At 67.0% G+C, this 57,671-nt stretch carries 46 protein-coding genes, 1 tRNA gene and 1 pseudogene (1 of these 48 running past the window's edge); 39 read left to right on the top strand and 9 right to left on the bottom strand.

Annotated features, from left to right (window positions below; translation table 11 throughout):
• From E3N94_RS13965 to E3N94_RS13860, 21 genes are all read left to right on the top strand, one after another.
• A protein-coding gene (locus E3N94_RS13965; protein WP_134570431.1) for a primosomal protein N' crosses the window boundary here: on the top strand, positions 1–1,920 show its 3' portion. It extends 171 nt beyond the left edge of the window; the window shows 1,920 of its 2,091 coding nt (coding positions 172–2,091); the start codon falls outside the window, past its left edge; it ends in the stop codon at positions 1,918–1,920.
• Positions 1,921–2,838 carry a methionyl-tRNA formyltransferase gene (fmt, locus tag E3N94_RS13960; RefSeq protein ID WP_104100522.1) on the top strand — a complete coding sequence of 306 codons (918 nt, stop codon included), beginning with the start codon at positions 1,921–1,923 and terminating at the stop codon, positions 2,836–2,838.
• Positions 2,835–4,283 (top strand): transcription antitermination factor NusB, encoded by a 1,449-nt coding sequence (locus E3N94_RS13955; protein ID WP_104100523.1) that lies wholly within the window; start codon positions 2,835–2,837, stop codon positions 4,281–4,283. Before fmt ends, E3N94_RS13955 begins: the two co-directional genes overlap by 4 nt.
• 819 nt (positions 4,284–5,102) lie before the next feature.
• Entirely contained in the window at positions 5,103–5,771 is a 669-nt protein-coding gene (gene rpe / locus E3N94_RS13945; RefSeq protein ID WP_134342455.1) for a ribulose-phosphate 3-epimerase, read from the top strand.
• Between the two features lie 12 nt (positions 5,772–5,783).
• Positions 5,784–6,047: a phosphoribosyl-ATP diphosphatase gene (locus tag E3N94_RS13940; RefSeq protein ID WP_104100525.1), complete on the top strand. Its 264-nt coding sequence runs from the start codon at positions 5,784–5,786 to the stop codon at positions 6,045–6,047.
• Positions 6,048–6,125: 78 nt separating this feature from the next.
• A complete protein-coding gene (gene hisG, locus E3N94_RS13935; protein WP_104194874.1) occupies positions 6,126–6,965 on the top strand; it encodes an ATP phosphoribosyltransferase in 840 nt (279 codons plus the stop codon).
• 51 nt (positions 6,966–7,016) lie between these two features.
• Positions 7,017–7,778, top strand: coding sequence for an imidazole glycerol phosphate synthase subunit HisF (gene hisF, locus E3N94_RS13930; protein WP_104100527.1), 762 nt, complete (start codon positions 7,017–7,019; stop codon positions 7,776–7,778).
• Between the two features lie 38 nt (positions 7,779–7,816).
• Positions 7,817–8,236, top strand: a complete 420-nt coding sequence (gene hisI / locus E3N94_RS13925) for a phosphoribosyl-AMP cyclohydrolase (protein WP_134570430.1) — start codon at positions 7,817–7,819, stop codon at positions 8,234–8,236.
• Positions 8,237–8,238: 2 nt separating this feature from the next.
• Entirely contained in the window at positions 8,239–9,780 is a 1,542-nt protein-coding gene (locus tag E3N94_RS13920; RefSeq protein WP_134420595.1) for an anthranilate synthase component I, read from the top strand.
• Complete coding sequence (locus E3N94_RS13915; protein WP_241987133.1) at positions 9,781–10,437, top strand: Trp biosynthesis-associated membrane protein; 657 nt, start codon at positions 9,781–9,783, stop codon at positions 10,435–10,437.
• 100 nt (positions 10,438–10,537) lie between these two features.
• Entirely contained in the window at positions 10,538–10,762 is a 225-nt protein-coding gene (locus E3N94_RS13910) for a DUF6704 family protein (protein WP_104100531.1), read from the top strand.
• Between the two features lie 4 nt (positions 10,763–10,766).
• Entirely contained in the window at positions 10,767–11,537 is a 771-nt protein-coding gene (gene trpC / locus E3N94_RS13905) for an indole-3-glycerol phosphate synthase TrpC (RefSeq protein WP_104194870.1), read from the top strand.
• Positions 11,538–12,755, top strand: a complete 1,218-nt coding sequence (gene trpB / locus E3N94_RS13900; RefSeq protein ID WP_104100533.1) for a tryptophan synthase subunit beta — start codon at positions 11,538–11,540, stop codon at positions 12,753–12,755.
• On the top strand, positions 12,752–13,588 hold the full coding sequence (trpA, locus tag E3N94_RS13895; RefSeq protein WP_134570429.1) for a tryptophan synthase subunit alpha: 837 nt from the start codon (positions 12,752–12,754) through the stop codon (positions 13,586–13,588). The genes trpB and trpA overlap by 4 nt, the downstream gene beginning before the upstream one ends.
• Positions 13,589–13,678: 90 nt before the next feature.
• Positions 13,679–14,656, top strand: coding sequence for a prolipoprotein diacylglyceryl transferase (gene lgt / locus E3N94_RS13890; RefSeq protein ID WP_241976772.1), 978 nt, complete (start codon positions 13,679–13,681; stop codon positions 14,654–14,656).
• Positions 14,657–14,780: 124 nt separating this feature from the next.
• A complete protein-coding gene (gene gltB / locus E3N94_RS13885; RefSeq protein ID WP_104100536.1) occupies positions 14,781–19,358 on the top strand; it encodes a glutamate synthase large subunit in 4,578 nt (1,525 codons plus the stop codon).
• Positions 19,351–20,808: a glutamate synthase subunit beta gene (locus E3N94_RS13880; RefSeq protein WP_104100537.1), complete on the top strand. Its 1,458-nt coding sequence runs from the start codon at positions 19,351–19,353 to the stop codon at positions 20,806–20,808. Before gltB ends, E3N94_RS13880 begins: the two co-directional genes overlap by 8 nt.
• Positions 20,809–20,918: 110 nt before the next feature.
• Positions 20,919–22,364, top strand: a complete 1,446-nt coding sequence (gene pyk, locus E3N94_RS13875) for a pyruvate kinase (RefSeq protein ID WP_104100538.1) — start codon at positions 20,919–20,921, stop codon at positions 22,362–22,364.
• A 322-nt stretch (positions 22,365–22,686) separates the two neighbouring features.
• Positions 22,687–23,181 (top strand): hypothetical protein, encoded by a 495-nt coding sequence (locus E3N94_RS13870; RefSeq protein ID WP_134570428.1) that lies wholly within the window; start codon positions 22,687–22,689, stop codon positions 23,179–23,181.
• A 122-nt stretch (positions 23,182–23,303) separates the two neighbouring features.
• Positions 23,304–24,224, top strand: a complete 921-nt coding sequence (locus tag E3N94_RS13865; protein WP_134570427.1) for a DUF6545 domain-containing protein — start codon at positions 23,304–23,306, stop codon at positions 24,222–24,224.
• Positions 24,221–24,700, top strand: coding sequence for a hypothetical protein (locus tag E3N94_RS13860; protein ID WP_233191355.1), 480 nt, complete (start codon positions 24,221–24,223; stop codon positions 24,698–24,700). Before E3N94_RS13865 ends, E3N94_RS13860 begins: the two co-directional genes overlap by 4 nt.
• 93 nt (positions 24,701–24,793) lie before the next feature.
• Here E3N94_RS13860 and E3N94_RS13855 read toward each other — a convergent pair.
• Positions 24,794–24,879 (bottom strand) — tRNA-Leu (locus E3N94_RS13855).
• 38 nt (positions 24,880–24,917) lie between these two features.
• Here E3N94_RS13855 and E3N94_RS13850 point away from each other — a divergent pair.
• Positions 24,918–25,523: a response regulator gene (locus tag E3N94_RS13850; RefSeq protein WP_104100541.1), complete on the top strand. Its 606-nt coding sequence runs from the start codon at positions 24,918–24,920 to the stop codon at positions 25,521–25,523.
• Positions 25,524–25,542: 19 nt separating this feature from the next.
• Here the strand turns inward: E3N94_RS13850 and E3N94_RS13845 are convergent, their stop codons facing one another.
• Positions 25,543–26,019: a hotdog fold thioesterase gene (locus tag E3N94_RS13845; RefSeq protein WP_104100542.1), complete on the bottom strand. Its 477-nt coding sequence runs from the start codon at positions 26,017–26,019 to the stop codon at positions 25,543–25,545.
• A 56-nt stretch (positions 26,020–26,075) separates the two neighbouring features.
• Between E3N94_RS13845 and polA the strand changes: the two genes are divergently transcribed.
• From polA to E3N94_RS13770, 15 genes are all read left to right on the top strand, one after another.
• Positions 26,076–28,754 (top strand): DNA polymerase I, encoded by a 2,679-nt coding sequence (gene polA / locus E3N94_RS13840; protein ID WP_134570426.1) that lies wholly within the window; start codon positions 26,076–26,078, stop codon positions 28,752–28,754.
• Between the two features lie 75 nt (positions 28,755–28,829).
• Positions 28,830–30,506 (top strand): DUF885 domain-containing protein, encoded by a 1,677-nt coding sequence (locus E3N94_RS13835; RefSeq protein ID WP_134570425.1) that lies wholly within the window; start codon positions 28,830–28,832, stop codon positions 30,504–30,506.
• Between the two features lie 178 nt (positions 30,507–30,684).
• Positions 30,685–32,142: a 30S ribosomal protein S1 gene (rpsA, locus tag E3N94_RS13830; RefSeq protein ID WP_104100545.1), complete on the top strand. Its 1,458-nt coding sequence runs from the start codon at positions 30,685–30,687 to the stop codon at positions 32,140–32,142.
• Between the two features lie 99 nt (positions 32,143–32,241).
• Positions 32,242–32,871, top strand: a complete 630-nt coding sequence (gene coaE / locus E3N94_RS13825; protein ID WP_104100572.1) for a dephospho-CoA kinase — start codon at positions 32,242–32,244, stop codon at positions 32,869–32,871.
• 10 nt (positions 32,872–32,881) lie between these two features.
• Positions 32,882–34,945 (top strand): excinuclease ABC subunit UvrB, encoded by a 2,064-nt coding sequence (gene uvrB, locus E3N94_RS13820; protein ID WP_134342446.1) that lies wholly within the window; start codon positions 32,882–32,884, stop codon positions 34,943–34,945.
• A gap of 98 nt (positions 34,946–35,043) precedes the next feature.
• The gene (uvrA, locus tag E3N94_RS13815) at positions 35,044–37,911 is read left to right on the top strand and encodes an excinuclease ABC subunit UvrA (RefSeq protein ID WP_233191356.1); all 2,868 of its coding nucleotides are present in this window, start codon (positions 35,044–35,046) and stop codon (positions 37,909–37,911) included.
• A 17-nt stretch (positions 37,912–37,928) separates the two neighbouring features.
• Positions 37,929–39,797: an excinuclease ABC subunit UvrC gene (gene uvrC, locus E3N94_RS13810; protein ID WP_104100548.1), complete on the top strand. Its 1,869-nt coding sequence runs from the start codon at positions 37,929–37,931 to the stop codon at positions 39,795–39,797.
• Positions 39,798–39,859: 62 nt separating this feature from the next.
• Positions 39,860–40,735 carry an RNase adapter RapZ gene (gene rapZ, locus E3N94_RS13805; protein ID WP_104100549.1) on the top strand — a complete coding sequence of 292 codons (876 nt, stop codon included), beginning with the start codon at positions 39,860–39,862 and terminating at the stop codon, positions 40,733–40,735.
• Positions 40,736–40,833: 98 nt separating this feature from the next.
• Positions 40,834–41,814, top strand: a complete 981-nt coding sequence (whiA, locus tag E3N94_RS13800; protein WP_134570448.1) for a DNA-binding protein WhiA — start codon at positions 40,834–40,836, stop codon at positions 41,812–41,814.
• 125 nt (positions 41,815–41,939) lie between these two features.
• Entirely contained in the window at positions 41,940–42,566 is a 627-nt protein-coding gene (locus tag E3N94_RS13795; RefSeq protein ID WP_134570424.1) for a superoxide dismutase, read from the top strand.
• Positions 42,567–42,649: 83 nt separating this feature from the next.
• Entirely contained in the window at positions 42,650–43,654 is a 1,005-nt protein-coding gene (gene gap, locus E3N94_RS13790) for a type I glyceraldehyde-3-phosphate dehydrogenase (RefSeq protein ID WP_104100552.1), read from the top strand.
• 11 nt (positions 43,655–43,665) lie between these two features.
• The gene (locus E3N94_RS13785; RefSeq protein WP_134420583.1) at positions 43,666–44,880 is read left to right on the top strand and encodes a phosphoglycerate kinase; all 1,215 of its coding nucleotides are present in this window, start codon (positions 43,666–43,668) and stop codon (positions 44,878–44,880) included.
• The gene (gene tpiA, locus E3N94_RS13780) at positions 44,871–45,671 is read left to right on the top strand and encodes a triose-phosphate isomerase (protein WP_104100554.1); all 801 of its coding nucleotides are present in this window, start codon (positions 44,871–44,873) and stop codon (positions 45,669–45,671) included. Before E3N94_RS13785 ends, tpiA begins: the two co-directional genes overlap by 10 nt.
• A gap of 162 nt (positions 45,672–45,833) precedes the next feature.
• Positions 45,834–46,085: a preprotein translocase subunit SecG gene (secG, locus tag E3N94_RS13775; RefSeq protein ID WP_104100555.1), complete on the top strand. Its 252-nt coding sequence runs from the start codon at positions 45,834–45,836 to the stop codon at positions 46,083–46,085.
• Positions 46,086–46,164: 79 nt separating this feature from the next.
• A complete protein-coding gene (locus E3N94_RS13770) occupies positions 46,165–46,533 on the top strand; it encodes an RNA polymerase-binding protein RbpA (protein WP_104100556.1) in 369 nt (122 codons plus the stop codon).
• 95 nt (positions 46,534–46,628) lie between these two features.
• Here the strand turns inward: E3N94_RS13770 and pgl are convergent, their stop codons facing one another.
• The 6 genes from pgl to tkt all read right to left on the bottom strand — a co-directional run bounded on the left by pgl (position 46,629) and on the right by tkt (position 54,865).
• A complete protein-coding gene (gene pgl / locus E3N94_RS13765) occupies positions 46,629–47,399 on the bottom strand; it encodes a 6-phosphogluconolactonase (RefSeq protein ID WP_104100557.1) in 771 nt (256 codons plus the stop codon).
• Complete coding sequence (locus E3N94_RS13760) at positions 47,396–48,364, bottom strand: glucose-6-phosphate dehydrogenase assembly protein OpcA (RefSeq protein WP_104100558.1); 969 nt, start codon at positions 48,362–48,364, stop codon at positions 47,396–47,398. The genes pgl and E3N94_RS13760 overlap by 4 nt, the downstream gene beginning before the upstream one ends.
• Positions 48,361–49,902, bottom strand: a complete 1,542-nt coding sequence (gene zwf, locus E3N94_RS13755) for a glucose-6-phosphate dehydrogenase (RefSeq protein WP_134401180.1) — start codon at positions 49,900–49,902, stop codon at positions 48,361–48,363. The genes E3N94_RS13760 and zwf overlap by 4 nt, the downstream gene beginning before the upstream one ends.
• Before the next feature lie 69 nt (positions 49,903–49,971).
• Complete coding sequence (locus E3N94_RS13750; protein ID WP_134570423.1) at positions 49,972–51,579, bottom strand: glucose-6-phosphate isomerase; 1,608 nt, start codon at positions 51,577–51,579, stop codon at positions 49,972–49,974.
• Entirely contained in the window at positions 51,576–52,712 is a 1,137-nt protein-coding gene (gene tal / locus E3N94_RS13745) for a transaldolase (RefSeq protein ID WP_134371579.1), read from the bottom strand. Before tal ends, E3N94_RS13750 begins: the two co-directional genes overlap by 4 nt.
• A 59-nt stretch (positions 52,713–52,771) precedes the next feature.
• Positions 52,772–54,865 carry a transketolase gene (gene tkt, locus E3N94_RS13740; protein ID WP_134371581.1) on the bottom strand — a complete coding sequence of 698 codons (2,094 nt, stop codon included), beginning with the start codon at positions 54,863–54,865 and terminating at the stop codon, positions 52,772–52,774.
• 307 nt (positions 54,866–55,172) lie between these two features.
• On the opposite strand from tkt, the gene E3N94_RS13735 reads away from it, so the two are divergent.
• Positions 55,173–56,069, top strand: a complete 897-nt coding sequence (locus tag E3N94_RS13735) for a heme o synthase (protein WP_241976774.1) — start codon at positions 55,173–55,175, stop codon at positions 56,067–56,069.
• 76 nt (positions 56,070–56,145) lie between these two features.
• Here E3N94_RS13735 and E3N94_RS13730 read toward each other — a convergent pair whose 3' ends face one another.
• Complete coding sequence (locus E3N94_RS13730; RefSeq protein ID WP_241972974.1) at positions 56,146–57,036, bottom strand: COX15/CtaA family protein; 891 nt, start codon at positions 57,034–57,036, stop codon at positions 56,146–56,148.
• A gap of 333 nt (positions 57,037–57,369) precedes the next feature.
• On the opposite strand from E3N94_RS13730, the pseudogene E3N94_RS13725 reads away from it, so the two are divergent.
• Positions 57,370–57,671, top strand: a pseudogene (locus E3N94_RS13725) (Fe-S cluster assembly protein SufB); the annotation flags it as partial.

Below are 57,671 nucleotides of genomic sequence, written 5' to 3'. Positions count from 1 at the left end.
GAGGTGCTGGGTGCGGCCGAGGGGCGCGGTGCGGTCGGACCGGCCGCAGGCCCGGAGGCGCTGCCGGGTCTCGAGGCTGGCACCGAATTCCGGGGCGCGCTCAGCCCGCTCGAGAGCGTGGTCTCCGCCGCCCAGGTGCTCACCCCCGAGGTCTGGGAGCTCGCCCGTCGGGTCGCCGACCGGGCCTCGGGGAACGCGAGCGACATCATCCGTCTCGCCGTGCCCCCGCGCCAGGTCCGGGTGGAGAAGGCCTGGCTGGCGGCGCGAACAGCGGATGCTTCCGCCCCGGCCGACGGGACGGCCGGTGTTGCCACCGTGGCCGAGCCTGGCGATGTGGCCGACCCCGCCACCCCCGCCGGACCGGCCTGTGCCGATTACCCGGCCGGCATCCTCGACACGGCCGTCGCCACGGGGGCGCGCCTCTGCGTGGCCGCGGTGCCCGAGCTGCAACGGCTGCCGGACGGGCAGACCATCGGGAAGTGGGCGATCACCCTGGCCGAGCTCGCGGTGGCCGGCCTGGCCGCCGGGCGGAGCGCCATCCTCATCGTGCCGGACTACCGCGACCAAGACCAGCTTCAGGCCGCCCTCGACCTGCTGGCCCCGGCCGACTCGGTCAGCCGCGTCGATGCACGCCAGCCCAACCCGGAGCGCTATCGGGCCTTCCTGGCCGCCCTTGCCCCGGAACCCCGGATCGTGCTCGGCAATCGGTCGGCCGTCTACGCGCCGGCCCACGACCTCGGTCTGATCGCGCTCTTCGACGACGGCGACCCGCTGCACGGCGAACCGCTCAGCCCCTACGCGCACTCCCGCGACGCCGCGCTCGTGCGCCAGGGCCAGTCCGGCTGCGCCCTCGTCTTCCTCGGCCATACCCGCACCGTCGAGGTGCAGCGCCTGGTCGAGCTGGGCTGGCTCACTGCGGTGCACCCCGCGCAGAACCGGCATCCGCGGATCATCCCTACCGACTTCCAGTCCGAGCCCGACCAGCAGGCCCGCGCCGCGCGCATCCCGACGGCCGCGTGGCGGGCCGCCAAGGAGGCGCTGGCCCAGGGCCCCGTGCTGGTGCAGGTGGCCAGCCCCGGCTACGCCCCGATGCTCGCCTGCCAGAGTTGCAAGAAGGCCGCCCGCTGCACCACCTGTCAGGGGCCGCTCGCTTTGGCCTCCAAGGACTCCACCCCGTCGTGTCGCTGGTGCGGGGCGCTGGCCGCCAACTGGAGCTGCACGCACTGCGAGGGGCGCGCCCTGCGGGTCGTCACCCTCGGCACCGGGCGAACCGCCGAAGAACTCGGCCGGGCGTTCCCCGGCGCGCGCATTATCGTCGCCGACGGCGACCATCCGCTGCAGCACCTCGGCGACGCCCCGGCCCTGGTGATCGCCACCCGCGGCGCGGAGCCCATCCCGACGGGTGGATACCGAGCCATCCTGCTGCTCGACGGCGAACGGATGCTCGCCCGGGAATCCCTGCGGGTCGGGGAGGACTGCCTGCGCTGGTGGTCCAACGCCGCATCCCTGGCGGCCCCGGGTGCCGCTGTGGTCCTGGTCGGCGTGGGCGGGCTCGTCGCCCGGGCGCTGAACTCCTGGCAGCCCGAGATGCTCGCCGCGTCGGAACTGGCCGATCGCCGCCAACTGCGATTCCCGCCCGCGGTGCGTGCTGCATCCGTCACCGGCACCGACGCCGACGTCGCCCTGGCCCTGGCAGAGCTGGCCGGGATGGACGGCGTCGATGTACTCGGCCCGGTCACCACGGAGGACCCCCTGGTGCGTGCGATCGTGCGGCTGCCCTACGCCAGCGGTGACGCCGTGGCCCGTGCGCTCAAGGCCGCGGTCGTGCGCAATGCCGCCCGCCGCCGGCGCCCGAAGGGGGCGGCCTTCCGCCCCGCGCCTACACTCAAAGTACGATTCGACGACCCGGAGCTGCTCTAAATGAAACTCGTCTTCGCCGGCACGCCGCAGGCGGCCGTGCCCAGCCTGGGCGCCCTGGCTCAGTCCCACCACGACCTCGCGGCCGTGATCACCCGGGCGGATGCCCCGTTCGGCCGCAAACGCGTGCTCACCCCCTCGCCGCTCGCGCGAGCCGCCGTCGAGAACGGGCTGCACGTGATCAAGGCCAATCGCCTCGACGAGGCCGCGACCGTGGAGATCGCCGCACTGCGACCCGACCTCGGCGTCATCGTCGCCTACGGCGGGCTCGTGCGTGAACCGCTCCTGTCGGTGCCCCGGCTCGGCTGGATCAACCTGCACTTCTCCCTGCTCCCGCGCTGGCGCGGTGCCGCTCCCGTGCAGCGCGCACTCATGGCCGGCGACGAGCAGACTGGTGCCGCCGTATTCCAGCTGGTTCCGGAACTCGACGCGGGCGCCGTGTTCGCGCAACTGACGCGGGCGATCGTCGAGGACGACACCGCGGGCAGCCTGTTGCGGGCGCTCAGCGACAGCGGCGCGCGTCTGCTGCTGCAGGTGATCGACGCCCTCGAAGCCGGCGGCGTCCAGGCGACCCCGCAGTCCGGTCCGGTCACCCTGGCCCCCAAGCTGACTCTTGCGGATGCCCGTATCGACTGGTCCGAACCGGCCGTCTCGGTGCGCAACCGGGTGCGCGGGGTCACCCCGGAGCCGGGCGCGTTCACGGTGCTCGGCGACGCCCGCCTCAAACTCCAGGGCGTTGCCCTGACCCAGGGATCCGAGCCGCAACCGGCCGGCCTGATCCGTGAGATCGACAAGAAAGTGCTGATTGGAACGGGGACCGAGCCGCTCGAGCTGGTCACCGTGCAACCGGCCGGAAAGACACAGATGAAGGCAATCGACTGGTGGCGCGGAGTGAATTGGACGGAGGTTGTCGCCTCATGAGCGACGACCGTCGCCAGGGGCGAAAGAACGACGTCCGTGCTCAGGGCGGCCGCGGCCTGGAGCGCCCGCAGACCGACTTCGTGCAGCCGGCCCGGCGGGTGGCCTACGAGGTCATCGCCGCCGTGCGGGAATCAGACGCCTACGCGAACCTGCTGCTGCCCAGCCGCATCAAGCGGGCGGCGCTCAGCACCGCGGATGCCGCATTGGCCACCGAGCTGACCTACGGCACCCTGCGTATGCAGGGCTTCTACGACCGGGTGATCGCCGACGCGGCCGGTCGGCCCGTCACCGTGATCGACCCGGCCATCCTGGACGTGCTACGTCTCGGTGCGCACCAGTTGCTCGCCACCCGGGTGGCCACCCACGCCGCCGTGAACGAGTCCGTCGAACTCGCCCGTCAGGTGGGCTCCCGCGCCACCACCGGTTTCACCAACGGGGTGCTGCGCACCATCTCCCGCTCCAGCGCCGACGAGTGGCGCGAACGCGTGCTCACCGAAGCCACCAGTGATGATGACCGCCTTGCCGCGGAGCACTCACACCCGATCTGGGTGGTGCGGGCGTTCCGGCAGTCGCTGCGCCTCGAGGGCCGAGAGACCGAGCTCGAGGAGCTGCTGTCGGCCGACAATGCCGCGCCCAAGGTGAACATGGTCATTCTGCCCGGCCTCAGCAACACCGAAGACACCGACGGTCTCGGCGTTGCCAACGACTTCTCGCCCATCGGTTTTGTGCTGGCCGGCGGCGACCCCGTGCACCTGATGCAGGACAGCGGCGGACGCCTTCGAGTGCAGGACGAGGGATCCCAGTTGGCGGCCCTCACGCTCAGTCGGGCCCGCCCGGTGGCGCCGGGGGAGCGTTGGCTCGACCTGTGCGCGGGCCCCGGCGGCAAGGCCTCCCTGCTTGCCTCCGAGGCGCTGGCCGGCGGGGCCAGCCTCGTCGCCAACGAGCTCGTCCCGGCCCGGGCCGCCCTCGTGCGTAAGGCGCTGGCCGCCGTGCCCGGAGAGGTGCCTGTCTGGGAGGAGGACGGCACCCGGTTCGGAGACGATCATCCGAAGGAGTTCGACCGGATCCTGCTGGATGCTCCCTGCACCGGGCTCGGCGCGCTACGTCGGCGCCCGGAGGCCCGCTGGCGCAAGCAGCCCAAGGACGTCGCCGAGCTCTCCGATCTGCAGTCCGGGCTGATCCACGCGGCCCTTGGCGCGCTCAAGCCGGGCGGGGTGCTGGCCTACGTCACCTGCTCACCGCACATCGCGGAGACCCGCGGGATCGTGGCTACCGCGCTCAAGAGATGGGAGGGCCGTGTGCGCACTCTCGACACGGCATCCGTGCTGCAGGGGCTGAGCAGCTCCGAGCTCGACCTGCCCGGCGACGGGGGCAGCGTGCAACTGTGGCCGCATAGGCACGGCACTGACGCTATGTTCATCACCCTGCTCGAGCGCATGGAGTAGCCCGCGCACCCGGACCCCGCGCACCCGGGCCCCGCGCACCCGGACCCCGCGCACCCGGACCCTGCGCACCCGGGCCCCGCGCACCCGGACCCCGCGCACCCGGACCCGGCGCATTCGGGCCCTGCGCATTCGGGCCCCGGCCTCGACCCAATCTGACGGAGATTCTGGCTCCCCTGGTTCTTCCGTGAGCATGACCCGGCCGAGCCCGCGCGTGTGGCTAAGGCAGGACATCCGTCCCGCGCGTTCACCGGTGCCGCGAGTCAGTGCGGCACCGGGGTAGATATCCAATCCGGCCGGTGGGATCTCCTGAGTTGACCACGACACTCACGAATGCGCAGCGGTTCTGGCGCGGGCGGGGCGAGTGTCCGGCCCGCCCGACGGCAACCGGTGGATGCGTCGTTCCTGCGGCTGCGGCTCTGCCTCGGCCAGCCGGCATGCGGGCGGGCCGGCGTCGCCCCGGCCGCGCCCGCGCGTCGCGTGGCCAACTCAGGACATCCGTCGTCCGGGCTGCCCAGCCGCCGCGAACGAGTACGGGACCAGTTCGGATGCCGGTGTAGCCGGACGGATCTCCTGCGTAAGCCACAACGCGCGCCGGATCTGCGGCAGGGCTTGTGAGGTCCAGGCACTCGCATCCTTCTCCGTCGCAGCCCGAACGAATTCGACGGAGATTCTGGTTGAAAACTACTTTTTTGAAAGGTTCTAGGCCCATTTCGGCAAAATCTCCGTCGAATTCGTTCGGGACGGGATCGCTCCAGGGCCTTGGGCTCGACCGGCAGGGGACTTTCGAGCCGCCGGGGCTCGCCGCAGTAGGGTGAAAGCATGGTCACCCGGATTAACCCCAGCATCCTCGCCGCCGACTTCGCCAATCTCGAACGGGACCTGGGGCGCATCCGCACCGCCGACCTGGTGCACGTCGACATCATGGACAACCATTTTGTACCGAATCTGACGTTCGGACCGCCCGTCGTCGACCGCCTCGCCCAGGTCTCCCCGCTGCCCTTCGACCTGCACCTGATGATCGAGAACCCGGAGCGTTGGGCGCTCGGCTACGCCGAAGCCGGCGCGTTCTCGGTCACCTTCCACGCGGAGGCCACGACCAACCCGGTCGGCCTGGCCCGCAAGCTGCGCTCGATCGGCGCCCGGGCCGGCATCGCCCTCAAGCCCGGCACGGCCATCGAGCCCTACCTCGAGCTTCTGCCCGAATTCGACCAGGTGCTCGTGATGACCGTCGAACCCGGCTTCGGGGGGCAGAGCTTCATGCCCTCCACTATGCGCAAGCTCCGCACCCTGTCGGAGGCCGTGAAGAAGTCCGGCCTGGACGTCTGGCTGCAGGTCGACGGCGGCATCACCGAGGACACCATCGTCATCGCCGCCGAGGCCGGGGCGAACACGTTCGTCGCCGGCTCCAGCGTGTTCAACGCCGCGGACCCGGCGAAGCAGATCGCCCTGTTGCGCGCCGCCGCGACCGAACACCAGCACGCGCACTAGTACCCTAGTCAGGTGAAGACTTTTGACGACCTGTTCGCTGAACTGAGCGACAAGGCACGGACCCGCCCCGACGGTTCGGGGACCGTGCGCGAACTCGACGCCGGCGTACATGCCATCGGCAAGAAGATCGTCGAAGAAGCCGCCGAGGTCTGGATGGCCGCCGAGTTCCAGAGCGACGACGAAACCGCCGCCGAGATGAGCCAGCTGCTGTACCACGTACAGGTGATGATGCTGGCGAAGGGGCTGACCCCCGCCGACCTGTACCGCCATCTGTGACGCGTCATCAGAGAGACTCCACCCGGTTGACCCCGTGAGACCTGTTCGCCAGAACCTGAAGACGCAGAGAGTGCCCAAATGCTGAGAATTGCCGTGCCCAATAAGGGCTCGTTGTCCGAAACCGCCGCGCAGATGCTGTTCGAGGCCGGCTACACCGGCCGCCGCGACCCGCGCGACCTCGTCGTCGCCGACCCCCGCAACGACGTGGAGTTCTTCTACTTGCGTCCCCGCGACATCGCCACCTATGTGGGCTCCGGAGCCCTCGACGTGGGAATCACCGGGCGCGACCTGCTGCTCGACTCGGGCTCCACCGCCCAGGAGATCGCCAGCCTCGACTTCGGCGACTCCACCTTCCGCTTCGCCGGCCCCGCAGGCCGCTTCACCGACCTGGCCGACCTGTCCGGCCATCGCGTCGCCACCAGCTACCCCGGACTGGTCGAGGCCTTCCTCGCCGAGCACGACGTCAGCGTGACACTGGTCACCCTCGACGGCGCGGTCGAGTCCGCCGTTCAGCTCGGCGTGGCGGATGCCGTCGCCGACGTCGTCTCCACCGGCTCCACGCTGCGCAAGGCCGGCCTCGAGATCTTCGGCCCGGTCATCCTGCAGTCCACGGCCGTGCTGATCAGCTCCGAGAACGACAAGCCCGGCATCGCGACCCTCCTGCGCCGCTTGCAGGGCGTGCTCGTGGCCCGCCAGTACGTGCTGATGGACTACGACATCCCGCAGACGCTCCTCGACGACGCCTGCCTGCTGGCGCCCGGCATCGAGTCGCCCACCGTATCGTCCCTGCACGACCCGGAATGGGTTGCCGTGCGTGTGATGATCCCGCGCCTGAACACGAACCATGTCATGGACGCCCTCTACGAGCTCGGGGCGCGCGCCATCCTGATCAGCTCCATTCACAACGCCCGCTTGTAACGGGCTGACCGGCGGTACCCAGATGCGGCGACACACAATGGAGGCACAATCGTGAGTCTTTCGGTGCGGGTCATACCCTGCCTCGACGTGGCCGACGGCCGCGTGGTCAAGGGCGTGAACTTTCAGAATCTGCGAGACGCGGGCGATCCGGTCGAACTCGCCCGCCGGTACTACGAGCAGGGAGCCGACGAACTCACCTTCCTCGATGTGACCGCCACGGTGGACAACCGTGCCACCACCTATGACGTCGTGCGCGCCACCGCAGAGCAGGTCTTCATCCCGCTTACGGTGGGCGGCGGCATCCGCACGGTCGAGGACGTGTCCCGGCTGCAGGCCAGTGGTGCCGACAAGGTCGGAGTCAACAGCGCCGCCATCAAGCGGCCCGCCCTGATCGGCGAGATCGCCGACCGGTTCGGCTCCCAGGTACTCGTGCTCTCGCTTGATGTGAAGCGTAGCGGGCGCACCGAGTCCGGCTTCGTCGTCACCACCCACGGTGGCCGCACCGAAACCGACCTGGACGCTCTCGCCTGGGCGCAGACGGCCGTCGGGCTGGGGGTCGGCGAGCTGCTCGTCAACTCCATCGACGCCGACGGCACGAAGGCGGGCTTCGACGTCGAACTCATCACGCTGATGCGCGCCCTGAGCACCGTTCCGGTGATCGCCTCCGGCGGCGCCGGCCGGGTCGAGGATTTTCCCCCGGCCATCGCGGCGGGGGCGGATGCCGTGCTCGCGGCATCCGTGTTCCACAGCGGCCAGCTGACCGTCGGCGACATCAAGGCGGAGCTCCGGCACGCCGGAATGCCCGTGCGCTGATGATGCTGTGCCTTACCCGACCCGAAACGGCTCCGTAAATGACCGATGTACTCTCCACCCTCGACGACGCCCTGGCCAGGGCCGTCTTCAACTCCGACGGCCTGCTGCCGGCGGTGATCCAGCAGTGGGACACCGGTGAGGTGCTCATGCTCGGCTGGATGAACCAGGAAGCGCTGCGCCGCACGCTCACCGAGGGGCGCGTGACGTTTTGGTCGCGCAGTCGCCAGGAATTCTGGCGCAAGGGCGACATCTCCGGCCACGGCCAGTATGTGAAGTCCGCCGCGCTCGACTGTGACGCGGACACCCTCCTGGTGCAGGCGGACCAGGTCGCAGCAGCCTGCCACACCGGCTCCCGCACCTGTTTCGACGGGCGCGGCATCGAGGTCGTGACCGGCGCCCGCCCCGCGGCACCCGACGTGGCAGCAGACCGGGCAACCACCCAAAAACCGAAGGACTGACCATGGCACCGAACAGCTCCGGCCCAGCCCCGACGACCACCGCCGGGCAGTTCGCGCTCCAGATCGACGACCACCGGGTGTTCCCCGTGGTGCGCGAACTCTTCGCCGACGGCGAAACCCCGGTGGGCATCTACCGCAAGCTCGCTGCCGGCCAGCCCGGTAGCTTTCTGCTCGAGTCCGCCGAGCAGGGCGGCATTTGGTCGCGGTTCTCGTTCGTGGGCGTGTCCTCGTTCGGCGTGCTCACCCAGCAGGGCGACGAGACCCGCTGGCTCGACTACGGCCTCTCGGCTGAGCGCGCCCTCGGCGACGCCACCGGCCTCGGCCCGCTGGCGGCTCTCGCGGCCCTCCACGAACGCTGGGAAACCCCGCGGATGCCCGGCCACCCACCCCTGACCGGCGGCCTCGTCGGATTCATCGGCTGGGAGGCGATCCGCCAGATCGAGCGCCTGCCGAATCGCCCGCCGGCGGACTACGACGTGCCGGGCCAGGCCTTCAGCTTCGTGGCCGACCTCGTCGTGATCGACCACAAATTCGGCACCGTGCAGCTCATTGCCAACGTTCTCAACGACGGCCACGACGAACCGGATGCCCTCTGGGCCGCCGCCCAGGACCGGCTCGACGCCCTGCAGTCTCGCCTGGCCGAGCCCTCCGAGACCTGGCTCGCAGAGGTCGACCTCGCCACGCCCGCCTCCCCGACGAACCGCACCCGACGTGAGGACTTCCTCGCCGCTGTCGACGTCGCCAAGGAGCACATCGTCGACGGTGACGTGTTCCAGGTGGTCGTCTCCCAGCGGTTCGACCAGGAGTGCACGGCGGACCCCATCGACGTCTACCGGGTGCTGCGCAGCCTCAACCCGTCGCCCTACATGTACCTGCTGAGCCTGGAATCGCCGGAGAAGGAGACTTACTGGATCGTGGGCTCCTCCCCGGAGGCCTTGGTGAAGGTGCAGAACGACCGCGTGTTCACGCATCCGATCGCGGGCTCGAAGCCGCGCGGCACGACCCCGGAGGCCGACGCCGACTTCGAAGCCGAGCTCGCGGGCGACGCCAAGGAACGCGCCGAGCATCTGATGCTCGTGGACCTGGCCCGCAACGACCTGCTCAAGGTGTGTGCACCCGGCTCGGTCGAGGTGACCGAGTTCATGCGCATCGAGCGGTTCAGCCACATCATGCACCTCGTCTCCTCGGTGGAGGGGAACCTGCTGCCGGGCCGGTCCGCGATCGACGTCTTCCGCGCCACGTTCCCGGCCGGCACTCTCTCCGGGGCCCCGAAACCGCGCGCCCTCGAGATCATCGACGCGCTCGAGCCCGCGCAGCGCGGCGTGTACGGGGGGGTGGTCGGCTACTTCGGGTTCGCCGGGGACGCGGACCTGGCCATAGCCATTCGGACCGCAACGATCATGAATGGCGTCGCCCGCGTGCAGGCCGGCGGCGGCCTCGTCGCGGACTCCGACCCGGCGTCGGAATACCAGGAGTCGCAGAACAAGGCCGCGGCGCCCCTTCGCGCAGTCGCGGTCGCGAACGCCATGAAGCGGGTGCGCTAGGTGGCATCCGCACGGCGCCTCAAGCTCGGGCACATCCTCGTGATGCTGGCGGCCAGCGGTCTGGCCCTGCTGGCCTGGACCCAGGTCTGGGTGAACGTCATCGTGGAGCAGTCCGGCTCGGCTGTGCACAGCCTCGAGGTGTCCGGCTCCACGGCCGCCCCCGGGGTGACAGCCCTTGCCCTCGCCGGACTGGCCCTCGCCGGTGCCCTGAGCATCGCCGGTCCCGGCATCCGGGTGGTCCTCGGCCTGCTTCAGGTTCTGCTCGGCTTCTCCGTGTGCCTTTCGGCTATTTTGGCCGTCACCGATCCGGCGGCGGCCAGTGCCGGCGCGGTCACCGATGCCACCGGAATCTCCGGCGCAGACTCGGTCGTCGACACCGTCGCCTCGGCGGCCGTGACCCCGTGGCCGTTCATCGCGCTGCTCGCCGGCGTGGTCATGGGCGGCGCCGGGGTCGGGGTGCTCGTCACGTCCCGGCGTTGGCCCGGACCGACGTCCCGCTACCAGGCCGTGCGATTCGAAGCGGCCGAGTCGGCCGAGTCGGCCGAGGCGACGGATGCCGGCGATTCCGACGCCGCGGACGTTTCCGCACCCGAACGTGACGCCATCGACGACTGGGACGGGCTGAGCCGCGGCGAAGACCCCACCACCCCGCAGTGAATCGAGACCTGATTCCCGGTTTCACCTGGTGCGCTGGGGAGGCCGGGGAACCGTGGGGCCGCTAGACTTGACTTGTCCGTCAGCGCACAAGAGGAGAATCATGAGCTTTGAATCGGTAGACCCAGGTGAAGGCCATTCGATCGCGGCCTGGACCGCCGTCACCATCATGCTTCTCGCCGTCGCGATCGGCACCGTTGCCTTCTTTCTGGTGATCCCTTGGCTCGTCTGGGCATCCGTCGGCCTGCTGGTGGTTGGCCTGCTGGTCGGCCGGATCCTCGCCAAAATCGGTTACGGCGTAGCCGATACGGCTCACCTGGGCCACTAGTCGAGTGCTGTCTGATCTTCTAGCCGGGGCCGTCGCCGACGCTGAACTTCGTCGGGCCGCCCGTCCGTTCGCCATCGTCGAGGCAACCGCTCTCGACCAAACTCCCGCGATCGATGCCCTGGCGGTGCTCGCACCCGCCGATCAGGTCAAGATCATCGCGGAGGTCAAGCGCGCCAGCCCGTCCCGGGGCACCCTGGCCGAGATTTCGGACCCTGCCGCCCTCGCCGTCTCCTACGAGTTCGGCGGCGCCAGCGCGATCAGCGTGCTCACCGAAGGTCGCAAGTTCCTCGGCTCCCTGTCAGACCTCGAGCAAGTGCGATCCGCCGTGCGCATCCCGGTGCTGCGTAAAGACTTCATCGGCTTGCCGTACCAGGTCTTCGAGGCCAGGGCGGCAGGTGCCGACATGGTTCTGCTCATCGTCGCCGCACTCGACCAGACCACCCTGGTCTCCCTGCACGACCTCGTGCGCCAGCTCGGCATGACCGCACTGGTCGAGACCCATAGCGCCGAGGAGGTCGACCGTGCCCTGGCCATTGGCGCAAGCCTCGTCGGGGTAAACGCCCGCGACCTGTCCACGTTCCAACTCGATCAGGACCTGTTCGGCAGGCTCGCGGACCGGATCCCCTCGGGCGTCGTCCGCGTCGCCGAATCGGCCGTCAAGACCGCCGCCGACGTGGCGCACTACCGCGCCGCCGGCGCCGACATCGTGCTCGTCGGCGAGGCCCTCGTCACAAACGATCCCATCCGAACCCTCTCCGAATTCCTGGCGGTTTAAATGTCAACGTCCCTCAGAACAGAAGCAGGCCCGTACTTCGGCGACTTCGGCGGGAGGTTCGTGCCGGAGTCCCTCGTGGCTGCCCTCGACGAGCTGACCGACGAGTACGCTCTGGCACGGCAGGACCCGGCCTTCGCGGCCGAATTGATGGAATTGCACCGGAGCTACACCGGGCGCCCGTCCATCATCACCGAGGTGCCCCGGTTCGCCGCGCACGCCGGCGGTGCCCGCATCATCCTCAAGCGGGAAGACCTCAACCACACCGGCTCGCACAAAATCAACAATGTGCTCGGCCAGGCTCTTCTCACCAAGCGCATCGGCAAGTCCCGCGTCATCGCCGAGACGGGCGCCGGGCAGCATGGCGTGGCGGCCGCGACGGCCGCCGCCCTGTTCGGGCTCGACTGCGTCGTCTACATGGGCGAGGTCGACACGGAGCGCCAGGCCCTGAATGTGGCCCGGATGCGACTGCTCGGCGCCGAGGTCGTGCCGGTCAAGACCGGGTCCCGCACCCTGAAAGACGCCATCAACGACGCCATGCGTGACTGGGTCACCAACGTTGAGACCACCAACTACATCTTCGGTACCGTCGCCGGGCCGCATCCGTTTCCGGCCATGGTGCGCGACTTCCAGAAGATCATCGGCGAGGAGGCCCGCCAGCAGGTGCTGGACCTCACCGGCCGCCTCCCCGACGCGGTCACCGCCTGCGTCGGCGGTGGTTCGAACGCCATGGGTATCTTCCACGCGTTCCTCGACGACCCGGAGGTGGCCCTGGTCGGCTACGAGGCCGGCGGTGACGGCGCGGAGACCCTGCGCCATGCGGCGACGATCACCAAGGGGCGCCCCGGCATCCTGCACGGCGCCCGCAGCTTCCTGCTGCAGGACGAAGACGGTCAGACCGTGGAGTCGCACTCCATCTCTGCGGGTCTGGACTACCCGGGGGTGGGCCCGGAACATGCGTGGCTCGCCAGTATCGGCCGGGCCACCTACCTGCCGGTCACCGATGACGAGGCGATGAGCGCCCTCCGGCTGCTCAGCCGCACGGAGGGCATCATCCCCGCCATCGAGTCGGCGCACGCCCTCGCCGGCACCTTGGACCTCGGCAAGCAGCTCGGACCTGACGCCACCATCCTGGTAAACCTCAGCGGACGCGGCGACAAGGACATGGAAACCGCGGGTCGGTACTTCGACCTGCTCGACAAGGGCGCGGAACAGTCATGAGCACGGAAACAGGTACGGGTTCCACGACCGGAACGACGAGCACGGTCGAGGCGACAATCGCCCGTCGCCGCTCCGAGGGCGGCGGTGCTCTGATCGGCTACCTGCCCGTCGGGTTTCCCACCCTGACCGAGAGCATCGACGCGGCCGTGGCACTCGCGCAGAACGGTGTCGACGTCATCGAGCTGGGCCTGCCGTACACCGATCCCGTCATGGACGGGCCAGTGATCCAGGCGGCCACCCAGCAGGCTCTGGCCAACGGCTTTCGGCTGCGGCACGGGATCGAGGCCGTCGCGGCGATCACCGCCCAGGTGAACGTGCCCGTTCTGGTCATGACCTACTGGAACCCGATCATGCAGTACGGCGTGGACCGGTTCGCCGACGACCTGCTCGCGGCGGGAGGCGCCGGGCTGATCACGCCCGACCTCATCCCCGACGACGCGGCCGCCTGGGTGGGAGCCAGCACGCGAACCGGACTCGACCGTGTCTTCCTCGCCGCCCCGTCGTCGTCCGACGCCCGGCTGCGTCAGGCAGTGGACGCCAGCCGCGGCTTCGTCTACGCGGCCTCCACCATGGGAATCACCGGCGCCCGCGGCGACGTGGACTCCGCCGCGCGGGTGCTCGTCGACCGCCTCCGCGCCGTCGGGTCCACCAGCGCGTGCGTCGGACTCGGCATCTCCACCCCGGAGCAGGTGCGGGAGATCCTCGCCTACGCCGATGGCGCCATCGTCGGTTCCGCCCTGGTCAAGGCACTGTCCGACGGGGGAGTGCCGGCCCTGGCCGTCCTCACCCGTGACCTCGCGGTCAGTGCCCGGGATCTGCGCCCCGCCGTCTGATCCCCGCCATCGAAGCACCCAAAAGCTAAGGTAAGTTGACCGAGGCGGTCACGGGGCCTCCCCGGCGCCACGATGAAAGGTAGTCCCCAGGTGTCTTTTCTTCTGAGCATCCCGAGCCCGAGCCCCGAATGGAGCTCGTTCACCCTCGGCCCGTTCACCATCCACGCCTACGCCCTCTGCATTCTGGCAGGGATCATCGCCGCCACCGTCATGACGAGCCGCCGACTGTCTGCGCGCGGCGGAGAGCCGGGCGTGGTGCTGGACATCATCCTGTGGGCCGTTCCGCTCGGCATCGTCGGCGCGCGCTTCTACCATGTGTTCACGCACCCCTCCGACTACTTCTTCGAGGGTGCCAACCCTCTCGAGGTGTTCGCCATTTGGAACGGCGGCAACGCCATCTTCGGAGCGCTCCTGGGCGGGGCCGTGGGCGCTTACATCGGCTGCCGCATCTCGGGCATCCGGTTCTGGGCCTTCGCGGACGCCCTGGCACCGGGGATGCTCGTGGCGCAGGCCATGGGCCGTCTCGGCAACTGGTTCAACGAGGAGCTCTTCGGTCTGCCGACCGACCTGCCCTGGGGCCTCGAGGTGTCCGCGGCGAACCCGGCCCTCCCGATCGGGCTTCCCCCCGAAACGTTGTTTCACCCAACCTTCCTCTACGAGATGGTCTGGAACGTGGTCGGCGTCGTCCTGATCCTCGCGATCGAACGCAAGGTCGCGCTCCGCTGGGGCAAGGCCTTCGGCGTCTACCTGATTTGGTATGGCCTCGGCCGCAGCTTCTTCGAATCGATCCGGGTCGACCCGAGCGAGATGTTCTTTGGCCTCCGCACCAATGTGTGGGCCGCTTTCGCCGCCATCCTGCTGGGAATCATCCTGATCGTCGTGCAGAGCAAGCGCCACACGGGCCTGCCCGCGAGCGTGTACATTCCCGGCCGCGAGTGGAAGGGGCCCGACGCTGAGGTAGAATCTGATGAGTTTGATTCGGACCCCAAGGATCACGGTGATAAGGCCGTCGGTCTCGCCGGATCAGACGACGTTGCAGCCACAAGCACCAGCAACTCGCGCCTCTAGGCTCAAGGTTGACTCCAACCTGTTCCACGGCTTGTGACCCGGTATGACGGGCCGCCGCGCACATGTCTACCTGAGCGGGCCAGCGTCGTCCCCACTCGCCAGTTACTTTTGTGAGGACGGTCCAATGCCGCAAACACCCCTCTTCTCGCGCTTCAGCGCAGTGCCGAAGCCGCAGGGCTTGTACAACCCGGCCGATGAGCGCGATGCCTGCGGCCTCGCCATGGTTGCCACGCTTCGGGGCACCGCCGGGCACGACATCATCACCCTCGCCCTCGACGCGCTGCGCAACCTCGAGCACCGCGGTGCGGTCGGATCGGATGCCGGCACCGGAGACGGCGCGGGCATCATCACTCAGGTTCCCGACGAGTTCCTGCGGTCGGTCACCGATTTCGCCTTGCCCGCGGCGGGCCGCTACGCCGTCGGCAATGTGTTCCTGCCGATCGATCCCACCAAGCGCAGCGGCATCAAGCGCCAGATCAACCGGATCGCCCTCGAAGAGGGACTGGTGATCCTCGGCTGGCGCGAAGTTCCCGTGCGCCCCGACGAGGTCGGCACCCTGGCGCGCGCGGCCATGCCGGCCATCCAGCAACTGTTCGTGCAGAGCGCCCGCACGACCGAGGCCGGCGACACGCTCGGCGACATCGCGCTGGACCGCCAGGCAGTCAGGCTGCGGAAGCGTGCCGAACGCGAGCTGGAGATCTACTTCGCCTCACTGTCCTGTCGCACCGTGGTCTACAAGGGTATGGTCACGACGCTTCAGCTGGAGCCGTTCTACCCGGACCTGTCCGATCCGCGCTTCGTCTCCAAGCTCGCCCTCGTGCACTCCCGCTACTCCACCAACACGTTCCCGTCCTGGCCGCTCGCGCAGCCGTTCCGCATGATCGCGCACAACGGCGAGATCAACACGGTTCAGGGCAACCGCAACTGGATGCAGGCGCGCCAGTCGCAGCTCGAATCCGACCTGCTCGGCGACCTGGCGCCGCTGCTCCCGATCGTCACCCCCGGCGGCAGCGATTCGGCCTCGTTCGATGAGGTCGTTGAGCTGCTCAGCCTGTCGGGGCGTTCGCTCCCGCACGCCGTCATGATGATGGTGCCGGAGGCCTGGGAGAACCAGACCGACCTCGACGCCGAACGCCGTGCGTTCTACGAGTACCATTCCATGCTGATGGAGCCGTGGGACGGCCCGGCCGCGATCGTGTTCACCGACGGATCCCTCGTCGGCGCCACCCTCGACCGCAACGGGCTGCGCCCCGGCCGCTACCTCATCACCGACGACGGCCTCGTCGTGCTCGCCAGCGAGATCGGGGTGCTCGACATCGACCCCAACCGGGTGGTGCGCAAGGGCCGCCTGCGTCCCGGCAAGATGTTTCTGGTCGACACGGTCGCCGGACGCCTGATCGAAGACGACGAGATCAAGGCCGACCTCGCGGCCAGCGAGCCGTGGGGAACCTGGCTGGACGCCGGGCGCATCAACCTCAAGGATCTGCCCGAGCGGGAGCACATCGTGCACCCGCCGGCATCCGTCGTGCGCCGCCAGCGCACCTTCGGCTACACCGAGGAGGAGGTGCGCATCCTGCTCGCGCCGATGGCTCGCCTCGGCGGGGAACCGCTCGGCGCGATGGGCTCCGACACCCCCATCGCCGTGCTCAGCGACCGACCCCGGCTGCTTTTCGACTACTTCACGCAGCAGTTCGCTCAGGTGACCAACCCGCCGCTCGACTCGATCCGCGAGGAAGTTGTCACTTCCCTCAAGCTCGGGCTCGGTCCGGAACGCAACCTCCTCTCGGTGGGCCCCGAGCACGCCCGGCAGGTCGTGCTCGATTTCCCCGTGATCGACAACGACGAGTTGGCGAAGATCCAGCACATCGACACCGCGCCGGGCAGCCGCACCACCAGGACCATTCGCGGGCTCTACCGGTTCGAAGACGGGCCGGACGCCTTGGAGGCCCGCATCAAGGAGATGTGCGCCGAGGCCGACGCCGCCATCGACGACGGCGCGATGTTCCTCGTCCTGTCCGACCGGGATTCCAACAAGGATCTGGCCCCGATCCCGTCGCTGCTGATGATTGCCGCGGTTCACCACCACCTGATCCGCACCGAGAACCGCATGAAGGTCGGCATCGTGGTCGAGGCCGGCGATGTGCGCGAGGTGCACCACGTCGCCCTCCTGATCGGCTACGGCGCATCCGCCGTGAACCCGTACCTTGCGATGGAAACGTGCGAGGATTTGGTGCGCAGTGGCTACATCACGACCGGCACGCCCGAACAGGCCGTGCGCAACGTGATCAAGGCCCTCGGCAAGGGCGTGCTCAAGATCATGTCCAAGATGGGGATCTCGACCGTCTCCTCCTACGCCGGCGCGCAGACCTTCGAGGCCGTGGGACTGAGCCAGGAATTCATCGACCAGTACTTCACCGGCACCACGAGCAAGCTCGGCGGCATCGGCATCGAGGTGGTCGCGGCCGAGAATGAGGCCCGGCACCGGGCCGCCTACCCCGAGGATGCCGCGGTCACCGCGCACGAACGCCTCGCGACCGGAGGTGAGTATCAGTGGCGCCGCGACGGGTCTCCGCACCTGTTCAACCCGGACACCATTTTCCGGCTCCAGCATTCCACCCGCACGCGCAGCTACGACATCTTCCGCGAGTACACGAAACTCGTCGACGACCAGGCGACGAGCCTGATGACGCTGCGCGGCATGTTCACCTTCACCACCGGCAAGCGCCACCCCGTGCCGCTGGACGAGGTGGAACCGATCTCCTCGATCGTGAAGCGCTTCGCGACGGGGGCGATGAGCTACGGATCGATCTCCGCCGAGGCGCACGAGACCCTCGCCATCGCAATGAACCGCCTCGGGGGCAAGTCCAACACCGGTGAGGGTGGAGAAGACCTTGACCGCCTGCTCGACCCGGAGCGACGCAGCGCCGTCAAGCAGGTGGCATCCGGCCGGTTCGGTGTGACCAGCATGTACTTGTCCCACGCCGACGACATCCAGATCAAGCTGGCGCAGGGAGCCAAGCCCGGCGAGGGCGGCCAGCTGCCGCCCACGAAGGTCTACCCGTGGATCGCCCGCACCCGGCACGCGACCGCCGGCGTCGGCCTGATCTCGCCGCCCCCGCACCACGATATCTACTCGATCGAAGACCTCAAACAGTTGATCTTCGACCTGAAGCGGGCGAATCCGACCGCACGCATCCACACCAAGCTGGTCAGCCAGTCCGGTATCGGCGCGGTCGCCGCCGGAGTGGCCAAGGCCCTGTCCGACGTCATTCTCATCTCCGGTCACGACGGCGGAACCGGCGCGAGCCCGCTCAACTCCCTCAAGCACGCGGGGACCCCCTGGGAACTCGGCCTGGCCGAAACGCAGCAGACCCTGATGCTCAACGGGATGCGCGACCGGGTCGTGCTGCAGGTCGACGGCCAGTTGAAGACCGGCCGTGACGTCATCATCGGAGCGTTGCTCGGCGCCGAGGAGTTCGGCTTCGCTACCGCCCCGCTGATCGTGGAGGGCTGCGTCATGATGCGCGTCTGCCACCTGGACACCTGCCCCGTCGGGGTGGCCACCCAGAATCCCGAGCTGCGCAAACGTTTCACTGGCAAGGCCGAGCACGTGATCAACTTCTTCGAGTTCATCGCTCAGGAGGTGCGCGAGTACCTCGCCGAGCTCGGATTCCGCAGCCTCGACGAGGCCATCGGCCACCGGGAGGTGCTCGACGTCAACGGGGCGCTTACGCACTGGAAGGCCTCCGGACTCGACCTGTCGCCCATCCTCGTCGGTCCGGACTTCTCCGCGGGGGAGCCCCGGCAGTCCGGTCGCCCTCAGGAGCACGAACTTGAGCTCCACTTCGACAACGAACTGATCCGGCAGAGCGCCAGTGTGCTTGAACATGGTGGGCAGGTCTCGATCTCCCTGCCCATCCGAAACACCGAGCGGGCCGTGGGCACCATGCTCGGCCACGAGGTCACCGTGCGCCACGGCGAGAACGGGCTGCCGTCCGGTTCCATCGACGTCACTCTCACCGGCAGCGCCGGACAGTCCTTCGGCGCGTTCCTGCCGAGCGGCATCATCCTGCGGCTCGAGGGTGACTCCAACGACTACGTCGGCAAGGGTCTCTCCGGTGGCCAGATCACCGTGCGACCCGACCGGGGCAGCCTGTTCCCGGCCGAGCAGAACGTGATCGCCGGTAACGTCATCGGCTACGGCGCGACCCAGGGCAGCATGTTCATCCGCGGCATCGTGGGCGAACGCTTCCTGGTGCGCAACTCCGGGGCCACCGCCGTCGTCGAGGGCGTCGGAGATCACGCCCTCGAATACATGACCGGGGGACTGGCGGTCATCCTGGGCGAAACGGGGCGCAACCTGGGTGCCGGTATGTCTGGCGGAACCGCCTACGTCTACGGTCTTCGTACCGAGGATGTCAACCGGCAGGCCCTCGACTCCGGCGAACTCACACTTCTGCCGCTCGGCGGCGCGGACCGCGAGATCGTGCGCGACTTGCTCGGACAGCATCATGACCAGACCGAGTCCGCCCTGGCGGCCCGGCTGCTGGCCGATTTCGAGACCACCATGTCCACATTCGTCAAGGTGCTACCGCGCGACTACGCGGCCGTCCTGGCAACCAGGCAGATCGCCGTCGACGAGGGCCTCGACCCCGATGGCGTCGTCGTTTGGAACCGCATTCTGGAGGCAACCAATGGCTGATCCGAAAGGATTCCTCAAGACCACGGACCGGGAGCTTCCGGCCCGCCGTCCCGTTTCCGTTCGTCTGATGGACTGGAAAGAGGTCTACGAGCAGGGCGACGCGACGCAACTGAAACGCCAGGCCGGCCGCTGTATGGACTGCGGTGTGCCGTTCTGTCAGCAGGGCTGCCCGCTCGGCAACATCATTCCGGAATGGAACGACCTCACCTGGCGGGACGAGGGTCGACAGGCCATCGAACGTCTCCATGTCACCAACAACTTCCCGGAGTTCACCGGGCGTCTCTGCCCGGCACCCTGTGAGTCGGCCTGCGTTCTCGGAATCAGTCAGCCGCCGGTCACGATCAAGCAGGTTGAGGTCTCCATCATCGACCAGGCCTTCGCCAACGGATGGGTGCAGCCCCAGCCGCCCGGACGCCTCACCGGCAAGACGATCGCGGTCGTCGGCTCTGGCCCGGCCGGCCTCGCGGCCGCGCAGCAGCTCACGCGGGCCGGTCACACGGTGGCGGTCTTCGAGCGCGACGACCGGATCGGCGGGCTTTTACGTTACGGCATCCCGGACTTCAAGATGGAGAAGAAGCACCTCGAGACCCGACTCGGCCAGATGACGGCCGAGGGCACCCGCTTCCGAGCAGGCGTCACCATCGGGGTCGACATCACCTGGGATGACCTCCGGGCCCGCTATGACGCTGTGGTGGTCGCCACGGGGGCCCTGGTACCCCGCGACCTGCCGATCCCCGGGCGCGACCTGCCCGGAGTGCACTTCGCCATGGAATACCTCGTGCAGCAGAACAAGGTCGGCGCCGGCGACACTGTTGACCAGCAGATCACCGCCGAGGGCAAGCACGTGGTCGTACTCGGCGGCGGCGACACCGGCGCCGACTGCATCGGTACCGCGCACCGCCAGGCCGCGGCATCCGTCACGAATCTCGCCATCGGCCGCCAACCGGGCATGGAACGGGCGGAACACCAGCCGTGGCCGCTGTCACCGACGCTGTTCGAGGTGTCGAGCGCCCACGAAGAGGGCGGCAACCGCGAGTACCTGGTGTCGACGGTGGAGTTCCTGGCCAACGAAGCGGGTGAGGTGCGCGCCATCCGCGTGGCCGAGACCGAATTCCGGGGCGGACGCCGGGTGCCCAAGGCCGGAACGGAGCGCGAGATCCCTGCGGATCTGGTTCTCCTGGCCATGGGCTTCACCGGTCCTGAATCACGCGAGCTGACCGACCAGCTGCACGTGCCGGTCGATGGGCGGAGTAATGTCGAGCGTGACGTTAATTACCAGACCAGCCATGAAGGCGTGTTCGTTGCTGGTGATGCCGGCCGTGGCCAGTCGCTCATCGTCTGGGCGATCGCCGAAGGTCGGGCTGCTGCGGCAGCCGTCGACAAATTCCTCGAAGGCGAGACGCAACTGCCTGCACCGGTCAAACCGTCCGATCATGCCTTCGCAATCTGATTGGTCACTGATCCAGTGATTCGATTCCAAGAGATCCACCACCCCGTGGTCTCCCAACCATCAACAGAGAATATGCGCCGAAACAGCGCGGAAACCGGAGTTCTTTCAGAATGAGACGCGCCAAAATTGTCGCCACGCTCGGGCCGGCAGCAGCCAGCTACGATCAAATTCGTGCCCTTATCGATGCCGGTGTCGACGTCTGCCGGATGAACCTGAGCCACGGGGACTACCAGGTCCACGAGGGTGTTTATGCGAATGTACGCAAAGCAGCGAACGACTCCGGTCGTGCCGTCGCCGTCATGGTCGACCTGCAGGGACCGAAGATCCGTCTCGGAAAATTCGAAGGCGGCCCTTACGAACTTGCCCTCGGAGACATTTTTAAGATCACCACAGAAGAAATCCTGGGTACCAAGGAACTCTCCGGCACCACGTACAAGGGCCTGCCCCAGGACGTCAGGCCCGGCGACTTCCTGCTGATCGACGACGGCAAGGTCAAGGTCGAGGTGGTGGCCACGAACGACACCGTCGTGACGACCAAGGTGATCGTTGCCGGCCCCGTGTCGAACAACAAGGGCATCAACCTGCCCGGTGTCGCCGTCAACGTGCCGGCCCTGTCCGAAAAGGACGAGGCCGACCTGCGCTGGGGTCTCCGCCTCGGCACGGACCTGATCGCGCTGTCGTTCGTTCGGGACGCCGCCGACATCACCCGCGTGCACGAGATCATGGCCGAAGAAGGACGCCGCGTTCCCGTGATCGCGAAGATCGAGAAGCCGCAGGCCGTGGAGAACCTCGAGGGCATCGTCGACGCGTTCGACGCCATCATGGTGGCCCGTGGCGACCTGGGCGTGGAGCTGCCGCTCGAGGCCGTTCCGATCGTGCAGAAGCAGGCGGTCGAGCTCGCTCGTCGCATGGCCAAGCCGGTCATCGTGGCGACGCAGATGCTCGAGTCCATGATCCATAGCCCGGTGCCGACCCGCGCGGAGACGTCTGACGTCGCCAACGCCGTGCTCGACGGCGCGGATGCGGTCATGCTCAGTGGCGAGACCAGCGTCGGCGAGTACCCCGTCGTCACGGTCCAGACGATGGCGCGGATTGTCGCGTCGACCGAGGACCACGGCCTGGAGCGTATCGTTCCGCTGACGAACAAGCCGCGTACCCAGGGCGGTGCGATTACCCTCGCCGCCATCGAGGTCGCCGAGTTCGTCGAAGCGAAGTTCCTGTGCATCTTCACGGAGTCCGGTGACTCGGCCCGACGGATGTCCCGGCTGCGGTCGAAGATCCCCATGCTGGCTTTCACCCCGGAGCCCGGTATCCGTCGTCGACTGGCCCTCACCTGGGGCATCCAGACCTACCTGGTCGACCGGGTCACCCACACGGATGCCATGTTCGGACAGGTGGATGACATCCTGCTGGGCCAGGGTCTGGCACAGCTCGGTGACAAGGTCGTCGTCATCAGCGGTTCCCCTCCCGGCATCGCGGGTTCCACGAACGACATCCGTGTGCACCGCGTCGGCGATGCCCACAATGAAGTTCACCCGGCGTACGCGAAGAAGTAGCGCCGCGACGGAGAAAGCCCCGCCGCCCGGCTTCGGGTGGCGGGGCTTTCTCGTGCTGTCAAATCTGCGCGGCACAGCCGAGCGCCGTGATTCTGTGACCCACCGCCCCCGGGCGACACCCTGTTCCCCTTCAGTGTCGCCCATGAGGCTGTGCGCGTGAACACTCCGAACCGGAGCGTGACTGGACGGTCCGTGGCGTGCGCGGGTCCCCCGACCCGGTAGCGTGGACATGTCCAACCTCATTTCAGGCTAACACCTGTTGGACATGTCTAATGTCACGGTCCGGCGCCACGGGACAGCGGCGCACAGGGGGGAGCAGGACGTGAACTACGAAGCACGCACCGAGCTGGCGCGCGAACTGGTGGCCACCCTCACCCTCCCGCGTCCGCTGACCGCCGCGACGCTGCACCGGTACATGGAAGGTCTGCGCGGCAAGGCGATCCTGATTCGTGCGGCGAGTCCGCGGCTCGTGGAATCCGGAGTCTGCGGGCTGTGGATCGAGGTCGCCGGGGAGAATTTCGAGCGCATCCACCATGCGCCGACGGACTCCGCCGTGCACCGCCAGCAGTTCATCAACCATGAGTTCGGCCACATGATCCTGCGGCATGAGAAGCAGCTGATGCCGGCCGAGCGGGTCGCGCTGCTCGCACCCCTCATCCCGCTCGACTCGATCGCATACGCGCTGTCCCGCAGCAACTTCACCGACGAGCAGGAAGCCCTGGCCGAGGCGATCGGCGACCGGCTGGCCCTGATCATGTTCGGAGACAGCGCCGAAACGGCCAACGGCCCCCGAACCGGTTTCGGCCGGGTGCTGTAGTGCAGATCATCCTGCTATCGGTGTCGGCGTTGATCTGGATCGCCACAATATTGTGCGTGCCGTCACTCCTTCGCGGTCGTCGTCGCCGTCTCTTCTGGGTCCTCGTTGCTTTCGGGACGACAATGACCCTGCAGCCTTACGTCGTGTACAACGCCGTCGACGGACTACTGGGTGGGGACAACGTCGCCTACTTCAGCTTTCATGCAACGGCGATCGTTACCATTGGTCTCCTGGACGGCATCGTGCAGGAGGCCGTGTCCGTGGGCGGTCTCACGCGGCGTAGGAATCAGGTGACCGCACTCGTCACCGGCGCAATTGTCACCGCCCAAGCTGTCCTATTCTTCGGCGGAGACTGGCGTTTTCGAGACCAGATCCACGAGGCTTTTCCGAATCGTTGGGATTTCGCCGCCTACTCGTCCACCACGTGGATTGCGATGGCCCTCTTCTCCGTGTCGGTAGGTGCGGCATGCGCGTCCGATCTACGCCTTCAGCATCGGTTGATCACTCGGGCGTCTCTCGCTCTCGTTGTGCTCGGTTGCCTCGGGGTTCTGGTCTACACGATCGTCAGCTTCGCGAGCGTGACCGCAGCCCTTCTCAGTCCGGACTTCTCCTTTGACGGGTGGCCCTACACCGCTTACCACATCGCCCTCGCCACCGCTCCCGTCTGCCTCGGCCTGGGTCTGGGTCTGACTGCCATGGAAGTGGGTATCCAGGCCCTGGCGAAGACCAGCCGCAACCGGGTGCTGCTGTGGCAGATCACTCCGTTGTGGGAGCGCCTGCTGGCCGGATCTCCGGAGCTCAGCATCGAGCGCGACCTCTCGCGCGTCGGGCTGCTCCTCGTGCGGGATCCCGGCGCTCACCTGTACCGGCGTTACGTCGAGGTGCGGGATAGCCTGCTCCTCAACCCAGACCAGAGCCTGACGGTATCCGAACGGACACTGATCAACGCCGCCGAGAACCACGTGCGGGCCATCCCCGCCGCAGCTTCGATCGTCACCACCCTTGCCCGCCCCGCGACACCCCGACAGGACCACACATCGTGATTGACCCGCGAGCAGCCGACGACGGGCCCAGCATCCCCGGCGAACCGATCAGTCCGCAGCGGGAACTGGCACGCAAGCTCAACCTCCTGCTTGACGTGGTCGTCGCCGAGGGCAACACGCCGCACACCTACAAGCAGATCGCCGCGGGACTGCAGGCGCGGGGCCTGTCGCTCTCCCGAGCCCGGTGGGCCTACATGATCACCGGGGACGGGCCTCTCGTGACAGACGTCGACCTGCTCACGGGCATCGGCGAGTTCTTCCGTATCCCGCCGGAGTACCTGCTGGGCTCTGACTGCGACCTCCCCGACCGCGTCGATTCCCAGCTCGCGTTCGTGAAAAGCCTGCGTGCCCAGCGCGTGGTCAACTTCGCGGCACGCACGCTCGGGGATGTGTCCCCGGAGACGCTGCGGTCGATCACCGCGCTCCTGGAAGAGGACATGCAGCGCGGCGATGCCGCGCGGCCCGCTGAGGGCTGACGGGCTGACGGGCTGGCCGACGCGCCGACTGGCGCTGAGGCCCCGGCAGAGCCGAAACGGCCCGACTCGGCGGAAATTTCTGCCTGGGGGTGTTGGTACCGGTGGTGGGACTCGAACCCACACGTCCTTGCGAACAAAGCATTTTGAGTGCTCCGCGTCTGCCATTCCGCCACACCGGCTCACAACACCTGCTCCAGAATACCGTAGGCTTTCCCCCGTGACCGACCAAGACTCCACCCCAGTACCTCCTCGCCGCGTTGTCGTTGCCGAGGATGAGTCCCTCATCCGCCTCGACATCGTCGAAATCCTCCGCGACGCCGGATTCGAGGTGGTCGGTGAAGCCGGCGACGGAGAAACCGCTGTCGCCCTGGCCACCGAGCTGCGGCCCGACCTGGTCATCATGGACGTGAAGATGCCGCACCTCGACGGAATTTCCGCGGCCGAGCGCATCACCAAGGCGCACATCGCCCCCGTCGTGCTGCTGACCGCGTTCAGCCAGAAAGAACTCGTCGAGCGCGCCACGGAAGCGGGCGCGCTGGCCTACGTGGTCAAGCCGTTCACCCCGAACGACCTGCTGCCCGCCATCGAGATCGCGCTGTCGCGCTACAGCCAGATCATCACCCTCGAGGCCGAGGTGGCCGACCTCGTCGAGCGCTTCGAGACCCGCAAGCTCGTCGACCGGGCCAAGGGCCTGCTCAACGAGAAGATGGGGCTCACCGAGCCCGAGGCCTTCCGGTGGATCCAGAAGGCGTCCATGGACCGCCGGCTCACCATGCACGACGTCGCCCAGGCGATTATCGAGCAGCTCAGCGCCAAGAAGTAACCTTCGGCAGCCGGGCAGATCACCCTTCGAGGTTGATGCCTGGCCGTTTTTCAAGCCTTGGGTCTTGCGCCTCGGGCCGGTTCGTCAGTTCCTTGATCAGATTGGTGATCCGGATCGTCGAGCAGCGCCGGCCCTGATCATCCGTGACCGCGATCTCGTGCGTCGTGAGCGTACGGCCCAGGTGCACCGGCGTGCAGACACCCGTGACGAAGCCCGACGTCGCCGACCGGGTATGCGTGGCATTGATCTCGATCCCCACCGCCAGGCGGCCGGGACCGGCGTGCAGATTGGCGGCCATCGAGCCCAGCGACTCGCCCAGCACGACATAGGCGCCACCGTGCAGGAGCATCGCCGGTTGCGTGTTGCCCTCGACGGGCATCCGTGCCACCGCGCGCTCGATGGTGAACTCGACGAACTCGATGCCCATCTTTTCGGCCAGGGAGCCGGCTCCCCGCTGCTGGACCCACTCGAGGGCGTCCGTGGTCTGCTGGATCATAGTTACCTTCGGTCGCTGCACCTGCCCGCGCCGGATGACGCTTGTAGGCTATCTCTGTGTCAGATTCCGAAAAGCCTACCCTGATGATCATCGACGGCCATTCCCTGGCCTACCGGGCGTTCCACGCCCTCCCCGTGGACAGTTTCCAGACCCACGACGGGCAGCACACCAACGCCATCCACGGGTTCCTGTCCATGCTGCTCAGTCTGCTGCGCAACGAGAAGCCCACGCACATCGCCGTGGCGTTCGACATCTCGCGGTTCTCCTTTCGAACGCGCGAATACGCCGATTACAAGGGCACGCGGGCCAGCACGCCAAGCGAGTTCATCGGGCAGGTGCCGCTGCTGCAGGAGGCCCTGGCTGCGATGAACATCACGACGCTGACCAAGGAAGACTTCGAGGCCGACGACATCCTCGCAACACTGTCCGTGCGCGGCAACCAGGAAGGCTTCCATGTCCTGGTGGTCTCGGGGGACCGGGACACGATCCAACTCGTCAACGAAAACGTCACCCTGCTCTACCCGGCCAGCCAGGGCGTCTCGGCGCTCACCCGCTACGACCCGGCCCGGGTGCGCGAGAAGTACGGCATCGAGCCGGCACAATACCCGGATGTCGCGGCCCTGGTCGGCGAGACCAGCGACAACCTGATCGGGATCTCCAAGGTGGGGGAGAAGACCGCCGTGAAGTGGCTCGGCCTCTACGGCAGCCTCGACGGCATCCTGGAACACGCCGAGGAGATCAAGGGCGTCGTCGGCAACAACCTGCGCGAGCAGAAAGAGAACGCGATCCGCAACCGGCGACTCAACCACCTCGTCACCGACCTCGACCTCCCGGTGGAGCTCCCCGACCTCGTGCGGCGCCCCATCGACGAACCGGCCGTGCGCGCTGTGTTCGGTCGGCTCGAGTTTCGCACCCTGCTTGACCGCGTGATCAAGCTTGAGGGCGCCGGCGCGACCGAAGGCGTCGCCGTGGTCGTGCCGGAGGAAGTGCTGGTCGCCGCGCCTCAGGCGCCCGCCGCCCAGGACCTGCTCGACGAGGAGCTGGCCGCGTGGATCGCCCGGGCCACGGTCGCCTCCCCGCAGGGCCTCGCTCTCTCCGTCGAGGTACACGAGGGCAAGGCCATTGGCTTCGGAGTGTCCGGACCGACCGAGTCGGTAAACCTGCCCTGGCAGCCCGGACGCACGGACTACCTCGCATTCGAGGCCTGGCTGGCCAGCGACTCGCCCAAGATCATGCACGACGCCAAGAGCCAGATCAAGGCGCTCCGCCGCAGCAACCTGGACTTTTCGGGGCTGGTGTTCGACAGCCTGATCGCGGGCTGGCTACTGCGCCCCGGGGTGCCGGACAAAACCCTCGCCACCCTCGTCTTGCGATACCTGGGCGAAACCCTGCCGGTGACCGACCCCAACCAGCTGATCCCGGCCGAGAACGAGGCCGGGGGCGTGCCGGTGGAGTCCTGGTACACGTTCCGGGTGGCCGCGGCCATCGACGCGCTGCTCGACGACGGGTCCCGCGAGGTGCTCACCACCATCGAGATGCCCACCCTGCTGGCACTCTCCGACATGGAACTGGCCGGCGTGGCCGTCTCCCATGACCAGTTGTCGGCACTGTCCGGCCAGCTGGGCGAGCGCGCCGCCGGGTTGGCCGCCGGCGCCTACGCCGAGATCGGCCGCGAGGTGAACCTCGGTTCACCCAAGCAGTTGCAGGAGGTGCTGTTCGACCAGCTCGGCATGCCCAAGACCCGGGCGAACAAGACCGGGTTCTCCACGGATGCCGGGGCTCTGGCCGACCTGCAGGCCAGCAACCCGCATCCGTTCCTTGACATGCTGTTGCAGCACCGCGACGCCACCAAGCTGCGCCAGATCGTGGAGACCCTGGACAAGGCCATCGACAAGACGGGACGTATCCACACCACGTACGTGCAGATCGGCACGGCCACCGGTCGGATCTCCTCCACCGACCCCAACCTGCAGAACATCCCGGTGCGCACCGAGGAGGGCCGCCGCATCCGGGCCGCATTCCACGCGGCCAACGGGGCCGAATGCCTGCTCACCGCCGACTACTCGCAGATCGAGATGCGCATCATGGCGCACCTTTCCGGCGACGCGGGACTGATCGAGGCCTTCAACGCCGGCGAAGACCTGCACCGGTTCGTCGGCGCAAGCGTGTTCGGCGTGGCGCCGGAAGACGTCACGAACGAGATGCGCTCCAAGGTCAAGGCCATGTCCTACGGCCTGGCCTACGGATTGAGCGCCTTCGGGCTGTCCCGGCAGCTGCGCATCGAGACGAAGGAGGCCAAGCAGCTCATCACAGACTACTTCGCCCGGTTCGGCGCGGTACGCGACTACCTGCGCAATGTCGTCGAGCAGGCCAAAATAGATGGTTACACGGCCACCATATTCGGCCGCCGCCGCCCGTTCCCCGAGCTGCACAGCGCCAACCGGGTCGTACGCGAGAACGCGGAGCGCGCGGCCCTCAACGCGCCGATCCAGGGGTCGGCCGCCGACATCATGAAGATCGCGATGAACGGGATCGCCGTGGACCTGATCGACGGCAATTTGGAGTCGCGCATGCTGCTTCAGGTACACGACGAACTGATCTTTGAGGTTGCCCCGGGGGAGTGGGATGCGCTCCGCCAGGTCGTGACGCACCGGATGGAGACCGCAGCGGACCTGTTGGTGCCGCTCGACGTGCAGGTCGGCCGCGGCGACAACTGGGATGCCGCCGCCCACTAGGCAGCGACTACCAGCCGCCCGAATGCGAGGTCCGGCGCTCCGCCCGTGGTCGAGCGCGTGTTCTAGGCTCGGGTCATGACAACCGACAAGCAGCGCACCCCCACGCCGATCGACCGGATCGCCGAGGACTGGGTGGACACCCTCGTCGATATCGACCCGACCGTGGGCACGTACATCGGCCGCACCGAGGTTGACGGCCGCTTCGGCGACTACTCCCCGGACGGCCTGGACCGCAGGGTCGACGCGGCCCGATCCTTCATCGCCCGCCTCGACGCGGCCACGGCCGTCGACGACGTCGACGTCGTCACCCGCACCGACCTGCGCAGCTCGCTCGCCCTCGACGTCGAGAGCGCCGAAGCCGGATTGCCGCTGCGCGACCTGAACGTGATCGCGTCGCCGGCCCAGGGCATCCGGGAGGTCTTCGACCTGATGCCCACCGCCACCGTCGCCGACTGGGACACCGTTTCCGCCCGTCTGCGCGCCCTGCCCGGGGCCATCGACGGCTACATCCAGACCCTGCGTCTCGGCATCGAGCGCGGCAGTATGCCCGCCCGGCGTCAAGTGCAGGAAGTCATCCTGCAGGCCCGGCGCCACGCGGCGAACGACGGCTTCTTCGCCGAGTTCGCCGCCAACGCCGGCCACGACACGGGAGCGCTCCCGGCCTCGCTGGCCAAGGATCTCGACACCCGGGCGCGTGCCGCTGCCGCGGCCTATGGAACGCTGGCGGACTTCCTCGGCACCGAGCTCGAGGGCAGGGCCCCCACCCGCGACGCCATCGGTCGCGACCTCTACCTGCTGCAGTCCCGCCGTTTCCTCGGCGCGACCATAGACCTCGACGAAACCTATGAGTGGGGCGTAGAGGAGCTGGCGCGGATGGTCGCCGAGCAAGAGAGCATCGCCGACCTGATCAAGCCGGGCGCGAGCGTGCCCGAGGCCATTGCGTTCCTCGACACCGAACCCAGCCGCAAGCTGCACGGCACCGACGCCCTGCAGAAATGGATGCAGGAGACCAGCGACCGAGCCGTCGCCGAGCTCTCCGAGACCCAGTTCGACATCCCCGACGAGATCAAACGCCTCGAGTGCCTGATCGCCCCCACCCAGGAAGGCGGCATCTACTACACCGGGCCTACGGACGACTTCTCCCGCCCGGGCCGGATGTGGTGGTCGGTGCCGGTCGGGATCACCGAATTCGACACCTGGCGCGAATTGACCACCGTTTACCACGAGGGCGTGCCCGGCCACCATCTGCAGATCGGCCAGGCCGTCTACAACCGGGCCAAGCTGAACACCTGGCGCCGCCAGCTGGCCGGCACCTCGGGTCACGCCGAGGGCTGGGCGCTCTACGCGGAACGTCTGATGGAGCAGCTGGGCTACCTCGATGACCCGGCCGACCGTCTCGGCATGCTGGACGGGCAGCGGATGCGCGCCGCCCGCGTCGTCCTGGACATCGGCGTGCACCTCGAGAAGCAGCTGCCCGACGGTTCGGGCCCCTGGACCGCCGACTACGCCTTGGAGTTCTTGGGCCGGAACGTGAACATGAACGCGAGCTTTGTCAAGTTCGAGGTGAACCGGTACCTCGGCTGGCCGGGGCAGGCCCCGTCCTACAAGGTCGGCCAGCGCATCTGGGAGCAGCTGCGGGACAGGTACAGGGAGCGCGAGGGTGACGCCTTCTCGATCAAGGAGTTCCACCGCAAGGCCCTCGATCTCGGCGGGGTCGGCCTGGACACCCTCCAGGCGGCGATGCTCGGTTAACGTTCGGGGTCGATCGGCGTAGTTTCGGTGGGGGACGGGCAAGTTGCCGGCCTCTCCCGCAAACAGCTAAGCTTGACTGTCACGCTTGTGACGAACTGTCCACCGCCATGCATGGTGCACGAGCACGAGTTTTTCCCGTGTGTGGCCCGAACTATGTCCATCCTGGAGCAACTACTACATGACAAACGCAACGACCGAACGGGCACCCAAGCAGGTCGCCATCAACGACATTGGATCTGCTGAAGACTTTCTTGCCGCGGTCGAAAAGACTCTGAAATTCTTCAACGACGGAGACCTCATCGAGGGCACCGTGGTGAAGATCGACCGCGACGAGGTTCTCCTCGACGTGGGCTACAAGACCGAGGGCGTCATTCCCTCCCGCGAACTTTCCATCAAGCACGACGTTGACCCCTCTGAGGTCGTCAAGGTCGGCGACCTGGTTGAGGCCCTCGTTCTTCAGAAGGAAGACAAAGAAGGCCGTCTCATCCTGTCCAAGAAGCGCGCTCAGTACGAGCGTGCATGGGGCGACGTTGAGAAGATCAAGGAGTCGGATGGCGTTGTCACCGGTTCGGTCATCGAGGTTGTCAAGGGTGGCCTCATCGTGGACATCGGACTCCGCGGGTTCCTCCCGGCCTCGCTCATCGAGTTGCGCCGTGTTCGCGACCTGACCCCGTACCTGGGCCAGGAGATCGAGGCCAAGATCCTCGAACTCGACAAGAACCGCAACAACGTCGTGCTGTCCCGTCGTGCGCTGCTCGAGCAGACTCAGTCCGAGAGCCGCACCACGTTCCTCAACAACCTTCAGAAGGGACAGGTCCGCAAGGGTGTTGTCTCGTCGATCGTCAACTTCGGTGCGTTCGTCGACCTGGGTGGCGTTGACGGTCTGGTTCACGTCTCCGAGCTCAGCTGGAAGCACATCGAGCACGCCAGCGAGGTCGTCGAGGTTGGCCAGGAAGTCACCGTCGAGATCCTTGAGGTCGACCTCGAGCGCGAGCGCGTGTCGCTCTCCCTCAAGGCCACGCAGGAAGACCCGTGGCAGGTCTTTGCTCGCACCCACGCCATCGGCCAGGTTGCACCGGGTAAGGTCACCAAGCTCGTTCCGTTCGGCGCGTTCGTTCGCGTTGCCGAGGGCATCGAGGGACTCGTTCACATCTCCGAGCTCTCCGGCAAGCACGTCGAGCTCGCCGAGCAGGTCGTGTCGGTCGGCGACGAGGTCTTCGTCAAGGTCATCGACATCGACCTCGAGCGTCGCCGCATCTCGCTGAGCCTCAAGCAGGCCAACGACGGTGTCGACCCCGAGGGCACCGAGTTCGACCCGGCGCTCTACGGAATGCTCACCGAGTACGACGACCAGGGCAACTACAAGTACCCCGAGGGCTTCGACCCGGAGACCAACGAGTGGCGCGAAGGCTTCGAGACCCAGCGCGAGAAGTGGGAGCAGGACTACGCTGCAGCCCAGGCTCGCTGGGAAGCCCACAAGAAGCAGGTTGCCTCCGCAAACGACGAGATCACCGCCGTCAGCGATGTCCCGTCCGCCGCAGGCAACACCTTCTCGAACGAGACGGCCGGCGCCGGCACGCTCGCGGACGACGAGGCCCTCGCAGCACTGCGCGAGAAGCTCTCCAGCTCCAACTAGCACCGAGCTGACTGAAGGCCGCACCCTCCGGGGTGCGGCCTTTTTTCGCTTCGCCGGCGGATGCCGGTTCGTCCATCGAGGGCCGTTAGCATGGCAAGTGTGTACTTGATTGGACTGACCGGCGGGATCGCATCCGGAAAAAGCACCGTCGCGCGGCGGCTAGTGCAGCACGGGGCCGTGCACATCGACGCCGACCAACTCGCGCGGGTCGTGGTCGGGCCCGCCACCCCGGGGCTTGTCAAGATCGCGGATGCTTTCGGTGACGCGGTGCTGCTGCCCGACGGCAGCCTGAACCGGGTGGCGCTCGGCGCGGTCGTGTTCCGTGACCCGGAGGCGTTGGACCGTCTCAACGCGATCGTGCACCCCGAGGTGCGCGCGCGCTCGAACGCACTGATCCGCGAGGCGGAAGATGCCGACCGCAACGCGATCGTCGTGTACGACGTGCCGCTGCTGGTGGAGGCAGGCGTCGACCATCCTTTCGACCTCGTCGTCGTCACCCAGGCCGACGAGCCGACCCGGGTGCGCCGCATGGTGGAGCTGCGGGCGATGGATGTCGGCGAAGCGGAGCGCCGGATCCGCGCCCAGGCCAGTGACGCCGACCGTCACAGGATCGCCGACGTCGTCATCGACACGGGCGGCACTCTTGAGCAGACCCTGGAGCAGGTCGACGTGCTGTGGGACCAGGTGCGGGGTCAGGGTCAGCAGCGCATTGTCAGAGGCGCTCCGTAGACTGACGAGCATGGAACCCACGCGCTCTGTTAATCCGTTCGAGGTGGTGAGCGAGTACACGCCGAGCGGCGACCAGCCCACAGCGATCGCCGAGCTGGCCGGCCGCATCAACGCCGGAGAGACCGACATCGTGCTGCTCGGCGCCACCGGAACGGGCAAATCGGCGACCACGGCCTGGCTGATCGAACAGGTGCAGCGGCCGACCCTGGTGCTCGCCCATAACAAGACCCTCGCCGCGCAGCTCGTGAACGAATTCCGTGAGCTGATGCCCAACAATGCCGTCGAGTATTTCGTGTCGTATTACGACTACTACCAGCCCGAGGCCTATGTGCCCCAGACCGACACCTTTATCGAGAAGGACTCCTCGATCAACGCGGAGGTCGAGCGCCTACGGCACTCCACCACGAACTCCCTGCTCAGCCGGCGCGACGTCATCGTGGTCTCCACGGTCTCCTGCATTTACGGCCTCGGCACGCCCGAAGGCTACCTCGAGGCCATGGTCGCTCTCCAGGTCGGTCAACAGGTCAACCGGGACTGGCTGATCCGCAAGTTCGTTGCCATGCAGTACCAGCGCAACGACATCGACTTCTCTCGCGGCCACTTTCGGGTGCGCGGCGACACCATCGAGATCATCCCGATGTACGAAGAACTCGCCATCCGCATCGAGATGTTCGGCGACGAGATCGAGGCGCTCTACAGCCTGCATCCGCTCACCGGCGACATCGTGAGGAAGCTCGACTCCGTTGCCGTCTTCCCCGGCTCGCACTACGTGGCCAGCACGGACGTGATGGAGCGCGCCATCGGCACCATTCAGGAGGAGCTCGCCGAACGGCTTGAACAGCTGGAGCGCGAGGGCAAACTGCTCGAGGCCCAGCGCCTGCGCATGCGCACGCAGTTTGACCTGGAGATGATGGAGCAGATCGGTTTCTGCTCCGGCATCGAGAACTATTCCCGGCACATCGACCAGCGGCAACCGGGGGAGGCGCCGCATTGCCTGCTCGACTATTTTCCTGACGACTTCCTGATGGTCATCGACGAGTCCCACGTCACGGTGCCGCAGATCGGCGCCATGTACGAGGGCGACTCCTCGCGCAAGCGCACACTCGTCGATCACGGGTTCCGGCTCCCGAGCGCCCTCGACAACCGACCGCTCAAATTCGGGGAGTTCAAGGGGCGCGTCGGCCAGACCGTCTACCTCTCCGCCACCCCCGGCAAGTACGAGTTGGGCATCGCCGACGGCATCGTTGAACAGATCATCCGTCCCACCGGGCTGATCGACCCGCAGATCATCGTCAAGCCCAGTAAGGGCCAGATCGACGACCTTCTCGAGGAAATCCACAAGCGCGTCGACCGCAACGAACGCGTCTTGGTCACCACGCTCACCAAGAAGATGTCCGAGGAACTCACTGACTTCCTCACCGAGGCCGGCGTGCGGGTGCGGTACCTGCACTCGGATGTCGACACGCTCCGTCGCGTCGAACTCCTCACTGAGCTGCGGGCCGGCGTCTACGACGTCCTCGTGGGCATCAACCTGCTCCGCGAGGGGCTCGACCTGCCCGAGGTGTCGCTTGTCGCCATCCTCGACGCCGACAAGGAGGGCTTCCTCCGTTCGGCGACCTCGCTGATCCAGACCATCGGCCGCGCGGCCCGCAACGTCTCCGGCGAGGTGCATATGTACGCCGACCGGCTCACAGCCTCGATGGAGCGCGCGATCGACGAGACCGACCGCCGCCGCGAGAAGCAGGTGGCCTACAACACCCTTCACGGCATCGATCCCACCCCGCTGCGCAAACGGATCGCTGACATCACTGAGGTTCTCGCTCGGGAAGAGGCGGACACCGCCGAGCTTTTGGCCGGCCGCGACACCCGCCGCAAGGGCGTCGCGGCGACACCGCGCCGGCAGGGACTGGCCGCGAACGGCGCGAACGACCTCGAGTCGATTATCGCCGACCTGAACGGCCAGATGCTCGAGGCGGCGGGGGAGCTCAAGTTCGAGCTCGCGGCCCGGCTCCGCGACGAGGTATCCGAGCTGAAGCGCGAGCTGCGCCAGATGGAGAAGGCCGGCCACATCTGATCGGATGATTGGACTGGCTGGCTAGACTTCGAACATTTGTTCGCTCAGGGCGTGCTGATTCGCAGGGTTGGACGCGTGACGCTGCATAGAATCGAATGGTGTCAATTTCCAAGGTAGAGACCGGATCAAAACTCAACGTTCGTGGCGCCCGTGTGCACAACCTGCACAACGTGGACCTCGAGATTCCGCGCGATTCGCTCGTCGTCTTCACGGGGCTGTCCGGCTCGGGCAAGTCTTCGCTCGCGTTCGACACCATCTTCGCGGAGGGCCAGCGGCGCTACGTCGAATCGCTGTCCGCGTACGCCAGGCAGTTCCTGGGCCAGGTCGACCGACCCGACGTCGACTTCATCGAGGGCCTGAGCCCTGCCGTCTCCATCGACCAGAGATCGACCAACCGCAACCCTCGGTCGACCGTGGGCACCATCACCGAGGTCTACGACTACATGCGGCTGCTCTGGGCGCGCATCGGTGTGCCGCACTGCGCCGTCTGCGGCGAGGTCATCCAGGCACAGACCGTGCAGCAGATCGCCGACCAGCTGATGGGACTCGATGAGGGCGTCCGTTACCAGGTGCTCAGCCCGGTCGTATCCCAAAAAAAGGGCGAGTTCGTCGACCTGTTCAAGGAACTGGCAGCGGGCGGTTATTCCCGCGCCATCGTCGACGGCACCCCGATCCAGCTCAACGAGCCGCCCGTTCTGAAGAAGCAGCTCAAACACGACATCTTCGTGGTCATCGACCGTCTGGTCGCCGGCCCCGACCTGTTGAGCCGGCTCACAGACTCCCTTGAGACGGCGCTCAAGCTGACCGATGGCATCGTGCAGATCAACTACGTCGACCGGGAGGGCGACGAGGCCTGGCAAAGCTACTCGGAGAAGCTCTCCTGTCCCAACAACCACCCCGTGCAGCTCACCGAGATCGAGCCGCGCACATTCTCCTTCAACGCGCCCTTCGGCTCCTGCCCTGAGTGCTCCGGGCTCGGCACGCGCATGTCGGTCGACGCAGACCTGCTTCTCGGCGACCCCGAGCTCAGCATCGCGGACGGCGTCGTGCTGCCCTGGACCACGCAGGGCAAGGGACTGTTCCAGTACTACGAGAAGCTCCTCGACGGGCTCGCCCGAGACCTGGACTTCTCCCTCGACACCCCGTGGGGCGAACTGCCCGCCGAGGTGCAGGACGCCGTTCTGCGCGGCGACAACTTCGAGGTCAAGGTGAAGTGGAAGAACCGCTACGGCCGGGAGATGAGCTACACCTCCGGCTTCGAGGGCGTCGTGCCCTACATTGAACGTCAGTACCTGCAGGCGGAGTCCGACACCCAGCGCGCCCGCTGGGGAGAATACCTGCGCGAAGTCGACTGCCCCGTCTGCTCCGGAACCCGGCTCAAGCCCGAGGTCCTCGCCGTGCTCGTGCACGGGGCCAGCATCGCTGATGTCTGCAACCTCAGTCTCACCGACGCCCGCGATTTCATGAACAAGCTCGAGCTGACCGACCGGGAGGCCGTCATCGCCGCGCAGGTGCTGCGAGAGATCAAGGCGCGCCTGGACTTCCTGATCCGCGTCGGCCTGAACTACCTCAATCTGGCCCGGGCCGCGGCGACCCTGTCCGGCGGCGAGGCGCAGCGCATCCGTCTGGCCACCCAGATCGGGTCCGGCCTGACCGGGGTGCTGTACGTGCTCGACGAACCGAGCATCGGCCTGCACCAGCGCGACAACCGACGGCTGATCGAGACCCTGGTTACCCTGCGCGACCTCGGGAACACCCTGATCGTGGTTGAGCACGACGAAGACACCATCAAGACGGCCGACTGGGTCGTCGACATCGGTCCGGGCGCCGGCGTCAACGGCGGCCATGTCGTGCATTCCGGTTCCTACGCCGACCTGCTCACCAACACGGAGTCGCTGACCGGGGACTACCTTGCCGGCCGCAGATCCATCCCGACCCCGGCCACCAGGCGCGAGATCGACCCGGCGCGCGAAATCTCGGTTATCGGCGCGGAGGCCAACAATCTCAAGAAGGTGTCGGTCAGCTTCCCGCTCGGCACGTTCACGGCCGTGACCGGCGTCAGCGGATCGGGCAAGTCGTCTCTCGTCAACGACATCCTGTACCGGGTACTGGCCAACCGGCTCAACGGCGCCCGCAAACTCCCCGGCCGGCACACTCGCGTCACCGGGCTCGAGCAGCTCGACAAGGTCATCCACGTCGACCAGGCCCCGATCGGGCGCACGCCGCGCTCCAACCCTGCCACCTACACCGGCGTCTTCGACAAGATCCGCACCCTCTTCTCCGAGACGATCGAGGCTAAGGCGCGCGGCTACCTGCCCGGCCGGTTCAGCTTCAACGTCAAGGGCGGCCGCTGCGAAGCCTGCTCCGGCGACGGCACGATCAAAATCGAGATGAACTTCTTGCCCGACGTCTACGTTGCCTGCGAGGTCTGCGGGGGAGCGCGCTACAACCGCGACACCCTCACCGTGCACTACAAGGGCAAAAGCATCGCCGAGGTGCTGGACATGCCGATCAGCGAGGCCGCCGATTTCTTCGAGGCGATCTCGTCCATCCACCGGTTCCTGAACACCCTCGTCGAGGTCGGCCTCGGCTACGTGCGCCTCGGCCAGAGCGCCACGACGCTGTCCGGCGGCGAGGCCCAGCGCGTCAAGCTGGCCACCGAGCTGCAGCGCCGGTCCAATGGCCGCAGCGTGTACGTGCTCGACGAGCCCACGACCGGCCTGCACTTCGAAGACGTGCGCAAACTGCTGCTTGTGCTGAACAGCCTGGTCGACAAGGGCAACACCGTAATCGTGATCGAGCACAACCTCGACGTGATAAAATCCGCGGACTGGGTGATCGACCTTGGTCCCGAGGGCGGCTCCGGCGGGGGCCGCGTGCTTGCCACCGGAACCCCGGAGCACGTCGCCACCGTGAAGAAGAGCCACACGGGCGTGTTCCTGAAGGAGATCCTGGCGGCACACTGACCGCCTCAGGAACCATCATGTCCGATGCGCTGAGCTACCGCCCCAAGACGGGCGAGATCCCCACGAGTCCCGGGGTGTACCGATTTCGTGACGAAACCGGGCGGGTACTCTATGTCGGCAAGGCCAAGAACCTGCGGGCGCGGCTCGCGAACTACTTCGCCCCGCTGAGCAGCCTGCATGAGCGCACCCGGCGCATGGTCACCACGGCCAGCTCGGTTGAGTGGACGGTCGTCGGCACCGAGGTCGAGGCCCTCCAGCTGGAGTGGACCTGGATCAACGAGTTCGACCCGCCCTTCAACGTGCGGTTCAAGGACGACAAGTCCTACCCGTACCTCGCGGTGACCCTCGCCGACGAGGCGCCGCGGGCTCTCGTCACCCGCACCACCGGCATCCGCGGCGCCCGGTATTTCGGACCGTACCCGAAGGTCTGGGCCGTGCACGAGACAATCGAGCTGATGCTCAAAGCCTTCCCCATCCGCACCTGCAACAACGCCAACTACAAACGGGCCATTCAGTCCGGCAAGCCCTGCTTCGGCGGGCAGATCGGGCGGTGCTTCGGCCCCTGCTCCGGCCTGGTCTCCATCGAGGAGCACCGGGTGATCGTAAATGAGTTCGTCAGCTTCATGGGCAGCCAGGATCGCAAGCTGATCAACCAGCTGACCGCGGAGATGAAGGATGCCGCGGTGGGCCAGAACTACGAGGTCGCCGCCAAACGGCGCGACCAGGTGCGGGCGCTGAACGCCGTTCTGGAGAAGAGCGCCGTCGTGCTCCGCGACAGCGTCGACATCGACCTGTTCGCCATCGACCAGGATGAACTCGCCGCGGCGGTGCAGTTGTTCATCGTGCGGGGCGGCCGCATCCGCGGTGTGCGCGGCTGGATGGTCGACAAGGAACTGGACCTCACGACGAGCGACCTGATCGACTCGATCATGCTGACGGCCTACGGCTCCGGAGCCGTGCCTCCGCGGGAGATCGTTGTGCCGGAGTTGCCCGACGACGCCGCGGCGCTGGAAACCTGGCTGGCCGGCGTCGGCAAACGCAAGGTCCGGCTTGTCGCTGCCCAGCGGGGCGAGAAGGCCGCCCTGCTCGCCACGGCGACCCAGAACGCCAAGCATGCCTTGATGCTCTACAAGACCCGGCGGAGCTCCGACTTCGTCGCCCGGTCCAAGGCCCTCGAAGACATCCAGGAGGCGTTGGAGATGCCCTCCGCGCCGCTCAGGATGGAATGCTACGACGTCTCGCACCTGAGCGGCACCAACATCGTCGCCTCCATGGTGGTGTTCGAAGACGGGTTGCCGCGAACCGACGAGTACCGCCGGTTCAGCATCCCCGAGTCCACGGATGACACGGACTCCATCTACCGCACGCTTACCCGCCGCCTGGCCTACCTGATCCCCGACGAGGAAGCGGCGCCGGAGAGCGAGGCCGATGCCACGGTGACGCGCAAGAAGTTCCGGTACCAGCCGAACCTGCTCATCGTCGACGGCGGCCAGCCTCAGGTGGCCGCGGCGGCGCGGGCGCTGCGCGAATCCGGCGTCACCGGTATCCAGCTGTGCGGAATCGCGAAGCGGCTCGAGGAAATCTGGTTGCCGGACTCCGACTACCCGGTGATCCTGCCGCGCAACAGTGACGCCCTGTTCCTGATCCAGCGCATCCGCGACGAGGCGCACCGGTTCGCGATCATGCACCAGCGCTCGAGAAGGAAGCGGGACATCACGTCGGTGCTGAACGAGGTCCCCGGTCTCGGCCCGGCCAGAGTCAAGGTGCTCCTGCAGCATTTCGGCTCCGTCACCCGGCTCAAGGAGGCGCCGGCGGAGGCGATTGCCGACGTTCGCGGCATCGGTCCGGTGCTGGCCGAGGCGATTCATCGCCACTTGCGCGCCTGAACGGTCCGGCTGATCGGTAGGCTGGACACTTAGGTTCCACCCGATCGAAGGCGCAGTCCAGAATGACAACGGAGAACGACAGGCAGGAAATGCTTATCGTGACGGGGATGTCCGGCGCAGGCCGCTCCACCGTGGCCAACGCGCTGGAAGACCTGGGCTGGTACGTCGTCGACAACCTTCCGCCGCAGATGCTGCGCCCGCTGGCCGAACTCGTCGGCCGGGCCGGCACCAGCCTGCCGAAGATCGCTGCCGTGGTCGATATCCGCGGCCGAGACTTCTTCACCGATTTCCAGGAGATCCTGCACTCGCTGCGCAAGACGTCCCAGGTACGGGTCATTTTCCTCGAAGCCCGCGACGACGTGCTCGTGCGACGGTTCGAATCCGTGCGACGACCGCATCCGCTGCAGGGCGACGGCACGATCCTTGACGGCATCGCGGCCGAGCGCGTCAAGCTCAGCGCCGTGCGCGAGTCCTGCGACCTCGTCATCGACACCTCCGATCTCAACATCCACCAGCTGGCCACGTCGATCTCGGACCGCTTCGCCGCCGAGGACGCCGCCGGGGTGCACGTCACGCTGATGAGTTTCGGCTTCAAGTACGGCCTTCCCACCGACGTCGACATGGTCGCCGATGTGCGTTTCCTTCCCAACCCGTTCTGGGTTCCCGAACTGCGCAGCCACAACGGCCAAGACTCCGAGGTACGGGATTTTGTTCTCGCCCAGACCGGGGCGCGGGAGTTCATCTCGCACTACGCGGCGGCCCTGGAACCGGTCCTCGCGGGGTACCAGCGGGAGAACAAACGCCACGCGACCATCGCGGTCGGGTGCACGGGCGGCAAGCACCGCTCGGTCGCCATGGCCGCGGAAATCGCGGCCCTGGTCAAGGACTTCCCCGGTGTCGCGGTCAGCGTCAAGAACCGCGACCTCGGACGGGAATAACCCGGTCACGGGCGACTGCATCCAGCAGACGCCCACTCCGGCCAGAACGACTACAACTCGGCCCCACATCAGGCCAGGACGACAGAATGGACAAGCGATTGGCACTCACCGCCGACGTCAAAGACGAGCTTGCTCGCGTCGAAATTTCAAAGACCACGGTGCGTGCAGCGGAACTGGCCACCATTCTCCGCTTCTCCGGCGGACTGCACATGATTTCCGGCCGGATCGCCATCGAGTCAGAGCTCGACACCCCTCTCCTCGCCAGGAGGGTGCGCAAAGATCTCGCCGAGCTCTACGGCGTGCGCAGCGACGTGACCGTGATCCCCGCCGCCGGCCTGAGGCGCGCCAGCCACTACCTGGTGCGAGTGCTTGACGGCGGCGAAACCCTCGCGCGCCAGACCGGGCTGCTCGACGCGAGACGGCGCCCGATTCGCGGTCTGCCGAACCGGCTCACCACGGGCTCGAAGGAAGAGATCGCCGCTGTCTGGCGTGGAGCCTTCCTCGCCCACGGCTCGTTGACCGACCCGGGTCGTTCGGCGGCGCTGGAGGTCACCTGCCCCGGGAACGAATCTGCCATGGCCCTCGTGGGAGCCGCCGGCCGCCTCGGAGTCATCGCCAAGGCGCGTGAGGTACGGGGCGTGCACCGGGTCGTCATCCGCGACGGCGACGCCATCGGCGCCATGCTCGTGCAGATGGGGGCGCAGGAGACCGTGCTCAACTGGGAGGCCCTCCGCCAGCGTCGGGAAGTGCGCGCGACTGCGAACCGACTGGTCAACTTCGACGACGCGAACCTGCGCCGCTCCGCTCAGGCCGCGGTGGCCGCGTGCGCGCGCGTGCAGCGCGCCATGGAAATCCTTGACGAGGAGATCCCGGAGCACCTCCGGTATGCGGGAGAGCTGCGCCTCTCCTTCCGCGACTCCAGCCTCGACGAGCTCGGTCACCACGCGGACCCGCCCATGACGAAGGATGCCGTCGCCGGCCGCATCCGTCGCCTGCTGGCCATGGCCGACAAGAAGGCCGCCGACCTGGGCATCCCGGGCACGGACGCGAACCTCCCGGCCGACCTCGATGACGTCTGACCTGCCCGGCGTTCAGCGTTCATCCACGTTCGTCACAGCCACAGCGCATCCTGAGTAGACTGGAATGGTTGCTCACGAACGGGTGGCGGAGCGTTTCGCGCCGACAACTACAGAGGAGATGCACCTTGGCTGAATACACACTTCCGGCTCTGGCCTACGACTACTCGGCTCTTGCGCCGAGTATCAGCGGCACCATCATGGAACTCCATCACGGAAAGCACCACCAGGCCTACGTCACCGGGGCCAACACAGCCCTGGCCCAGCTGGCCGAGGCTCGCGACAGCGGCAACCTCACCTTTGTGAACAAGCTCGAGAAGGACCTCGCGTTCAACCTGGGCGGCCACGTCAACCACTCGATCTTCTGGACCAACCTGTCGCCCGATGGCGGAGACAAGCCCACTGGTGGCCTGGCTAGCGCAATCGAGGACAACTTCGGTTCCTTCGACAAGTTCCAGGCCCACTTCGCGGCCGTGGCCCTTGGCGTTCAGGGCTCCGGCTGGGCGGTTCTCGCCTGGGACTCGATCGGCCAGCGCCTGATCATTCAGCAGTTCTTCGACCAGCAGGCCAACTTTGCGGCCGGCACGATTCCGGTGCTGATGCTCGACGTCTGGGAGCACGCGTACTACCTCGACTACCGCAACGTTCGTGCGGACTATGTGAAGGCGTTCTGGAACATCGTCAACTGGGCCAACGTACAGGAACGCTTCACCATCGCACGCGAAAAGACCACCGGACTGCTGCTCCTTTCCTGAGAGGAGGGGCCCCCACGGGGGCCCGCAGCCCGTCCGATTCACCCACCACAACGCGCCTCGGCGCACAAGAATAGGAGACATTCGTGTCTGTAAAGATTGGTATTAACGGATTTGGCCGCATTGGCCGTAATTATCTTCGCGCCGTCCTGGCCCAGGGCAGCGACATCGAGATCGTCGCCGTGAACGACCTCACCGAGGCGAAGACGCTGGCTCACCTTCTTAAATATGACTCCATCACCGGTCGCCTTCCCGCCACCGTCGAGGTCGATGGAGACACCATCCTCGTCAACGGCAAGCCGATTAAGGTTCTTGCCGAGCGCGACCCCGCCAACCTGCCCTGGGCAGCCCTGGGCGTCGACATCGTGATCGAATCCACCGGACGCTTCACCAAGGCTGAGGATGCGCGCAAGCACATCACCGCCGGTGCCAAGAAGGTCATCGTTTCCGCTCCTGCCTCCGGCGAGGCGGCAACCATCGTCATGGGCGTCAATGAGGCAGACTACGACCCGGCCAAGTTCGACATCATCTCCAACGCGTCGTGCACCACGAACTGCCTCGCGCCCCTCGCGAAGGTGTTCAACGACAACTTCGGCATCAAGCACGGCCTGATGACCACGATCCACGCGTACACGGCCGACCAGAACCTGCAGGACGGCCCGCACTCTGACCTGCGTCGTGCCCGCGCGGCCGCTCTGAACATCATTCCGACCACGACCGGTGCCGCCAAGGCCCTCGGCCTGGTTCTGCCGGAGCTCAAGGGCAAGCTTGACGGCTTCGCGCTGCGCGTTCCGGTTCCCACCGGCTCCATCACCGACCTCACCGTCGTTGCCGAGCGTCCCGTCACCGTCGAGGCCATCAAGGCCGCGTACAAGGCTGCCGCCGAGGGTCCCCTCAAGGGCATCCTCATGTACACGGAAGACGAGATCGTCTCCAGTGACATCGTCACCGACCCGCACTCCTCGATCTTCGATGCCGGCCTGCTTCGCGTCATCGGCGACCAGGTCAAACTGTCCGCATGGTACGACAACGAATGGGGCTACTCCAACCGCATGGTTGACCTCACTGCGCTCGTCGCCAAGAGCCTCTAACGGAGTCCGCAGTGACGCTGCGTACTATTGATTCACTGGGGCAGCTCGGCGGAAAGCGCGTCATCGTCCGTTGTGACCTGAATGTGCCGTTGCAAGACGGTCAGATCACCGACGATGGGCGTGTCCGGGCATCCTTGCCCACCATCAAGGCCCTCATCGAGCAGGGCGCGCGAGTTGTGATCGTGTCGCACCTCGGTCGACCGAAGGGCGCACCGGAAGCCAAGTACAGCCTGGCTCCCGTTGCCGACCGTCTCGGCGAGCTCCTGGGCGCGGACGTGGCATTCGCCACGGACACGGTCGGGGCGTCGGCTCAGGCTGCCGTTGCCGCCCTCACCGACGGTGACGTGGTTGTTCTCGAGAACCTCCGCTTCAACGCGGGGGAGACCGCCAAGGACGACGCCGCGCGCGGCGCCTTCGCCACGGAGCTTTCCGCTCTGGGCGATGTGCTCGTCTCGGATGGCTTTGGCGTCGTGCACCGCAAGCAGGCCAGTGTGTACGACCTCGCCGGGATCCTTCCCAGCGCGGCCGGCCTCCTGATCGCCGCTGAGCTCGAAGTCCTGGACCGCCTCACCGAGAAGCCCGAAGCGCCGTACGCGGTCGTTCTGGGCGGCTCGAAGGTGTCCGACAAGCTCGGCGTCATCGGGCACCTGCTGCCCCGCGTCAACTCGCTGCTCATCGGCGGCGGCATGGCATACACGTTCCTCGCCGCTCAGGGCCACAAGGTGGGCGCAAGCCTGCTGGAGGCCGACCAGATCGAAACCGTTCGCGGTTACCTTCAGGAAGCGGAGCGCCTGGGCGTGCGGATCGTGCTGCCGACGGATATCGTCGTTGCCTCCAAGTTTGGGGCAGACGCCGAAGTGGCGGTCACCCCGGCCGACGCGATCGAGAGCACCACGTTCGGTGCCTCCGGTCTCGGTCTGGACATCGGACCGGAGACCGGTGCGGCGTTCGCCGACATCATCCGGTCGTCGAAGACGGTCTTCTGGAACGGCCCGATGGGCGTGTTCGAGTTGGCGCCGTTCGCGGAGGGCACCCGTGCGGTGGCCGGCGCGCTGACCGAGGTCGACGGCCTGAGTGTCGTCGGTGGTGGAGATTCGGCCGCGGCCGTGCGCATCCTCGGTTTCACCGATGACCAGTTCGGTCACATTTCTACCGGCGGCGGCGCGAGCCTCGAGTTCCTCGAGGGTAAGCGCCTGCCAGGACTGGAGGTCCTCGGATGGCAGTAAACGAACACCCACGACGCACTCCGCTGATTGCCGGAAACTGGAAGATGAACCTGGACCACCTCCAGGCCATCGCGTTCGTCCAGAAGCTCGCTTGGAATCTCAAGGATGCGAAGCACGATGTCGCAGCGGTCGAGGTCGCGGTGTTCCCACCGTTTACCGACCTCCGCTCCGTGCAGACGCTCGTCTCCGCTGACAAGCTCCCGATCGTCTTCGGCGGCCAGGACCTGTCGGCCCAGGATTCGGGCGCGTACACCGGTGAAATCTCCGGCGCGTTCCTCGCGCAGCTCGAGTGTAAGTATGTGTTGATCGGTCACTCCGAGCGCCGCACACTGCACGCCGAGACTGACGAGATCGTCTCGGCGAAGGTCACGGCAGCGCTCAAGCACAACCTGGTTCCGATCATCTGCGTCGGCGAGTCTGCCGCGGACCTGGAACTGCACGGCCCGAGCGCCGTACCGGTCGCCCAGCTGCGCGCGGCCCTGGCCGGCGTGACCAACGCGGCCGACTTCGTCGTCGCCTACGAGCCCGTCTGGGCGATCGGTTCCGGCAAGGCGGCAACGCCGGAGCAGGCCGAGCAGGTGGCGGCGCAACTGCGTCTCGTGCTCACGGAGACGCTGGGCCAGGATGTGGCCGACAAGACCCGTATCCTGTACGGCGGTTCCGTGAAGGGTTCGAATATCGCGGGCTTCATGCGCGAGCCGAACGTGGACGGCGCCCTGGTGGGCGGCGCCAGCCTGGATATCGACGAATTCTCGAGCATCGTCCGGTTCCAGCAGCACGTCGGTCTGTAACAAGACAACTGCACCACATCTGCTGTCTCAACTCGGCAGCAGGCCTCGAAGCAGCCCATCGGCCCCCAACAGGGGGTCGGTGGGCTGGTTCGTGAGTCAGGCTATGATTATCACTGATCTTGATGGGTTTTTTGGGCCCATCGCACTGTGAAAGGTTTTTGCGTGGAGATTCTCCAGGTTGTGCTGCAGGTGTTGCTCGGAATTACGAGTCTCCTGTTGACCATGCTCATTTTGCTTCACAAGGGGCGTGGTGGCGGTCTGTCCGACATGTTCGGCGGAGGTGTCACTTCCAACCTCGGTGCGTCCGGTGTGGCGGAACGCAACCTCAACCGCATCACCGTCATCCTGGGGTTGCTCTGGATTACCTGCATCGTAATCCTGGGACTCCTCACCAAGTTCGACACGGGGCTTTAGCCTCCCGTTTCACAGTTTCGACGAGCTCTAGCTCAACCGGTCAATCGGCTACAACGCCCTTTTCAAGCGGAGGAACATAATGGCATCTGGTGGCAGCGCAATCAGAGGATCCCGGGTCGGTGCCGGCCCCATGGGCGAGCAGGACCGCGGTTTTCACGCGGACCGCATCAAGGTGTCCTACTGGGACGCCCTCGGCAACGAGACCGTGCGTTACTTCGCGGCAAACCTCCCCGATGAGGAGATTCCGGTGACCATCGACTGCCCGTCGTCGGGGCTCCCGGCCGGGCGGGACAAAGAGAACCCGCCGTCGGTGGTCAAGCTTGAACCGTACAAGACGCACCTTGCCTACGTGAAGGAACGCCGCACCGAGGAAGAGGCAGAATCGCTCCTCGAAGAAGCGTTGGAGCAGTTGCGCGTGCGCCGGGGCAAGCTGTCCGCGACGAACTGACGTTTGGACGCGCACGCCTGTCGTTCACTGAGAAAGGCCCCGACTCCGGTCGGGGCCTTTCTCGGTGTGCGGGTCTGCCCGAGCGGGTGACTGTTCTAGAACGTCGACGCGGTGAGGTTCTCGGGGACCTCCGCAGCGGCCTCCCGGTCGACGAAGAAGTTCGTGTACCGGCGGCCCTTGATGCCCGCCACGGGCACTTCGTCGCGGCTGGCGCCGGCTAGGGCGAGACCGAGCGCCGATGCCTTGTCCGGCCCGGCCAGCACCATCCACACGCACCGTGAGGAGTTCAGGGCCGGTCGGCTGAGGCTGAGCCGCTCCGCCGGGGGCTTGGGAGAGTTGCGCACGGCGAGCACGCTCTTGCTATGTTCGCGGATGCCGGCCTGGTGCGGAAATAGGGAGGCGACGTGGCCGTCCGGCCCGACGCCGAGGAAGGTGATGTCGAAGCGCGGCAGGTCGGTTCCCTCGATCGAGGCGGACTCGAGCAACGCGGCGTAGCTCTCGACTGCGGTGTCGAGGTCGACTCCTTCGTCCGAGGCGGCGAAGGGGTGGATGTTCGCCTCCGGGATCTGGATGTGGTCGAGTAGGGCGGTGCGAGCCTGGCGCTCGTTGCGGTCGGGGTGCTCCTTGGGCACCCAGCGCTCGTCACCCCACCAGAACGTGACCAGGGCCCAGTCGATGGTGTCGCGGGCCGCGGAGGCGTTGACAGCTTCCAAGACCTCGATCGCGACGCTGCCGCCGGCCAGGACCACGTTGACTTCTCCCTGTTCGTGCAGGAGGTCCACGGTCGTTGTGATGAATCGGGCCGCCACCGAGGCGGCCAGGGCCGCGCGATCGGTATGCACAAGTACGCGTCGTTCGTTGGTCACGGTCGTCCTTCGTTGTGTTCTGCGACCACATCGTCAAGGTGCGGTAGGCCGCGCGTGATGACCTCACCATACAGCTCATCGGGGTCGAGGCGGCGCAGCTCGTCGCTGAGGCAGTCCCGCAGGCTCCGCCGCTTGAGGGTGAGGTCCTGAACGGGCTGGCCGGGCTGGGTGAGTCTGGCGATGTCGGGCACTTCTCGTTCGAGCGAGATGAGCCCGGCGGAGCGCGTCAGGTGCACACTCCGGATGCCGTGGGACAGCGGCCCCGTAGTGAACTCGTAGTCCACCGAGACCTGCAGCTGCAGAGCGAGCCAGGCGGCGAGGAGTGTCGTGGACGGCGAATCCGCGGCACCGGTCACCTGCACGGCGGTCACAGGCAGGTAGGGCGGCTGGTCGAGGACCGCCGCCAGCTGGGCGCGCCAGAGGGTGAGGCGGGTCCAGGCGAAGTCCGTGTCGCCGGGACGGTATGAACCGCAGAGGTGATGAAGCGCGGCCTGCGGGTCGGGCTGCGCGGAAGCATCCGTGATGCGCCGGTGGGCGATGCGCCCGAGGGGCGAATCCGCTGGCACAGTGGGCGCCACACCGGGCCACCAGGCCACGACGGGGGCGTCGGGCAGGAGCAGACCGGTGACCAGGCTTTCCGGGTCGCTGGCGGCCTCACCGTAGGCGCGCAGCACGATGACCTCGCTGGCGCCCGCGTCCCCGCCGACACGGATTTCCGCGTCGACGCGGGGGGCGAGTGGGGAGGCCGTGTCATCCTGGTCCATCGTCGACAGCACGATCACGCGCATAGGGTGTTCCCTGGACGCGTCGTTCGCGGCCTCGATGGCCTCCTCCTCGCGGCCCATGGTGGACGCGATGATGAGCGTAAGCACGCGGCCGAGGGCCACCGCGCCGCCTTCTTCGCGGATGCGCACCAGGGCCTTGGAGATCTTGGAGGTGGTCGTGTTGGGCAGATCGACGATCATGGGCGTCTCCAATGTCGGCCGTCGCGGGACAGCAGTTCGTCGGCCGAGACCGGACCCCAGGTTCCCGGCCGGTATTGCTCGGGCTGGCCCTGCTTCGCCCAGAACTCCTCGATCGGGTCGAGGATCTTCCACGACAGCTCGACCTCCTCGTGCCGGGGAAAGAGCGGCGGGTCGCCCAGGAGCACGTCGAGGATGAGCCGCTCATAGGCCTCGGGGCTGGCCTCGGTGAAGGCGTGGCCGTAGCCGAAGTCCATCGTCACGTCGCGCACCTGCATGCCGGCACCGGGCACCTTGGAACCGAAACGGATGGTGACGCCTTCGTCGGGCTGCACCCGGATGACCAGGGCGTTCTCGCCCAACGGTGCGGAGTTTCCCTTGCCGAAGAGGTGCTGGGGGGCTCGTTTGAACACCACGGCGATCTCGGTGACCCGGCGGCCCAGACGCTTGCCCGCACGCAGGTAGAAGGGCACCCCTGACCACCGGCGGTTCTCAATGGTCAGCCGCAGCGCGGCATACGTTTCGGTGAGGGATTCGGGGTCCATCCCGTCCTCGTCCAGAAACCCCACGACCTTCTCGCCGCCCTGCCAACCGCCGGCATACTGGCCGCGGGCCGTGCCACGGGCGAGGTCGTCGGGAAGCCGGACGGAGGCGAGAACCTTCTCTTTCTCCGTGCGCAGGTCGGCAGCGTCGAAGGAGATTGGTTCCTCCATGGCGGTTAGCGCTAGAAGCTGCAGCAGGTGGTTCTGGATGACGTCCCGGGCTGCGCCGATGCCGTCGTAGTAGCCGGCCCGACCGCCCACGCCGATGTCCTCGGCCATGGTGATCTGCACGTGGTCGACGTAGTTGGCGTTCCAGATCGGTTCGTACAACTGGTTCGCGAAGCGGAGGGCCAGAATGTTTTGCACCGTCTCCTTGCCCAGGTAATGGTCGATGCGGAAGACCGAGTCGGGCGGGAAGACCGACTCGACCACGGCGTTGAGTTCGCGCGCGGTCCGCAGGTCACTGCCGAACGGCTTCTCGATCACGACCCGCCGCCACTGCCCGTCCGTCTGATCGGCCAGGCCCGAGCGGCGCAGCTGCTCCGTGACCTGCGGGAATGCCTTCGGCGGGATCGACAGGTAGAACGCATGGTTGCCCATCGTCCCGCGCTCCCGATCGAGTTGCGCGATGGTGTCCTTGAGCAGTTGGAACGACGCGGCGTCGTCGAACGACCCCGGCACGAAACGGATGCCCTCGGCCAGCTGAGTCCAGACGTCCTCGTTGAACTCGGTGCGCGCGTACTCCTTGACCGAGTCGTGCACGACTTTCATGAAGTCCTCGTTGGTCCAGTCGCGGCGTGCGAATCCGACGAGCGCGAAACCCGGCGGAAGCAGGCCGCGGTTGGCGAGGTCATAGACGGCCGGCATGAGTTTCTTCCGCGACAGGTCACCGGTGACGCCGAAGATCACCAAGCTGCTGGGCCCGGCGATGCGATTCAGACGGTAGTCGTTTGGTGAACGCAGTGGATTGAACTCCGGGGTGATTTCCACCGGGGACATGCAGCTCCTTCGAGGTGTGGCGTTCGAGCACGTTGTTCGGCGCCGGCCCGCGGGCCGGCGCCGAACGGGTTAGCGCAGTGCGTCGAACAGGGTGGCGATGTTCATGGCCGGGTCGGTCAGCGTCAGCGTCAGTACGGGGCGACCGTGGTCCGCCAGCACGCTGGCGTCACCGCTGGCTTGGGCCAGGATTAGTTCCCCGAACGTGAAGGGGCGCTCCGGGATGTCGAGGTCGACGTCCGGGGTGGTGAGGATCTGCAGGAACACTCCGGTGGCCGGTCCGCCCTTGTGCAGCTGGCCGGTGGAGTGCAGGAACCGCGGTCCCCAGCCGAACGTGACCGGGCGCTTGGCCAGTGCGGCCAGCAGATCACGGATTTCGGCGAGCTGGGGCAGTTCCAGCCGGTTGACGTAGGCCTGCACGGAGATGTAGCCGTCCGTGCCCAGCTCCTCGATCAGGGCATCGATAGCGGAGGGCAGGTCGCTGGCGGCGCCGATCACGTGCGCGGTGCCGCGGATCTCGATTCCGTCCGTGATGAACGCGGCGGGGACCGGTTCGGGACGGGCGTCGAGGAGACCGCGGGTCGCGTTTTTGGCGGCCTCGACATCCGGCTGGTCGAACGGGTTGATGCCCAGCAAGCGGCCGGCGACGGCGGTGGCATACTCCCAGACGAGGAACTGCGCGCCGAGGGTGCCGCTGATCCGGATCTCGTCGTGTCCGCCGTTATCGGAGAACACGTCGCGGCCGGCGTCGGAGACCAGGCGAACAACCTGCAGGTCAGGCAGGTCCAGGGTCAGCTCGGGGGCATCCAGGTCGAGCACGACGGGAAGGATGCCGATGCCCTGTTTGCCGGTGGATTCGGCGATCAGCTGTTCGGCCCAGTCGGCGAAACCGACGATGTGGGTGCCATCCTCGACGATTGCGAGCTTGTCGCGGCGCGGGGTGGTCGCGGCGATGGCCGCACCCAGGATGAGCCCCGGGTTCTCGGCGGTGTCCACGGCAAGGGAAATTGAAACGGCCTCGGCCTCGTGGAGCAGCTCGGCGATGTCCACGCCGGCAAGGCCGGACGGAACGAGTCCGAACGCAGTCAACACCGAGAAACGTCCACCGACCGTGGGGTCCGCGTTGAAGACGCGGTAGCCCACGGAACGGGCATCCGCGTCGAGGGGGGAGCCAGGGTCGGTCACGATGATGATGCGCTCGACCGGGTCGATGCCGGCCTCGCGGAAGGCGCGCTCGAAGACACGGCGCTGACTGTCGGTCTCGACCGTGGAGCCGGACTTCGACGACACCACGAGCGCGGTGGCGGCCAGGTTCTCGCCGAGGGCCGCGAGGACCTGACCGGGGTCGGTGGAGTCGAGCACGGTGAGGTTCACGCCGGCGGTGCGGGTGATGACCTCGGGGGCCAACGACGAGCCACCCATGCCGGTGAGGGCGATACGGGTGACTCCGCCGGCCCGCAGGGAGTCGCGCAGGGCAAGGATCTCCGCGACCAGCGGACGGGAATCCGTAACGGACTCGGTCCAGCCGAGTCGCTTCGCGGCTTCGGCTTCGGCTTCGGGGCCCCAGAGGGCCGGGTCAAGGGCGGTGATCCCGGATGCGACGAGGTCGGCCACCAGGGTCGGGACGGTGGTGCGAACGGCCTCGGCCGCCGCGCCGCTCACGGAGATGTGGAAGCTCACAGTGCGGCCCCGTTCTTGGTCGTCGTGGCGGTCTCGAGGGCAGCGGTCACGGTCTCGAGGAGTTCATTCCACGAGACGATGAACTTGGCCACGCCTTCGGCCTCGAGTACCTGGGTGACGTCGTTGTACGAGACACCCTCGTTCGCGAGTGCGTCGAGAACCAGGTTGGCTTCGTCGTACGCGCCGGTGATGGAGTTCGCGGGGATGACGCCGTGGTCGAGTGTGGCCTCGAGGGTCTTCTCCGGCATGGTGTTGACGACCTCGGGCGCGACCAGGTTGGTCACATACAGGGTGTCGGGGAGGCTGGGGTCCTTGACGCCGGTGGAGGCCCAGAGGGGGCGTTGCTTGTTGGCTCCGGCGCTGATCAAGCCGCGGGCGCGTTCGGTGGAGAAGGCTTCCTCGTAGACCTGATAGGCGAGCTGGGCGTTCGCGACGCCGGCCTTGCTCTTGAGCGCAAGCGCGGCTGTCGTCCCGATGACCTCAAGGCGGGTGTTGATCTCGGTGTCGACCCGCGAGACGAAGAACGACGCAACGGAGTGGATCACGCTGAGGTCGAGGCCGGCCGCCTTGGCCTTCTCCAGGCCGGACAGGTACGCGTTGATGACCTGGCGGTGACGTTCGAGGCTGAAGATCAGGGTGACGTTGACGCTGATGCCGAGGGCGATCGTCGCGGTGATCGCCTCGAGACCTTCCACCGTTGCGGGGATCTTAATCATGGCGTTGGGTCGATTGACCTTCGCCCACAGTTCCTGGGCCTGCGTGACCGTGCCGGCCGCGTCGTGGGCCAGCCCGGGCTCGACCTCGATCGACACGCGCCCGTCGACGCCGCGGGTGCGATCGTAAACCGGGCGGAAGATATCGCTGGCCGCGGTCACATCGTCGGTGGTGATCTCGAACACGGCGTCGTGCACGCTGGTGCCGGCGGCGGCAAGAGCGGCCACCTGCTCCGCGTACGCCTCGCCCTTGCTGAGGGCGCCGGCGAAGATCGTCGGGTTGGTGGTCACGCCGACGATGTTCTTCGTGTCGATCAGGTTCGCCAGGCCGCCGGAAGCGATGCGTTCCCGGGACAGGTCGTCCAGCCAAATGCTGACGCCGGCCAATGACAGCTCGGCTAGGGGAGTGTTCTCAGTCATATTTCGTATCTCCTTGGAATGCAGGGTATTCAGGTGTGTGGTGTCGCGGCGCAGCGGGTTCAGTGCGCGGCGAGAGATTCCTTGGCGGCGGCGACGACGGCATCCGTCGTGATGCCGAATTCACGGAACAGGGTCTTGTAATCGGCCGACGCACCGAAGTGCTCGATCGAGACGCTGCGGCCACGGTCGCCGACGTACTTGTCCCAGGTCAACGCTATGCCCGCCTCGACGGATACCCGGGCGGTGATCGATGCGGGCAGGACAGCCTCGCGGTACTCGGCGCTCTGCTCCCGGAACCATTCGAGGCTGGGGGCCGACACGACGCGCGCGCTGATGCCTTCGGCCTGGAGCTGCTCGCGGGCCGCCAGGGCCAGCTGCACCTCGGAGCCGGTGCCGATCAGGATCACATCAGGTGTGCCGCCCGCAGCCTCAGCGAGCACGTAGGCGCCCCGGGCCACGTTTCGGGCGGATGCGAGCACGTCGCCGGTGGCGTCGCCCTCGCCGCGCTCGAACACGGGAATGTTCTGGCGGGTCAGCACGATGCCGGCCGGTCCCTGGCGGCGCTCGAGGATCGTCTTCCACGCCCAGGACACCTCGTTGGCGTCGCCGGGGCGCACCACATCGAGTCCGGGGATGGCGCGCAGGGTCGCGAGCTGCTCGATCGGCTGGTGGGTGGGGCCGTCTTCGCCGAGGGCGACGGAGTCGTGGGTCCAGACGAAGATCGAGGGGGCCTGCATCAGCGCGGCCAGGCGGATGGCCGGTCGCATGTAGTCGCTGAAGATCAGGAAGGTGCCGCCGAAGGGGCGGGTGTTCCCATGCAGCACGATGCCGTTCAGGATGGCGGCCATGGCGTGTTCGCGAATGCCGAAGTGCAGCACGCGGCCGTAGGGGTTGCCGGTCCATTCATTGGTGGAGTGCTCGCTCGGAATGAAGGAGGCAGCACCGCCGATGGTGGTGTTGTTCGATTCTGCGAGGTCGGCGGAGCCACCCCACAGCTCGGGGATGACCTTGCCGAGCGCGGTGAGGACCTTGCCGGACGCGGCACGGGTCGATACCTCCGTGCCGGCGGGGAAGACGGGCAGGGCCGCCTCGACGCCGTCGGGCAGGTCGCCGGAGAGCACCCGATCGAGTAGGTTCTTGCGCTCAGGGTTGGCGGTCGCCCAGGCCTCGAACTCGACGTTCCAGGCGGAGTGGGCGACGGCCCCGCGGTCCACGGCCTGTCGGGTGTGCGCGATGACCTCGTCGGCGACCTCGAAGGCCTGCGCGGGGTCGAAACCGAGGACCGTTTTGACGGCGGCCAGCTCCTCGGCACCGAGCGCCGAGCCGTGGATCTTGCCCGTGTTCTGCTTCTTCGGGCTGGGCCAGCCGATGATGGTCTTCAGGATGATCAGCGACGGCTTGTCGGTGACTGCCTGGGCCGCCTCGATCGCGTCGTGGAGTGCGGCGATGTCCTCGACGTAGGCGCCGGTCTGCTTCCAGTCGACTGTCTGCACGTGCCAGTCGTAGGCCGAATAGCGGGCCGCGACATCCTCGGTGAAGGCGATGTTGGTGTCGTCCTCGATGGAGATCTGGTTGCTGTCGTAGATCGCGATCAGGTTGCCGAGCTGCTGGTGGCCGGCGAGGGAGGAGGCCTCGCTCGTGATGCCTTCCTGCAGGTCGCCGTCGCCGACGATCACGTACACGAAGTGATCGAACGGGCTCGTGCCGACCGACGCCTCCGGGTCGAACAGTCCGCGCTCGAAGCGGGAGGCGTAGGCGAAGCCGACGGCGGAGGCCAGACCCTGGCCCAGAGGACCGGTCGTGATCTCGACCCCGTCGGTGTGGCCGTACTCCGGGTGCCCGGGCGTCTTGGAACCCCAGGTGCGCAGAGCCTTCAGATCTTCGAGCTCGAGTCCGTAGCCACCGAGGTACAACTGCACGTACTGGGTGAGCGAGCTGTGGCCGACCGAGAGAATGAAACGGTCCCGACCGATCCACTCGTTGTCGGACGGGTCACGCCGCATCACCTTCTGGAACAGGAGGTAGGCCGCGGGAGCGAGGCTCATGGCGGTACCGGGATGCCCGTTCCCGACCTTCTCCACGGCATCGGCCGCGAGGAGGCGCGCGGTGTCGACCGCCTTGCTGTCAATTGAATCCCACTGCAGTGCTGCCACTTGGTATTGACCCTTCTGAAGACAGGGGAGAAGGTTGCTGAGAACCCGCACCCGCTATTGTGCGCGCCCGAGGACATCAGCGTCATCACGGTGTCGCAGCAGATGCCCGGTTCCGGTGGATCAGCATGCATGCACCGAGATTGGCGAGCACCCCCAGTATAGGCAACGCCGGTTCGGACCCGTGATGTGTCGTCTCGTCACGCACCCCGGGCGGCCCGTCGACGGTTTCGGTTCCGACAGTTCGCCTAGAATCACAGTCACTGTCACCAGCGTTGGAGGAGCTTTGCCCGGAGCCGCCGAAACCCACATCCTGAGCGCCCCACGCACGCTCCGGCGCACGGCAGGGGCCTACCTCTCGCTGACCAAGCCGCGGGTCGTGGAACTGCTCCTGGTGGTTACCGCTCCCACGATGATCCTGGCCGAACAGGGCATCCCGAGCCTGTGGCTGGTCGTGGCAACCCTGATCGGCGGTTCGCTTAGCGCCGGCTCTGCCGGGGCGTTCAACTGCTACATCGACCGGGACATCGACCGGCTGATGAAGCGTACCCAGAATCGCCCGCTCGTCACGGGGGAACTCACCGACCGGCAGGCCCTGGTGTTCGCCTGGCTGGTCGGTCTGGCATCGATTCTCTGGCTGCTGGCCTTCACGAACTGGCTCGCCGCGGCCCTGTCGCTGGGCGCCATCCTGCTCTATGTCGTCTTCTACACGATGGTTCTGAAACGCCGCACGGCCCAGAACATCGTCTGGGGCGGCATCGCGGGCTGCATGCCCGTGCTCATCGGCTGGGCCGCCGTGACCGGCGACCTGTCATGGCCGCCCTTCGTCCTGTTCCTGATCATCTTCCTGTGGACGCCGCCGCACTACTGGCCGCTTTCCATGAAATACCGTGACGACTATCAGGCCGCCGGGGTGCCGATGCTCGCCGTCGTGCGCGGCCGCAGCCAGGTGGGCCTACAGGTCATCCTGTACGCCTGGGCGACCGTCGCCTGCTCGCTCCTGCTCGTACCGATCGCGGACATGGGCCTGCTGTACCTTTTTGTGGCCCTGGTGACCGGCGCCTGGTTCATCTCCGAGACGCACCGGCTGTACGGCCTGGCGATCCGTCACGTGGAGGTGTCGCCGATGCGCCTCTTCCACGGTTCGATCGCCTATCTCACCCTGTTGTTCCTGGCCGTCGGAGTTGATCCGCTGCTCCCGTTCTAGCCCGCAGCTCGCGTTCGACACCGGGCACGGCGTTCGGGCCGTGATGATCACAACTAAACGACGAGGACTTACGTCGCTACCGGCGACCGACCAAGTCGGGGGTGGTCGCTCTGGGGGACACCCGCACGTCCACCGGTTTGCTGAGGTTCAGGACGAGCGCGGTCAGGATGGCCACGAGCACGCAGGAGAGCACCATGTGGATGCCGACCAACCCGGCAGGGAGCCCCGTGTTGGACTGGATCAGGCCGACGCCGACCTGCATGGCCTCGACGAGCAGAAGGAGAAGGGCCCAGCCCTGCGTCGGCAGAGCGCGCGAGAAGGCCACGACGAGGAGAACCACGGTGAGGGCAACGGTGACGTAGGCCGGCCAGCTGTGCACGTGCTGCAGGATTTCGGGGTCAAGGCCCGTGCGGGGAGCATCCGCGTCCCCGGCGTGCGGGCCCGAGCCGGTGGTGAGAATGCCGACGAGGATCGTGACGAACACGACCGCGCTCGTGGCATACGCCAGCGTCCGATACCAGACCGGAACCGCGAGGGTGCGCCGCACCCGGCCGGTGTAGACCCGGTGCACGAAGACGGTGCACAGCAGGACCAGGATCACGGAGATCACGAAGTGGATGCCGACCACATAGGGGTTCAGCTGGGCAAGAACGCTGATGCCGCCGATAACGGCCTGCGCGGGGATGCCCAACCCCGCGAGCAGGGCGACCCAGAACAGGTCGGGGCGTTCCTTGCGGAGGCGCACCACGGCGAGGAAGGCCGCGATCGCGACCAGGCCGAGGGCAACTCCGAGCAGGCGATTGCCGAATTCGATGTAGCCGTGGATGCCCATCTCGGGCGTGTTGACCACTGAGTCCGCGGTGCACTTGGGCCAGGTGGGGCAACCGAGGCCCGAGCTGGTCAGGCGCACCAGGCCTCCCGTCCCGACCAGCAGAATCTGGGCGGCGAGGTAGATCCACGCGATCACACGCACACGCCTGTCAATCCTGGTCGGCAACCACGCCGTAATTCGATTCACCGGTTCTGCTCCCTCTTCGATGACCACATGTGAAAACGCCGGATCGCACTGCTGAACCCGTCGCCAGCCTGTAGAATTAAGTTTTTCATGGGCGGGAACGTTGCGGTTGCCACAACCGCAGCGCGCGTCGTCCTTAAACATCTTAGGTACGCAACGTAGCCGCCCACACAACCGATCCCTGACTGGGTCTCCGCTGGAGGCCATTCTGGGAACGACCGGACTAATATCCGGGTTGCNGACCGGACTAATATCCGGGTTGCCGGGGTGGCAGAAGAGGTAAATATGTCTGACGTCCTTCTTGACCGCCCCGAACTTGCGGGGCTCGGTGTCTACGAGTTCGGGTGGTCCGACTCCGATGCTGCTGGTGCCTCCGCCCGCCGCGGGATCTCGCCGGAGGTGGTGACCGATATCTCCAATCTCAAGGGCGAGCCTGAGTGGATGCTGCAGCGTCGCCTCAAGGCCCTCGAGTTGTTTGAGCGCAAGCCGATGCCGACTTGGGGTGCTGACCTGTCGGGCATCGATTTCGACAACATCAAGTACTTCGTGCGTTCCACGGAGAAGCAGGCCCAGACTTGGGACGACCT

It is taken from the genome of Cryobacterium sp. Sr3, assembly GCF_004402835.1.
GTDB classification, from domain to species: Bacteria; Actinomycetota; Actinomycetes; order Actinomycetales; family Microbacteriaceae; genus Cryobacterium; species Cryobacterium sandaracinum.
This window is presented reverse-complemented; position numbering and strand designations above follow the sequence as displayed.

Excerpts from the sequence above, each read along its gene's own strand:
- uvrC (WP_104100548.1), top strand. The coding sequence starts at position 37,929 with ATGTCCGATGCGCTGAGCTACCGCCCCAAGACGGGCGAGATCCCCACG.
- E3N94_RS13865 (WP_134570427.1), top strand. The coding sequence starts at position 23,304 with ATGACCCTGCAGCCTTACGTCGTGTACAACGCCGTCGACGGACTACTG.
- E3N94_RS13920 (WP_134420595.1), top strand. The coding sequence starts at position 8,239 with ATGGCACCGAACAGCTCCGGCCCAGCCCCGACGACCACCGCCGGGCAG.
- trpB (WP_104100533.1), top strand. The coding sequence starts at position 11,538 with ATGTCAACGTCCCTCAGAACAGAAGCAGGCCCGTACTTCGGCGACTTC.
- trpA (WP_134570429.1), top strand. The coding sequence starts at position 12,752 with ATGAGCACGGAAACAGGTACGGGTTCCACGACCGGAACGACGAGCACG.
- pyk (WP_104100538.1), top strand. The coding sequence starts at position 20,919 with ATGAGACGCGCCAAAATTGTCGCCACGCTCGGGCCGGCAGCAGCCAGC.
- gltB (WP_104100536.1), top strand. The coding sequence starts at position 14,781 with ATGCCGCAAACACCCCTCTTCTCGCGCTTCAGCGCAGTGCCGAAGCCG.
- hisG (WP_104194874.1), top strand. The coding sequence starts at position 6,126 with ATGCTGAGAATTGCCGTGCCCAATAAGGGCTCGTTGTCCGAAACCGCC.
- E3N94_RS13955 (WP_104100523.1), top strand. The coding sequence starts at position 2,835 with ATGAGCGACGACCGTCGCCAGGGGCGAAAGAACGACGTCCGTGCTCAG.
- E3N94_RS13770 (WP_104100556.1), top strand. The coding sequence starts at position 46,165 with ATGGCATCTGGTGGCAGCGCAATCAGAGGATCCCGGGTCGGTGCCGGC.
- E3N94_RS13880 (WP_104100537.1), top strand. The coding sequence starts at position 19,351 with ATGGCTGATCCGAAAGGATTCCTCAAGACCACGGACCGGGAGCTTCCG.
- E3N94_RS13760 (WP_104100558.1), bottom strand. The coding sequence starts at position 48,364 with ATGATCGTCGATCTGCCCAACACGACCACCTCCAAGATCTCCAAGGCC.
- E3N94_RS13910 (WP_104100531.1), top strand. The coding sequence starts at position 10,538 with ATGAGCTTTGAATCGGTAGACCCAGGTGAAGGCCATTCGATCGCGGCC.
- fmt (WP_104100522.1), top strand. The coding sequence starts at position 1,921 with ATGAAACTCGTCTTCGCCGGCACGCCGCAGGCGGCCGTGCCCAGCCTG.
- zwf (WP_134401180.1), bottom strand. The coding sequence starts at position 49,902 with ATGTCCCCGGTGGAAATCACCCCGGAGTTCAATCCACTGCGTTCACCA.
- hisI (WP_134570430.1), top strand. The coding sequence starts at position 7,817 with ATGACCGATGTACTCTCCACCCTCGACGACGCCCTGGCCAGGGCCGTC.
- rpsA (WP_104100545.1), top strand. The coding sequence starts at position 30,685 with ATGACAAACGCAACGACCGAACGGGCACCCAAGCAGGTCGCCATCAAC.
- E3N94_RS13845 (WP_104100542.1), bottom strand. The coding sequence starts at position 26,019 with ATGATCCAGCAGACCACGGACGCCCTCGAGTGGGTCCAGCAGCGGGGA.
- tal (WP_134371579.1), bottom strand. The coding sequence starts at position 52,712 with ATGACTGAGAACACTCCCCTAGCCGAGCTGTCATTGGCCGGCGTCAGC.
- E3N94_RS13835 (WP_134570425.1), top strand. The coding sequence starts at position 28,830 with ATGACAACCGACAAGCAGCGCACCCCCACGCCGATCGACCGGATCGCC.
- rapZ (WP_104100549.1), top strand. The coding sequence starts at position 39,860 with ATGACAACGGAGAACGACAGGCAGGAAATGCTTATCGTGACGGGGATG.
- uvrB (WP_134342446.1), top strand. The coding sequence starts at position 32,882 with ATGGAACCCACGCGCTCTGTTAATCCGTTCGAGGTGGTGAGCGAGTAC.
- rpe (WP_134342455.1), top strand. The coding sequence starts at position 5,103 with ATGGTCACCCGGATTAACCCCAGCATCCTCGCCGCCGACTTCGCCAAT.
- tpiA (WP_104100554.1), top strand. The coding sequence starts at position 44,871 with ATGGCAGTAAACGAACACCCACGACGCACTCCGCTGATTGCCGGAAAC.